The organism is Yinghuangia sp. YIM S09857 (assembly GCF_051388915.1).
Classification (GTDB): Bacteria; Actinomycetota; Actinomycetes; order Streptomycetales; family Streptomycetaceae; genus Yinghuangia.
The window spans coordinates 191,937-238,321 of the sequence record NZ_JBPKBH010000004.1 but is presented as its reverse complement, the minus strand read 5'-3'; the positions used below and the strand labels follow the sequence as shown (position 1 = coordinate 238,321).

General features: G+C 73.3%; 39 protein-coding genes and 3 pseudogenes. 21 read left to right on the top strand and 21 right to left on the bottom strand.

Features of this window, described 5'->3' with window-relative positions:
- The coding region (locus tag ACRX5S_RS09885) for a LacI family DNA-binding transcriptional regulator (protein WP_436772448.1) at positions 1 to 839 on the bottom strand (839 nt) is incomplete at its 3' end.
- A 559-nt stretch (positions 840 to 1,398) separates the two neighbouring features.
- Complete coding sequence (locus ACRX5S_RS09880; protein ID WP_436772447.1) at positions 1,399 to 2,481, bottom strand: NAD(P)H-dependent amine dehydrogenase family protein; 1,083 nt, start codon at positions 2,479 to 2,481, stop codon at positions 1,399 to 1,401.
- Between the two features lie 210 nt (positions 2,482 to 2,691).
- Between ACRX5S_RS09880 and ACRX5S_RS09875 the strand changes: the two genes are divergently transcribed.
- On the top strand, positions 2,692 to 3,057 hold the full coding sequence (locus ACRX5S_RS09875; RefSeq protein WP_436772446.1) for an MmcQ/YjbR family DNA-binding protein: 366 nt from the start codon (positions 2,692 to 2,694) through the stop codon (positions 3,055 to 3,057).
- A 25-nt stretch (positions 3,058 to 3,082) separates the two neighbouring features.
- Here the strand turns inward: ACRX5S_RS09875 and ACRX5S_RS09870 are convergent, their stop codons facing one another.
- The 3 genes from ACRX5S_RS09870 to ACRX5S_RS09860 form a co-directional block, all read right to left on the bottom strand.
- Positions 3,083 to 3,973 carry an amidohydrolase family protein gene (locus tag ACRX5S_RS09870; RefSeq protein WP_436772445.1) on the bottom strand — a complete coding sequence of 297 codons (891 nt, stop codon included), beginning with the start codon at positions 3,971 to 3,973 and terminating at the stop codon, positions 3,083 to 3,085.
- 125 nt (positions 3,974 to 4,098) lie between these two features.
- Positions 4,099 to 4,989, bottom strand: coding sequence for a sugar phosphate isomerase/epimerase family protein (locus tag ACRX5S_RS09865; RefSeq protein ID WP_436772444.1), 891 nt, complete (start codon positions 4,987 to 4,989; stop codon positions 4,099 to 4,101).
- 138 nt (positions 4,990 to 5,127) lie between these two features.
- A complete protein-coding gene (locus ACRX5S_RS09860) occupies positions 5,128 to 5,571 on the bottom strand; it encodes a hypothetical protein (protein ID WP_436772443.1) in 444 nt (147 codons plus the stop codon).
- A gap of 207 nt (positions 5,572 to 5,778) precedes the next feature.
- On the opposite strand from ACRX5S_RS09860, the gene ACRX5S_RS09855 reads away from it, so the two are divergent.
- Together ACRX5S_RS09855 and ACRX5S_RS09850 are read left to right on the top strand one after the other, a co-directional pair.
- Positions 5,779 to 6,786 (top strand): zinc-dependent alcohol dehydrogenase, encoded by a 1,008-nt coding sequence (locus ACRX5S_RS09855; protein ID WP_436772442.1) that lies wholly within the window; start codon positions 5,779 to 5,781, stop codon positions 6,784 to 6,786.
- Between the two features lie 79 nt (positions 6,787 to 6,865).
- Positions 6,866 to 7,435, top strand: coding sequence for a DUF523 domain-containing protein (locus tag ACRX5S_RS09850; RefSeq protein WP_436772441.1), 570 nt, complete (start codon positions 6,866 to 6,868; stop codon positions 7,433 to 7,435).
- A gap of 108 nt (positions 7,436 to 7,543) precedes the next feature.
- On the opposite strand, the gene ACRX5S_RS09845 is transcribed toward ACRX5S_RS09850, so the two are convergent.
- Positions 7,544 to 8,083: a winged helix-turn-helix transcriptional regulator gene (locus tag ACRX5S_RS09845; RefSeq protein WP_436772440.1), complete on the bottom strand. Its 540-nt coding sequence runs from the start codon at positions 8,081 to 8,083 to the stop codon at positions 7,544 to 7,546.
- 65 nt (positions 8,084 to 8,148) lie between these two features.
- Here ACRX5S_RS09845 and ACRX5S_RS09840 point away from each other — a divergent pair, with 65 nt between their 5' ends.
- On the top strand, positions 8,149 to 8,652 hold the full coding sequence (locus ACRX5S_RS09840) for a PaaI family thioesterase (RefSeq protein WP_436772439.1): 504 nt from the start codon (positions 8,149 to 8,151) through the stop codon (positions 8,650 to 8,652).
- 39 nt (positions 8,653 to 8,691) lie between these two features.
- Here ACRX5S_RS09840 and ACRX5S_RS09835 read toward each other — a convergent pair.
- Positions 8,692 to 8,912, bottom strand: a pseudogene (locus ACRX5S_RS09835) (integrase core domain-containing protein); the annotation flags it as partial.
- A 137-nt stretch (positions 8,913 to 9,049) separates the two neighbouring features.
- On the opposite strand from ACRX5S_RS09835, the gene ACRX5S_RS09830 reads away from it, so the two are divergent.
- On the top strand, positions 9,050 to 9,571 hold the full coding sequence (locus tag ACRX5S_RS09830) for a DinB family protein (protein WP_436772438.1): 522 nt from the start codon (positions 9,050 to 9,052) through the stop codon (positions 9,569 to 9,571).
- A 3,628-nt stretch (positions 9,572 to 13,199) separates the two neighbouring features.
- Here the strand turns inward: ACRX5S_RS09830 and ACRX5S_RS09825 are convergent.
- A pseudogene (locus ACRX5S_RS09825) lies at positions 13,200 to 14,699 on the bottom strand (BTAD domain-containing putative transcriptional regulator); the annotation flags it as partial.
- Positions 14,700 to 15,064: 365 nt separating this feature from the next.
- Here ACRX5S_RS09825 and ACRX5S_RS09820 point away from each other — a divergent pair.
- The gene (locus tag ACRX5S_RS09820; RefSeq protein WP_436772437.1) at positions 15,065 to 16,720 is read left to right on the top strand and encodes an MFS transporter; all 1,656 of its coding nucleotides are present in this window, start codon (positions 15,065 to 15,067) and stop codon (positions 16,718 to 16,720) included.
- A 209-nt stretch (positions 16,721 to 16,929) separates the two neighbouring features.
- Here the strand turns inward: ACRX5S_RS09820 and ACRX5S_RS09815 are convergent, their stop codons facing one another.
- Positions 16,930 to 17,736, bottom strand: a complete 807-nt coding sequence (locus tag ACRX5S_RS09815) for an SDR family NAD(P)-dependent oxidoreductase (RefSeq protein WP_436772436.1) — start codon at positions 17,734 to 17,736, stop codon at positions 16,930 to 16,932.
- 214 nt (positions 17,737 to 17,950) lie between these two features.
- Here ACRX5S_RS09815 and ACRX5S_RS09810 point away from each other — a divergent pair, with 214 nt between their 5' ends.
- Both ACRX5S_RS09810 and ACRX5S_RS09805 read left to right on the top strand, forming a co-directional pair.
- Positions 17,951 to 18,499, top strand: a complete 549-nt coding sequence (locus tag ACRX5S_RS09810) for a TetR/AcrR family transcriptional regulator (protein WP_436772435.1) — start codon at positions 17,951 to 17,953, stop codon at positions 18,497 to 18,499.
- A 164-nt stretch (positions 18,500 to 18,663) separates the two neighbouring features.
- On the top strand, positions 18,664 to 20,268 hold the full coding sequence (locus ACRX5S_RS09805) for an MFS transporter (protein WP_436772434.1): 1,605 nt from the start codon (positions 18,664 to 18,666) through the stop codon (positions 20,266 to 20,268).
- Positions 20,269 to 20,283: 15 nt separating this feature from the next.
- On the opposite strand, the gene ACRX5S_RS09800 is transcribed toward ACRX5S_RS09805, so the two are convergent.
- Positions 20,284 to 21,120, bottom strand: a complete 837-nt coding sequence (locus ACRX5S_RS09800) for a glutamate racemase (protein WP_436772433.1) — start codon at positions 21,118 to 21,120, stop codon at positions 20,284 to 20,286.
- Between the two features lie 200 nt (positions 21,121 to 21,320).
- On the opposite strand from ACRX5S_RS09800, the pseudogene ACRX5S_RS09795 reads away from it, so the two are divergent.
- Positions 21,321 to 21,524: pseudogene (locus ACRX5S_RS09795) on the top strand (hypothetical protein); the annotation flags it as partial.
- Positions 21,525 to 21,571: 47 nt separating this feature from the next.
- Here ACRX5S_RS09795 and ACRX5S_RS09790 read toward each other — a convergent pair.
- Positions 21,572 to 22,063: an HIT family protein gene (locus ACRX5S_RS09790; protein WP_436772432.1), complete on the bottom strand. Its 492-nt coding sequence runs from the start codon at positions 22,061 to 22,063 to the stop codon at positions 21,572 to 21,574.
- A 263-nt stretch (positions 22,064 to 22,326) separates the two neighbouring features.
- Between ACRX5S_RS09790 and ACRX5S_RS09785 the strand changes: the two genes are divergently transcribed.
- Entirely contained in the window at positions 22,327 to 24,507 is a 2,181-nt protein-coding gene (locus tag ACRX5S_RS09785; protein ID WP_436772431.1) for a heavy metal translocating P-type ATPase, read from the top strand.
- Between the two features lie 317 nt (positions 24,508 to 24,824).
- Here the strand turns inward: ACRX5S_RS09785 and ACRX5S_RS09780 are convergent, their stop codons facing one another.
- Positions 24,825 to 25,262: an RpiB/LacA/LacB family sugar-phosphate isomerase gene (locus ACRX5S_RS09780; protein ID WP_436772430.1), complete on the bottom strand. Its 438-nt coding sequence runs from the start codon at positions 25,260 to 25,262 to the stop codon at positions 24,825 to 24,827.
- A gap of 114 nt (positions 25,263 to 25,376) precedes the next feature.
- Here ACRX5S_RS09780 and ACRX5S_RS09775 point away from each other — a divergent pair, with 114 nt between their 5' ends.
- Together ACRX5S_RS09775 and ACRX5S_RS09770 are read left to right on the top strand one after the other, a co-directional pair.
- Positions 25,377 to 26,282 (top strand): helix-turn-helix domain-containing protein, encoded by a 906-nt coding sequence (locus ACRX5S_RS09775; protein ID WP_436772429.1) that lies wholly within the window; start codon positions 25,377 to 25,379, stop codon positions 26,280 to 26,282.
- A gap of 220 nt (positions 26,283 to 26,502) precedes the next feature.
- Positions 26,503 to 26,931: a VOC family protein gene (locus ACRX5S_RS09770; protein WP_436772428.1), complete on the top strand. Its 429-nt coding sequence runs from the start codon at positions 26,503 to 26,505 to the stop codon at positions 26,929 to 26,931.
- Positions 26,932 to 27,013: 82 nt separating this feature from the next.
- Here ACRX5S_RS09770 and ACRX5S_RS09765 read toward each other — a convergent pair whose 3' ends face one another.
- Positions 27,014 to 27,856: a metallophosphoesterase gene (locus ACRX5S_RS09765; RefSeq protein ID WP_436772427.1), complete on the bottom strand. Its 843-nt coding sequence runs from the start codon at positions 27,854 to 27,856 to the stop codon at positions 27,014 to 27,016.
- A gap of 354 nt (positions 27,857 to 28,210) precedes the next feature.
- Between ACRX5S_RS09765 and ACRX5S_RS09760 the strand changes: the two genes are divergently transcribed.
- Entirely contained in the window at positions 28,211 to 28,684 is a 474-nt protein-coding gene (locus ACRX5S_RS09760; RefSeq protein ID WP_436772426.1) for a GNAT family N-acetyltransferase, read from the top strand.
- Positions 28,685 to 28,764: 80 nt separating this feature from the next.
- On the opposite strand, the gene ACRX5S_RS09755 is transcribed toward ACRX5S_RS09760, so the two are convergent.
- Entirely contained in the window at positions 28,765 to 29,346 is a 582-nt protein-coding gene (locus tag ACRX5S_RS09755; protein ID WP_436772425.1) for a TetR/AcrR family transcriptional regulator, read from the bottom strand.
- Between the two features lie 98 nt (positions 29,347 to 29,444).
- Between ACRX5S_RS09755 and ACRX5S_RS09750 the strand changes: the two genes are divergently transcribed.
- Entirely contained in the window at positions 29,445 to 30,311 is an 867-nt protein-coding gene (locus tag ACRX5S_RS09750; protein WP_436772424.1) for an NAD(P)-dependent oxidoreductase, read from the top strand.
- An 18-nt stretch (positions 30,312 to 30,329) separates the two neighbouring features.
- Here ACRX5S_RS09750 and ACRX5S_RS09745 read toward each other — a convergent pair whose 3' ends face one another.
- On the bottom strand, positions 30,330 to 30,533 hold the full coding sequence (locus tag ACRX5S_RS09745) for a hypothetical protein (protein WP_436772423.1): 204 nt from the start codon (positions 30,531 to 30,533) through the stop codon (positions 30,330 to 30,332).
- Positions 30,534 to 30,656: 123 nt separating this feature from the next.
- Positions 30,657 to 31,103 carry a MerR family transcriptional regulator gene (locus ACRX5S_RS09740; RefSeq protein WP_436772422.1) on the bottom strand — a complete coding sequence of 149 codons (447 nt, stop codon included), beginning with the start codon at positions 31,101 to 31,103 and terminating at the stop codon, positions 30,657 to 30,659.
- Positions 31,104 to 31,486: 383 nt separating this feature from the next.
- Between ACRX5S_RS09740 and ACRX5S_RS09735 the strand changes: the two genes are divergently transcribed.
- The gene (locus tag ACRX5S_RS09735; protein WP_436772421.1) at positions 31,487 to 32,980 is read left to right on the top strand and encodes a SulP family inorganic anion transporter; all 1,494 of its coding nucleotides are present in this window, start codon (positions 31,487 to 31,489) and stop codon (positions 32,978 to 32,980) included.
- 138 nt (positions 32,981 to 33,118) lie between these two features.
- Here the strand turns inward: ACRX5S_RS09735 and ACRX5S_RS09730 are convergent, their stop codons facing one another.
- Both ACRX5S_RS09730 and ACRX5S_RS09725 read right to left on the bottom strand, forming a co-directional pair.
- Positions 33,119 to 33,916 carry a FadR/GntR family transcriptional regulator gene (locus ACRX5S_RS09730; protein WP_436772420.1) on the bottom strand — a complete coding sequence of 266 codons (798 nt, stop codon included), beginning with the start codon at positions 33,914 to 33,916 and terminating at the stop codon, positions 33,119 to 33,121.
- On the bottom strand, positions 33,913 to 34,860 hold the full coding sequence (locus tag ACRX5S_RS09725) for an aldo/keto reductase (protein ID WP_436772419.1): 948 nt from the start codon (positions 34,858 to 34,860) through the stop codon (positions 33,913 to 33,915). Before ACRX5S_RS09725 ends, ACRX5S_RS09730 begins: the two co-directional genes overlap by 4 nt.
- 226 nt (positions 34,861 to 35,086) lie before the next feature.
- Here ACRX5S_RS09725 and ACRX5S_RS09720 point away from each other — a divergent pair, with 226 nt between their 5' ends.
- Both ACRX5S_RS09720 and ACRX5S_RS09715 read left to right on the top strand, forming a co-directional pair.
- Positions 35,087 to 36,289, top strand: coding sequence for a DegT/DnrJ/EryC1/StrS family aminotransferase (locus ACRX5S_RS09720; RefSeq protein ID WP_436772418.1), 1,203 nt, complete (start codon positions 35,087 to 35,089; stop codon positions 36,287 to 36,289).
- Between the two features lie 103 nt (positions 36,290 to 36,392).
- Positions 36,393 to 37,349 carry a threonine ammonia-lyase gene (locus tag ACRX5S_RS09715; RefSeq protein WP_436772417.1) on the top strand — a complete coding sequence of 319 codons (957 nt, stop codon included), beginning with the start codon at positions 36,393 to 36,395 and terminating at the stop codon, positions 37,347 to 37,349.
- A gap of 15 nt (positions 37,350 to 37,364) precedes the next feature.
- Here the strand turns inward: ACRX5S_RS09715 and ACRX5S_RS09710 are convergent, their stop codons facing one another.
- A complete protein-coding gene (locus ACRX5S_RS09710) occupies positions 37,365 to 38,111 on the bottom strand; it encodes a nucleotidyltransferase family protein (protein WP_436772416.1) in 747 nt (248 codons plus the stop codon).
- Positions 38,112 to 39,164: 1,053 nt separating this feature from the next.
- On the opposite strand from ACRX5S_RS09710, the gene ACRX5S_RS09705 reads away from it, so the two are divergent.
- The gene (locus ACRX5S_RS09705; RefSeq protein ID WP_436772415.1) at positions 39,165 to 39,743 is read left to right on the top strand and encodes a hypothetical protein; all 579 of its coding nucleotides are present in this window, start codon (positions 39,165 to 39,167) and stop codon (positions 39,741 to 39,743) included.
- Between the two features lie 190 nt (positions 39,744 to 39,933).
- Positions 39,934 to 40,596, top strand: coding sequence for a hypothetical protein (locus ACRX5S_RS09700; RefSeq protein ID WP_436772414.1), 663 nt, complete (start codon positions 39,934 to 39,936; stop codon positions 40,594 to 40,596).
- A gap of 27 nt (positions 40,597 to 40,623) precedes the next feature.
- Here ACRX5S_RS09700 and ACRX5S_RS09695 read toward each other — a convergent pair whose 3' ends face one another.
- Positions 40,624 to 42,897, bottom strand: a complete 2,274-nt coding sequence (locus ACRX5S_RS09695; protein ID WP_436772413.1) for a hypothetical protein — start codon at positions 42,895 to 42,897, stop codon at positions 40,624 to 40,626.
- Between the two features lie 299 nt (positions 42,898 to 43,196).
- Between ACRX5S_RS09695 and ACRX5S_RS09690 the strand changes: the two genes are divergently transcribed.
- The gene (locus ACRX5S_RS09690) at positions 43,197 to 44,054 is read left to right on the top strand and encodes an SAM-dependent methyltransferase (RefSeq protein ID WP_436772751.1); all 858 of its coding nucleotides are present in this window, start codon (positions 43,197 to 43,199) and stop codon (positions 44,052 to 44,054) included.
- 130 nt (positions 44,055 to 44,184) lie between these two features.
- On the opposite strand, the gene ACRX5S_RS09685 is transcribed toward ACRX5S_RS09690, so the two are convergent.
- On the bottom strand, positions 44,185 to 44,829 hold the full coding sequence (locus ACRX5S_RS09685) for a GDSL-type esterase/lipase family protein (RefSeq protein ID WP_436772412.1): 645 nt from the start codon (positions 44,827 to 44,829) through the stop codon (positions 44,185 to 44,187).
- 302 nt (positions 44,830 to 45,131) lie between these two features.
- Here ACRX5S_RS09685 and ACRX5S_RS09680 point away from each other — a divergent pair.
- On the top strand, positions 45,132 to 46,385 hold a 1,254-nt coding region (locus ACRX5S_RS09680), incomplete at its 3' end, for a glutamine synthetase (RefSeq protein ID WP_436772411.1).

Below are 46,385 nucleotides of genomic sequence, written 5' to 3'. Positions count from 1 at the left end.
CGGACGCCTTCCAGACGGCGGAGACAAAGCACCGCGAGACCGGTCTCGCGCACGGTGGGTTCGCGCGGGACGACCACCGCGATATCGCGGCGGCCGGTCTCGACGAGGTGGCGTCCGGCGACGTACCCGGCGTGCGCGATCTCGCCGTCCAGGATCATCGACGTGCCGGGCGCGACGTCGGCGCCCATGCTCAGCGCGACCACGGTGATGCCGCGCGCGGTGAGGTACTCGGTCGAACGCTCGGTCAGGCGGCTGGGCATCACGACGACGGCCGCCGGGCGCAGCGCGGCCCAAGCCCGGGCGGCGGCCTCGGGGTGCGCGTCGGCGTCGCCGTACGTGATGAGCGTGTGGCCGAGCCTGTGCAGCTCACGCGCGAGACCGTCGACGAAGTCGTTGAGCAGGCGGCCGAACGGGACGTTGTACGTGGGCAGCACCACCAGGTCGGTGCGGCCGCGGCGCAGCGAACGCGCGTCGGAGCGCGGCTCGTACCCCAGGTCGCGGGCGATGTCGCGGACGCGGCGCCGGGTCTCCTCGGGGATGCGGGCGTCGGCGGTGTCGTTCATGGCGTACGAGACGGTTGCGCGCGAGACGCCGGCGGCGCGGGCCACGTCGGCGCCGGTGACCGCGCCGAAAACCGGGCGGGTGCTGTCGGCGCGGTCGGCGCCGTCCGCCGCGGGTGCGGGTGCGGCTTCGGGGGCCTCGGCGGGCTGACCGGGGTCGGCCGGGGTCGCCGCGGAACCGTCCTCCGCGCCTCCGGCGGGCGCGGGAGAGCCGAGTTGCGCGTCCGCGGCAGGGGCGGGGGCGGTGCGCGGGACGCGCTTGCGCGGCGACTTGGTCATACAGCGATTCTGGCAGGTCGCGGCAGGTCCGACCGGATGCGGCGCGGGCGTCGCTGAATCGTGCAATCGAAAATGCGTGCGATGTGTGCGAACACCTGCGCTGAATCGAGACATCACAACGCTCCACTCGACCGCGAGTCGGCCGCAGAGTTCGCGGCTCGCTGGGCGCTGGGCGCTGGGGCTGAGAGGTACGGGCGGGCATGGACACAGACAGGCACACTCGCGGGTCCGGCGCACAGCCCAGCGCACGCCGCAACGCGCGAGGTGACGCACGCGCGACGCGCAGGGCGACGCACGGGGGCGGCGTGCGGGGGCGGCGGTCAGCCCACCCACCGCGAGTCGGCCGCGAAGTTCGTGGCTCGCTGGGGTGGGGCTGGGAGGTATTGGCGGGAACGGACGCGGACCTGCACACCCGCGGGTCCGGCGCACAGCCCAGCGCCCGCCGCAACGCGCGAGGTGACGCACGCGCGGGGCGACCCGCGGGGCGACGCACGCGCGGGGCGACGCACGCGGGGCGCGCGGGGTGGGTTGCGACGGCAACTCCCCCGCGCGCCGCCGTTCAGGCCTTCTTGCCGCCCAGCTTGCCGACCGCCGGGCGCAGGGGGACGTCGAGTGCGTCGTACAGCCCCGGCTCCGCCTCGACCAGCCAGTCGATCGCGCCGACCAGGCGTCCGACCGCGGTGGCGTTGCCGCCCGCCGAGCGGTTGCCGCCCTCGTCCACCGCCTCGACGCTGACCTCGATGTGCGGCCGCCCCTCGATGATCACGCGGTGCGCGCCGTCGCCGCCGTCGGGCGGCGTGGGCCAGTCCGGGGCGCATGCGGGGTGGATGCGGGTGACGTGCTCGATGACGATGCGCGGTTCGCCGCCGATGATGCCCTGCACCTCGAAGCGCACGGCGCCCTGCGTTCCGGCCTCGAACTCGCCCATCAGGCTCGTGTTCACCGTCTCGTCCAGCGCGCGGCGCTCGACGGTCTCGCGGATCTCTTCGAGTTCGACGTCGAGCGCCCGGGCCATCATGCGGATCTGGCCGCCCCAGACCATGGTCGGCACCTCGGGCCACAGCATGGGCGGCCCGTAGTCCATCGGCATGCCCATGCCGACCAACTGCCGTACGGAGTCCTCCTGGTCGTACGTCGTGTAGTCGAAGATCTCCTGGCAGCGGATCGCGTCGATCGTGGTGCCGAGACCGCTGATCAGCAGCGGCAGGATGTCGTTGCCCCACCCCGGGTCCACGCCGGAGGAGAACAGCGAGCCGCCGCCCTCGGCGATCGCCGCGGCCACCGGGTCGCGGAACTCCGGTGGTGCGTTGCGCTGGTCGTACAGCGGGTAGAGGGCCGGGCTGACGACGACCGCGCCGGCGCGGATGGCGCGGCAGATGTCGTCCAGCGCGTCGTCGGCGCGGATGTCGCCGGAGGCGGCGTACACCACGGCGCCCGGGCGGGCGGCGAGGACGGCGGCCACGTCGTCGGTGGCGGCGACCCCCAACTCGTGGTCGAGACCGGCGAGTTCGCCCGCATCGCGGCCGACCTTCGCGGGATTGTGGACGATGACGGCGGCGAGTGTGAGCGCCGGGTGCGCGTCGACGGCCCGGATCGACGCACGGCCGACGTTGCCGGTACCCCAGACAACCGTGGGAATCATGCCGTGGAGGGTAGCGAGCGCCTTGATCGGTTCATAGTCCTTGATCGAAGCAATTAATAGGAATCCCCCGCGGGGCACACCCGGCGGGGCCGTCGGGCCGTGCGCGGAGCACACCGGAGCGGCGCGGCTGCGGGTGTCGGGTCGGCGTCATACGGTTGCCGCAGGGGTGGTCGGCCGCCGGTGCGGCACAGGTGCGACGGAGGTTCGGGCATGGCGACCAACGCGAACGACGTACGCCGCGAGGCACTGGCACTGCCGGAGACGAGCGAGAAGTTCACCTGGAACGCCCCGACGTTCCGGGTGCGCAACAAGATCTTCGCGGCACTGAGCGAGGACGACGCGGCGGTCGCGTTCCGATGTCCGCGCGAGGAGCGCGCCGAGCTGATCGCCGCCGAGCCCGACAAGTTCTTCGTGCGAGCAGGCCACGACGACAACTACGACTGGATCCGCGTGCGCCTCACGGCGGTCGACGACGTCGAGGAGCTGCGCGCGATGCTGCTGGACGCGTGGCGCATGACCGCGCCCAAGCGGGTGGTCAAGGCGTACGACGAGACACACTCGGGCGACGGCTCCTGACGCAGTACGCCCCCGAGCGCCCCCCTCAGGCCCCGAGCCCGAACATTCGGGCCGCATTGTCGTGGCAGACCGCGCGCAGCCAGGCGTCCCCCAGGTCGAGGCGGGCCAGCGCGTCCAGTGCCTCGTAGTACGGATACGGAATGTTCGGGAAGTCGCTGCCCAGCATGATCCGGTCGGCGAAGTCCGTGAGGCGCGGCAACTGGTCCTTCGGGAACGGCGTGTCGGCCTCGGTGAAGTCCGTGAAGGCCATGGTCGTGTCGAGGTGGACGCCGTCGTACCGCTCCACGAGGTCGAGGAATTCGCGGTACTCCGGCAGCCCCATGTGCGCGACGATCATGGGCAACCCCGGGTGCCGCGCGAGCAGTTCGGCGATCGGGCCGGGACCGGTGTGCTTGCCGGGCATCGGCCCCGAGCCGCAGTGGGTGACGACCGGGATCCCCGCCTCGGCGAGGAGCCCCCAGACGGAGTCGAGCAGCGGGTCGTTGGGGTCGTACGCGCCGACCTGGAGGTGCGCCTTGAACACGCGCGCGCCGTCGCCGATCGCGCGTTCGACGTACGCCCGCGCGTCCGGCTCCGGGAAGAACGTCGCAGTGTGCAGGCAGTCGGAGGTCCGGGCGGCGAAGTCCGCGGCCCAGGCGTTCAGCCACGCGGCCATGTCGGGCTTGTGCGGGTAGAGCATCGCGGTGAACCGGCGGATCCCGAACTCGCGCAGCCGGGCGACCCGCTTGTCCTCCTCGATGCGGTACGCGATGGGCCACGGCTTGCTGGTGAGCGGCCCCGCGCGGTCGAAGTAGGCCCACACCTTGGCGAGCACGCGCTGCGGCATGAAGTGCGTGTGTACGTCGATCAGGCCGGGAAGGCCGAGCCCCTGCCAGAATCCGGCCACCTGCGCGTCGCTGTGCTCGGTCTCCACCATCGGGCCATCGTGCCACTGCGTGGCCGCTACACGCACTGCCCGGCGTACCGCCCACACCGACGCGCCCTTGTCACGGGCCGAAGGATCAACCGGTCAAGGGGTCGAGAGGTCAACAGGTCAACGCGTCAACGAGCGAGTACGTCCCGGGCTGCCGCAGCGGCGGCCTTCGCGGCACCGGCCGTGCCGAGCCGGGCCAGTTCGTCGCTGAACACCTCGACGCCCACAGGCGCGTCCACCCCGGCAGCGCGCAGCGCGGCGACCACTGCGGCCACGTCGGCGCCGCCCTGTCCGGGCAGGAGACGGCGGTGCATGGTCTCGTCCATCAGGTCCATGGCTCGCGCCCCACCCGCGGACTCGGCGCCGCCGTCCGCCTGCTCCTCGGGCGCCACGCCCGGCGCGGGTGCGTCGCTGATCTGGATGCCGTTGACCCGCCGCGCGAGGTCCGGCACGAGGTCGGCGGCGGTTCCGCCGGAGCGGTAGAGGTGCCAGGTGTCGAGCAGGATCCCGCCGTTCGGCCGCGCGGCGAGGTCGACGATCGCGGCCGCCGCGCTGATGTCGGGGATGCCGGACCAGGGCAGGAACTCCAGGTGGACCACCAGCCCGAAGTCGGCCGCCCGGTCGCACAGGCCCGCGAACGCCTCGGCGGCGCGTCCGGCCTCGACCGCCGCCCCGGCGATCTCGACCACGTTGAGCGAGCGCGCGCCGAGGGCTTCGGCCATCTCCCAGAACACGTCGGCGGGGACGGCGAATCCGGCGGCGTCGGCGTCCGAGGCGGCGTCCCGGTCGCGGGGCAACCAGTCGGTGACCGCGTCCAGTTCCCCGATGGAGAGGCCGTTGTCGGCGAGGATCGCGCGCATGTCGGCGACGGTCAGTCCTTCGTCGAGCGCGCCCTGCCAGTCCTGCGCCCAGAGCGTGATGCCGGAGAAACCGGCCGCCGAGGCCGCCTCGGCGCGCTCGCGGAAGCCGCTGCCCAGCACCGTCCCGGCGCACAACACCAGGTCGTCGGCTCCCAGCACACGCACCACTCCCCTACGACATCCCGGCGAACAAGCACGCGAGGGGACGACTATTCGTCCCCAGGCGTCGAAAGTTCGTGCATGCTAGGCGCACACGCCTGCGAAGTGAAGGGACGCCCGGCCGCGGGAAGCGCGACACTACGGGCACTTGAGCCCGCTGCGAGCACTGTTCAGCGTGCCCCTCAGCGTCGCGAGCGGCGCCTTCAGCGCGTCGACGGTCTGCTGGACGGTCGAACTGTCGTCGACCGACTCCAGCACCGACTTCACCGCGTCCGCCGCCACCTTGACGGCCGCGCCACTCGCCGAATTGAGGTTGCCGGACGACTCGGCGAGCGCCGACAAGTCGTCCTTGACCTTGTCGACCGCGCCCCTGACCTGCTCCTTGCTGGTCGTCGCCGGGTCGAGCGAGGTCAGGGCGTCGGTGTCCTGCTTCAGGCGGTCGAGGTCGCCGCATGCCGCGGTCGCCGCCGCGCTCGCCGACTTGGACGCCTTCGCCTCGGGCGACTCGTCGTCGTCCGAGCACGCGGACACGGACACCAGAACGGCCGCACACAGGGCCGCCGCAGACAGTCGGCGTTTCACGGGACCTCGCTTCACGGCGCTACGCGGATCTACCTGATGGCGGTCGGAGCGACAAAAGCTGCAAAACAACTTGTTAACCACCAACCTCACACGTCCCATCCGCCCCGGCAACCGGACGCGGCCATCCGACGTCGACCCCGCGACCCGGCCATGGTTCGATATCTCGACCACGATGATGGAGAGTCCGAACAACCGGAGGTCGGCGAGATGCGCGCAGTGCGGGGCAGGGGCACAGGCACGGACGGCGGCGGGGCGGCGGTCGAGGTGGTCGACGTCGGCGAGGTGCCGGGCGTACCCGGCGCGGATCGCGAGATCGAACTCGTCGCGGCCGGGATCTGCGGATCCGACCTCGGCTACCTCGCGATGGGCAGCACCCTGCTTCTCGGACACGAGCTCGCGGGCGTCGGCGCGGACGGCGCGGCCTACGCCGTCGAGGCGGTCTTCGGCTGCGGCACATGCGCCCAGTGCGCCGCCGGCCACCGCAACCGCTGCGCCGAGGTGCACCTGCGCGTACCGGGCATGACGATCGACGGCGGCATGGCCGAACGGTACGCCGTGCCCGCGTCCGCCCTGGTCCCGCTCCCGGACGGCCTGCCGGTCCGGGACGCGTGCCTGGTCGAGCCCTCCGCCGTGGCCTGGCGTGCCGCACGCATCGCGGGCGTGGTCCCGGGCAGCCGCGTCGCGGTGGTCGGCGGCGGCGCGATCGGCCTCCTCGCGGTCGCGGCCGCGCAGGCGCTCGGCGCGGACGAAGTCGCCCTGTCCGCACGGCGCGCCGAGCGCGTGGAGGCGGGACGGCGGCTCGGCGCGACCGTCCTGCCGTCCGGCTCGGCGGGCTCGCCCGGTCCGCAGGGCTCGCCCGCGGCCGGCTACGACGTGGTCATCGACGCGGCCGGAACCGCGGGGGCGCTGGCCGACGCGGTCGGCCTGCTGGCTCCCGGCGGCACGCTGTCGATCGCCGCACTGCACGAGGGCGACCTGCCGCTGGCGTTCCTCCCGGCGTTCCTCAAGGAGGTGCGCGTCGTGATGTCGATGGCGTACGGCGCCGACGAGCACGGCGTGCGCGACGTCGACGCGGCCGCGGGCATGCTCGCCGCGCGCCCGGACATCGCCGCCGCGGTCGTCACGCACCGCTTCCCGCTGGAGGACGCCGCCGAGGCCTTCCGGGTCGCCGCGGACCGGTCGACCGGCGCGATCAAGGTCGTCGTCGAGCCCTGACCCGGTCGCGGGCGACGGGGGCGGGAGCGGGAGCGGGAGCGGGCGTACGCTGCCGGGAGGATCCGAGGAGGAGGCCGCCGTGACACCGCCCGTCGGCGCGAAGCACAAGGTCCTGGTCAGCCGCTGCCTGCTCGGGCACCGGGTGCGCTACGACGGCGGCGCGCAGGAGCGGCTCGCGCCGCTCGCGGCCTGGGAGGCGGAGGGCCGTGTGGTGCCGGTCTGCCCCGAGGTCGAGGGCGGCCTGCCGACACCCCGGCTGCGCGCGGAGATCCCGGGCGGGCAGGGCTCGCGCGTACTCGACGGCGAGGAGCGGGTCCTGACGCACGAGGGCGCCGACGTGACCGGGCCGTATCTCGAAGGCGCCCGGATCTGCCTGGAGTTGACGGCGCGGTACGGCATCCGCGTGGCGGTGCTGAAGGCGCGCAGCCCGTCGTGCGGGAACCGCGAGGCGTACGACGGCACGTTCACCGGCACGCGCGTCACCGGCGAGGGAGTCGCGGCGGCGGCACTGCGGCGCGCGGGAGTCCGGGTCTTCAACGAAGACGAACTCGACGCGGCGGGCGCCGCGTTGGCTGCTCTCGACGCGGACGCGGAGCCGCCGGACGCCGGTTCGGCGGGGCCGGACGTCGGGCGGGAGCGGTCGGTCTAGCGGAGGGTGCCCGGCGTCCGGCCGCGTGCGGGGGCGCGCGGCGACCTCCCGCGGGCCGTTTCGGCTGGGTCCGTACCTCGGGTCCTTGAACCGGGTCCGCGAAACGGCTCAGTGCTCCGGGTCGGCGAGCGGCCGCGCGGCCGGGCCGGGGCGTACCGTCACGTCGCGGTGCGTCAGGTGCGTGTGCCCGTCGGCGCACGCCACGGTCACGTGCACCGGCGCGCCGCAGTCGGTGTGCCGGATTTCGAGCATGAGGCCCGCCGGATCGCCGTGGTGCCGGTCGCCGAACTGCTTGAGCGCGAGCAGCACCGGCCACAGCTCCCAGCCCTTGGCCGTCACGCGGTACTCCAGACGGGACCGCGCGCCCGGCTCGCGGTAGGGCCGCGTCTCCAGCAGGCCGCTCGCCGTCAGCTTGCGCAGCCGGTCGGAGAGCACCGCGTCGGACATGCCGACGTGCCGCCGGAAGTCGTCGAACCGGCGTACGCCGTTGACCGCGTCGCGCAGGATCAGCAGCGACCACTTCTCCCCCACCACGTCCAGCGTGCGCCGGACCGGGCAGTTCTCCGCGTCGATGGCCAGCCAGCCCAATTCGGCGGCCGCGTCCGCGCGCGCCGGCGGGCGCACCTGGTTGTCCGCACGGGTGTCCATGGGGGTAGGGTACTCATCTGGCTTCATTTTTCGTAGCCAGACAGGTGGAATCCGAGGAGCTGAACATGGGCAGGTCGCGCACCTACGAATGGGACGACCCGGCGGTGACCGCCGGGGGCGCCGCGTCGATGGCGGGGCTCGAATTCCTCCACGCGATGCTCGCGGGCCGCTTCCCGCCTCCCCCGATCGCCGCGACGCTCGGCTTCACCCTCGACGAGGTCGAGCACGGCCGCGCGGTGTTCTCCATGACGCCGGGCGAGGAGCACTACAACCCGATCGGCAGCGTGCACGGCGGGGTGTACGCGACGCTGCTCGACTCCGCCGCCGGCTGCGCCGTGCACTCCACCCTGCCCGCCGGCGTGGCCTACACCTCGCTCGACCTGTCGACCCGCTTCCTGCGGCCGATCGGCTCCGACACCGGCCGCATCCGCGCGGTCGGGCGCGTCCGCTCGGCGGGCCGCCGCACCGCGATGGCCGAGGCCGAACTGCTCGACTCCCGCGACCGGCTCCTCGGGCACGCGACGAGCACATGCATGATCTTCCCGATCCCGGGCGCACCGTCGGCGTAGCCGCCCGCTCCGCGTGGCCGCGACGTCCGACTGGATGCATTGACCCGCAGCGTTGTTCACGCGGCTGATGGGGGTTGGCCGACGAGTGCGGTGTGGCAGCGATGGTGGTTGCAGGTGTGGAGGAACGCGCCGAGTTGCTCGGCGCGTTCCTGGTTGCTGGTGCAGGGCCGCAGGCAGGCCCATGCGTCGAGCAGGGTGCGGTTGAAGCGTTCGACTTTGCCGTTGGTCTGCGCGCAGTAGGGCCGGGTGAGCTTGCCGGGCCTGGCGGCCCTCCCAAGCACAGACCCGAAGCTCGTACTCGCTCGTACCCGCAAGCGTCCGCAACGCCGCGAGGCGCGGTGTCCAGGGGCCGTCCGCGGTGCAAAGATCCGGCAGACACGGCCTAAAGTCGGGACCCATGAGCACAACGAACGGCACCACCCGGCGCGTCGACCCGCCGTACCTCGGCGGCGAGCGCGAGATGCTGCGGGCGTACCTCGACTACCACCGCGCGACACTCGCCTGGAAGTGCGACGGGCTCGACACCGGGCAGATGCGCGAGCGCTCGATGCCGCCGTCGACGCTGTCGCTCATGGCGCTCGTCCGGCACATGGCCGAGGTCGAGCGCACGTGGTTCCGCCGGGTGATGAACGGCGAGGACATCCCGCTGCGCTGGTCCGCCGAGGGCGACTACCAGGCCGCGTACGACGGCTCGGCCTCGACGCGCGACGAGGCGTTCGACGCGTGGCACACCGAGGTCGCGCACGCGCGGCGCATCGAGGCCGCCGCGGAGTCGCTGGAGGTGACGGGCCATCAGGCACGCTGGGGCCAGGACGTGTCGCTCCGCTTCGTGATGCTCCACATGATCCACGAGTACGCCCGCCACAACGGCCACGCCGATTTCCTGCGCGAGGGTGTGGACGGGACGGTCGGTGCGTAGCGCTGCGACCGGAAAGGCTTTGCCGGTTCCCGGTGTTCGGTGTCGTGCATCGCGTTACGCCGGTCCGGGACTCGTGCTCGGCCGTGCTCGCCCGCTGGGCCCCTACGGCCCTCCCACGCCCGCAACGCCGCGGGGCGTGGCACGAACGAGGGCGAAGGAGGTCCGCCAGGGCCCGACGCAGGCCCCGCAGGCCCGGCGCGCCGGGAGCCGGTGAACCTTTGCGGTCACAGCTCCCCGGAGTCGGAGTAGAAGGTGCGGTTCTCCGCCGCGAGCACCGCGTGGCCGTTGCTGTGACCGGGCAACGGTCGGCGGGGCGCGCTGGTCAGCCCCATCTCGTCGCTGTCGCGCCCGCCGCGAAGGCGGGAGCTTCCACGTCCGTCCCGATGTCCGATCCGGGTGCGAATCCGGTTGCGAACGCCGCGTCATAGGCTTCGTCGCCGAGGGCCTTGCGGGCGGACGACTCGATGCGGTCCACGTCGGCGCGTTCGGCGGCGGCCAGGGGGTGGCCGGTCGAGGTGCGGGCGCGGTGGGCGGCGCCGAGGAGGGCCGCGGCACGCGCCGGGTCGCCCGCGAGGGCACCGACTCCCGCGAGCCCTTCGTACGCAAGTGCGAGCATGCGCGGGTCGCCGACCCGGCGGGCGGCCGAGAGACCCTCGCGGTGGTACCGCTCCGCCTCCGCCGCGTCGCCCCGGAGTTCGCCGATGAAGCCGAGTTCGGCGGCGGTGATGGCGACGCCCGGCGGACCGTCGTTGGCGTGCGACCAGTCGCGCCAGCGCAGCAGGATGCGCTCGGCGTCCGCGAACCGGCCCTGGCGGCGCGCGGCGAGGGCGAGGCCCATCTCGGCGAACATCGCGGCCGGTTCGTCGTCCAGGTCGTGCGCGATGCGCAGCGCGCCCTCGTGGTGCGCGTCGGCCTCGGCGAAGTCGCCGGCGAGCAGGGCGTACCGCCCGAGCAGAGCGAGCCTGCCGGAGTACTCGGCCCACAGCCCCAGTTCCTCCGCGATGCGCAGCCCGTCGCGGGCGACGGCCGCCGCTTCCGCGTAGTCGCCGCGCACCTCGGCGAGGTTGCCCAGTGTGTCGCCCGCGCGCAGCACGCCCCAGCGGTCGCCGAGGCGGGTGAACAGCCGGTGGCTCTCCTCCGCGTAGCGGCGGCAGGCGGCGAGGTCGCCGTCGACCTGCATCCCGTACGCGGTCAGGCTCAGCGCGACGGCGATCCCCCACTGGTCGCCGAGCCCGCGCAGCGTGGCGAGGGCCCGGGCGCAGATGCCGCGGCTGTCGGACGAGTCGCCGTACCACCAGAAGGCGGTGGCCAGCAGGAGTTCGGCGTACGCCACGTCCCGAGCGGCGTCCGCGTCGAGACCGGCGCCGTCGAGGGTCGCGAGCGCGTTCCGTGCGGGCGCCAGGCCGCTCGGGTCGACATCGGCGGCCATGCGTACGGCGGCGTGCAGCACGACCGCGCGGGTGCGCAGCGCCTCGGGCGCGTCGCCGGAGGCGGACAGCGCGGCGTCGAGGGCGCGGCGCGCCTCGCGAGGGCGGCCGCGGAGGTACCAGGGCCAGGTGGCGGCCGCGGCCAGGCGCAGCGCGCCCGCGGCGTCGCCGTGCGCGGCGGCGTGTTCGACGGCGCGGCGCAGGTTGGCGTTCTCGGCGTCCAGACGTTCGAGCCAGCGGCGCTGCTCGGGGCCGCGCAGGTGCGGCTCGGCGCGGACCGCGAGGTCGGCGAAGTAGCGGTGGTGGCGGTCCGCGGTCGCGGCGAACTCGTCGGCCTCGCGGAGGCGTTCGAGGCAGTATTCGGCGACCGACTCCAGCAGGCGGTAGCGCGGGCGACCGGCGGCCCGCGTACCGGCGGCCACCGTGACGAGCGACCGGTCGACGAGGCGGGCGAGTGCGTCGGCGACGTCGGCGGACGCCACCTCGCCGCCCGCGCACACCTGTTCCGCGGCGTCGAGCGTGCTGCCGTCGGCGTGCACCGCGAGGCGGCGCAGCACGGCGCGTTCGGGGCCGCCGAGCAGGTCCCAGCTCCAGTCGATGGCGGCGCGCAGGGTCTGTTGCCGGGCGGGGCCGCCGCGGCGGCCTGCGGCGAGCACGCGGAAGCGGTCGTCGAGGCGGGCCGCCAACTCGTGGACGCCGAGCGCGCGTACGCGGGTCGCGGCGAGTTCGAGGGCGAGAGGAATGCCGTCGAGGCGCCGGACGATGGTGGCGACGGCGGGCGCGGTGTCCGCATCGAGGACAAAACCGGGGGCCGCGGCGGCGGCGCGGTCCAGGAACAGGCGTACGGCCCCGGCCTCGGCCATGGTTCGCAGGTCGCCGTCGGGCGCTGGGCTCGCGTTCGAGGGAACGTCGGTGCCGCCCGGCCTGGGCGGGTGGTCGGTGCCGGGCACGGGGGCCGCGGCGGCGGCGCGGTCCAGGAACAGGCGTACGGCCCCGGCCTCGGCCATGGTTCGCAGGTCGCCGTCGGGCGCTGGGCTCGCGTTCGAGGGAACGTCGGTGCCGCCCGGCCGGGGCAGGTGGTCGGTGCCGGGCACGGGGGCCGCGGCGGCGGCGCGGTCCAGGAACAGGCGTACGGCCCCGGCCTCGGCCATGGTTCGCAGGTCGCCGTCGGGCGCTGGGCTCGCGTTCGAGGGAACGTCGGTGCCGCCCGGCCGGGGCAGGTGGTCGGTGCCGGGCACGGGGGCCGCGGCGGCGGCGCGGTCCAGGAACAGGCGTACGGCCCCGGCCTCGGCCATGGTTCGCAGGTCGCCGTCGGGCGCTGGGCTCGTGTTCGAGGGAACGTCGGTGCCGTCCGGCCGGGGCGGGTGGTCGGTGCCGGGCACGGGGGCCGCGGCGGACGCGCGATCCGGTCGGTGCCTCCACTCGGTGGCGTGCGCGGGATCCGAGCCGAGCACGCGACCCCGGCCGTGCGCGGGATCCGAGCCGAGCACGCGACCCCGGCCGTGCGCGGGATCCGAGCCGAGCACGCGACCCCGGCCGTGCGCGGGATCCGAGCCGAGCACGCGACCCCGGCCGTGCGCGGGATCCGAGCCGAGCACGCGACCCCGGCCGTGCGCGGGATCCGAGCCGAGCACGCGACCCCGGCCGTGCGCGGGATCCGAGCCGAGCACGCGACCCCGGCCGTGCGCGGGATCCGAGCCGAGCACGCGACCCCGGCCGTGCGCGGGATCCGAGCCGAGCACGCGACCCCGGCCGTGCGCGGGATCCGAGCCGAGCACGCGACCCCGGCCGTGCGCGGGATCCGAGCCGAGCACGCGACCCCGGCCGTGCGCGGGATCCGAGCCGAGCACGCGACCCCGGCCGTGCGCGGGATCCGAGCCGAGCACGCGACCCCGGCCGTGCGCGGGATCCGAGCCGAGCACGCGACCCCGGCCGTGCGCGGGATCCGAGCCGAGCACGCGACCCCGGCCGTGCGCGGGATCCGAGCCGAGCACGCGACCCCGGCCGTGCGCGGGATCCGAGCCGAGCACGCGACCCCGGCCGTGCGCGGGATCCGAGCCGAGCACGCGACCCCGGCCGTGCGCGGGATCCGAGCCGAGCACGCGACCCCGGCCGTGCGCGGGATCCGAGCCGAGCACGCGACCCCGGCCGTGCGCGCGGTCCGAGCCGGGCACAGCATCTGTGCCGTACACACGGTCCAAGCCGGGCGCAGGCTCCGGATCGGGCCCGCGGTGCGCGCCGGGCAGGCGGCCCGCGTCGGCCGGGTGCTCGCCGGCGTGTCCCGGCAGGTCCGTCCCGCCTCCCCCGCCCCGACGCGCCCGCGGGAACGCCGCGGGCAGGCTCAGCGGCGGGACCGGCCACTGCACCTCCCCCGGCACGGCCAGCGCCTCCTGGCTGGTCGCCAGCACCGTCAGACCCGGTCCGCTGCTCAGGAGCGCCGCGACCACGTCGGCGGCGGGCTGGATCACGTGCTCGCAGTTGTCGAGCACCAGCAGGAGGTCGCGCCCGCGCAGTGCGGCGGCGAGGCGTTCGACGACGGACACGTTGCTGCGCCCCACCGCGCCCTTGAGGTCCTCGCGTATGTCGTCGCGCAGGTCGAGGACGGTCGCGATCACCTCCGCGATGTCGGCGACGTCGCAGACGCACTCGGAGGCCGGGATCCGGCCCGCGAGTTCGACCAGCCAGACCCCGTCGGGGTACGCCTCGGCCGTACCCTGCGCCGTCGCCAGCGCAAGGCGCGTCTTGCCGACGCCCGCCGGCCCGGTGAGGGTGATGAGGCGCCCGTCCGCCAGCAGCGCCGCGACGTCCCGGACGGCCTGGTCGCGTCCGACGAGCGTGGTCAGCGCGGTCGGCAGGTTGCTGCGGCGGCGCGGCGGCCGGTCGGCGGCCTGCGGCGGGTCGAGCGCGGGGTCCTGCGCCAGGATCGCCTGGTGCAGGGCGAGTAGTTCCGGGCCCGGGTCGACGCCGAGTTCCTCGGCGAGGCGGGTGCGGAGGCCGAGGAAGCCGTCGAGGGCCTCGCTCTGGCGTCCGGCGCCGTAGAGGGCGCGCAGGTGGGCGGCGTGCAGGCGTTCGCGCAACGGGTGTTGCGCGGCGAGCGCGGCAAGTTCCGCGACCAGGAGGCGGTGTTCGCCGAGGGCGAGCCGGGCTTCGGCGCGTTCCTCCAGGGCGGTCAACCGCTCGTCCTCCAGCCGGTCGGCCCAGGCACGGGCGAACGGCAGGTCGCCGAAGTCGGCGAGCGCCCGGCCGCGCCAGAGGGCGAGGGCGTCGGTGAGCAGGTCCGCGCGGGTACGCGGATCGTCCGTGTCGCGGGCGCGGGCGACGAGCGCCGCGAAGGCGTCGGCGTCGAGGGTCGCGGTGTCCGGATCGTTGCGGCGCGCGGGGTCGGGGCTCGCAGAGTCGGGACGGCTGCCGTCGGCGGCGAGCAGGTAGCCGGGACGCCGCGAGACCACCAGGTCGCGGGCGCCCGGACTCGCCTCGTCGAGGGCACGGCGCAGTTGGGAGACCTTGGCCTGGAGCGCGTTGGCGGGGTTGGCCGGGAGGGCGTCGCCCCACAGGTGGTCGACGAGGGCGTCGGCGGAGACGGCGCGGCCGCGCTCGGCGAGGAGGGCGGCGAGGAGCGTACGCACCTTCAGCTCGGGAACCCGCACCGGGCTCCCGTCGGCGGTCCACACCTCCAGGGGACCCAGGACTCCGAAGCGCATCCCGTCACCGTAGTGCACCCGGGCGCGCCGGTGCCGGGCCCGCGCGTGGGATGACCTGCGGGAATACCCGGGCGCGGTGGCCCTGCGGCAACCCGGGCGAGGGACCCGTCAGCCGTCCCGGAAGCAGCCCTCGCAGCCGTACGCAGGCAACCCGAAGCCGACCGTAAGCCGATCCGAAGTCCGGCTCGGCAGTGTGCGGTTGTCGGCGGCACACGGCGGCCGACCGGAGCCCCCGGCCCCCGCCGCGGCCGTTCCGACTTCCGTCCAAACGCCGTCCAAACGCCGTCCAAACCCGTCCGGAACCTCGGCCGAACGCCCCGACGGGGCCGCGCCGGTCCTCCCGTCCCCGCTCCCAGGAGTCCGTCATGCATGTCACCGCCTCCGCAGGCACCGATGTCCCGGCAAAGGCCGACCGCCGCGCGTGGCTGGGCCTGGCCGTCCTCGCTCTCGCGACGCTGCTGCTGTCCTTCGACGTCACGCTGCTCTATCTCGCGGCACCACAACTGAGCGCGGATCTTGATCCGAGCAGTACCCAGATGCTGTGGATCATGGACATCTACAGCTTCATGCTCGCCGGGCTGATGGTGACCATGGGCACGCTGGGCGACCGCATAGGCCGACGCAAGGTGCTGCTGGCCGGGGCGGTGGCGTTCGGCGCGGCGTCGCTGCTCGCGGCATACGCGCCCAGCGCGGAGTCCCTGATCGCCGCCCGGGCCCTGCTGGGCGTGGCCGGCGCGGCCATCATGCCGTCCACGCTGTCGCTGACCGCCGCGCTGTTCCGCGATCCGCGGCAGCGGGCTTTCGCGATGGGCATCTGGGCCGCGGCGTTCTCGGTCGGCATCGCGCTCGGCCCGGTCATCGGCGGGCTGATGCTGGAGGCATTCTGGTGGGGCTCGGTGTTCCTGCTCGCGGTCCCGATCATGGGCGTGCTGCTGGTCGCCGGTCCGCTGGTGCTGCCGGACTACCGCAACCCCGGGGCGGGCCGCCTCGACCTGGTGAGCGTCGTGCTGTCGATGGCCGCGATCCTGCCGGTCGTCTACGGCATCAAGCAGATGGCCAAGCACGGCGTGGACGGCGTCTCGGTCGGCGCGCTGGTCCTCGGCGCGGTCATGGGCGTGTGGTTCGCGCTGCGGCAGCGCCGCCTGGCGAACCCGCTGTTGGACCTGAGCCTGTTCTCCAACCGCTCCTTCAGCGCGGCCCTGGGCACCAGCGCGCTGGTGGGCGCGGCGCTGGGCGGGACGTACCTGTTCATCACGCAGTACCTGCAACTGGTCGAGGAACTGTCTCCGCTGGAGTCGGGACTGTGGCTGGTGCCGGGCTCGCTCGCGCTGATCGGCACGTCGATGCTCGCGCCGGTGCTCACCCGGCGAGTGCGCCCCGCGTACGTCCTGGCCGTCTCGATGCTGGTCTCCGCGGTCGGCTACGCCCTGCTCACCCAGGTCGGCGACGGCGGCCTGGCGGTCATGATCACCGGCTTCATCCTGCTGTACGCCGGGACCGGCCCGGAAATGGCGCTGGCCACCGACCTGGTGGTGGGCTCGGCCCCGCCGGAGAAGGCCGGTTCGGCGTCCGCGATGCACTCCACGGGCGGCGAGTTGGGCATCGCGTTCGGCGTGGCGGTGATCGGCAGCATCGGCACCGCGGTCTACCGCGACGAACTGTCGGGGAAGATCCCGGAGTCGGTCCCGGCCGATGCGGCGAGCGCCGCGGAGGACTCGATGGCCGCGGCGCACGCGGCGGCCGCGGAACTGCCGGACGACGTCGGGCAGGCACTGATGGAGCCGGCGCGCGACGCGTTCGTGAGCGGCCTGGGGGCGGTCTCGGTGGTGGCCACGGCCTTGATCGTCGCGCTGGTGGGGCTGGTGCTGGTGGCCCTGCGGCACGTTCCGCCGAGCGGTACGGGGGCGTCCGACCCGGGTGACACCGTGCCCGACGACTCACCCACCGCGACCGACCCCGCGAACGCGGGCAGCGAATCCGACACCACCCGCGACGAGACCCCGGTGCCGACCGGGGGCTGACCGTTCGACCACAACCTCCGAGGTCGGCAAGTCCCTGAACCGTTCAGGGACTTGCCGACCTCGGCGCGTTCGCTCCGTACTGTGTCANCCCCCCCCCCCCCCCCCCCCCCCCCCCCCCCCCCCCCCCCCCCCCCCCCCCCCCCCCCCCCCCCCCCCCCCCCCCCCCCCCCCCCCCCCCCCCCCCCTCGGCGCGTTCGCTCCGTACTGTGTCAGTGCACCGTCAGCCCGCCGTCGGCGCTGATCACCTGGCCGGTGATGTAGCTGCCCGCATCCGAGGCGAGCAGCAGCGCGGGGCCGACCATCTCCTCCGGTGTGGCCATGCGCGCCATCGGCGACGACTTGGTCATCGACGCGACCGCCTCGGGCGTGTTGTTGCGCACCATGTCGGTGTCGACGGTGCCCGGGGCCAGCGCGTTGACCCGGATGTTCTCGGTGGCGAGGGCGCCGGCCGCGGAACGGGTGAAGGCCAGCAGGCCGGACTTCGCCGACGCGTACAGCGACGTGGGCTCGGAGCGCAGGAAGACCCCGGCGCTGATCACGTTGATGACGGACGCGCCGACGGTGCTGCGGCGCAGGTGCGGCAGCGCGTACTGGGTCAGGAAGACCGGGCCGCGCAGGTTCACCTGGAAGGACTTCTCCCACGCCTCCGGGGTGTACTGCCCGATCGGCTGGGTGAGCGGGTTGGCGGCGTTGTTGACCACGATGTCGATGCCGCCGAAGTGCCCAACGGTACGGTCCACGAGATTCTGCAACGCGTCGAGCTCGCCCATGTGCGTCGCGACCGCCAGCGCCTGGCCGCCCGCCGCCTCGATGTCCTTGACCGCCGCGTCGCACGCGTCCGCCTTGCGGCTGGCCACCACGACCTTGGCACCGCGGGCCGCGAACCCCTTGGCGATGGCCAGACCGATGCCGCGGCTGCCACCGGTCACGATCGCCACACGTCCGGTCAGGTCGAACGCGTCGCGCGCGGCGCCTCGCCCTGCGTCGTCTGCGGTGCTGGTCGGGTTGTCGGACATCGGGCCTCCGTGCCGTCGTCGCCTGTGCCATGGATGCGCCGCGGCAAACCGCGCACACAGCACCAGAGAAAACCGGTTTTCCCTGCTCCGGTCAAGTTCTTGCTACCACCACCGCCTCCACCACGGAAGCACGACGGTCGCACCCGGCTCTCGGTCTCGAATCGCACATGGATCTGATGAGACAAGTTTGTCTCATATGAGGTATCGTCGATTCATGTCCACTGATCGTGAACACGTGCTGCGCGAAGCGGCCACGCAGTTGATCCGGCGTCCGGCGTCCTCGATGGACGAGATCGCGCGCGCCGCCGGGATCAGTCGTGCGACCCTGCACCGGCTTTATCCGGGTCGCGACGCCCTTGCCCTGGCTCTCGGCGCACGTGCGCTCGAACAGGTGGAGGCGGCGGTCGACGCGGCGCGCATCGACGAGGGGGACGCCGGGGATGCGCTGCGGCGGCTCGTCGACGAGTTGATGCCGATCGCCGAGTTCCTCGGCTTCCTCTACGGCGAGAACGCGCTGCTGGACGTGCCCGAGATCGACGCCGCGTGGGAGCGGATCGACGGGCGCGTGACGGAGGTCGTACAGCAGGGCCAACTGGCCGGGTCGATCCGTGTCGACCTGCCCGCGCAGTGGATCAGTGAGGCGACGTTCTCACTGGCGGTGGGTGCCGGGTGGGCGGTGCGGGACGGACGGCTCGCGCGGCGCGAGGCACCGCGCGCGGTCGTCGAACTGCTGCTGGGCGGCGTGCTGCGCGGCGAGTCGTAGAGCGTGTCGATCGTGAAGGCCGCGTTGTTGTCGAAAGCCGCGTTGTTGTCGAAAGCCGCGTTGTTGTCGAAGGCCGGTTCGTCGGCGTCGTCCGCGTCGTCGGCGTAGGCCGCGTCCGCGCGTCCCCCTGGGGGCTGTGCGGGCAATTCTCAGGAGAACTCCCCGTGAACCACCTGTCCGCCGACGCCTCGACGCGTTCCCCCGCCGGTCCCCCGGGTACGACTGCCGCGACCGCGCGTGCTGAAGGCGGTGACGCGCATCCCGGTCGATGGCTCGCGCTGACCGTGCTGACCCTGGCCGTGCTGCTGGTCGCGATCGACGCGACCGTGCTGGGCCTCGCCGTGCCGTTCCTCAGTGCGGACCTCCAGCCGTCGGGCTCGCAGTTGCTGTGGATCGGGGACGCGTACTCCTTCGTCATCGCGGGCCTGCTGGTGTCGATGGGCACGCTCGGCGACCGGCTGGGCCGCAAGCGCCTGCTGCTGTGGGGGTCGGCGGCGTTCGGCCTGCTGTCGGTGGCCGCGGCGTACGCGCCGAGCGCCGAGGCGCTGATCGCGGCCCGTGCGGCGATGGGTGTCGCGGGGGCGACGCTCATGCCGTCGACGCTCGCGCTGATCCGCAACCTGTTCCCGGACCCGCGCGAGCGCAGCTTCGCGATCGGCATCTGGGGCGCGATGTCGATGGCCGGCGCGGCGGTCGGGCCGGTGGTGGGCGGGCTGCTGCTGGAACACTTCTGGTGGGGCTCGGTCTTCATGATCAACCTGCCGGTCATGGCGCTGCTGATCGTCGTGGGCGCCAGGGTCCTTCCGGAGTCGCGCAATCCGGACCCCGGCCCGTGGGACGTCCCCAGCGCGCTGCTGTCCCTGGTCGGCATGATCGCGGTGGTGTACGCCGTGAAGGAGACCGCCGCCGAGGGCCTCCACGCGGAGGCGGTGGCGGCGGGCGCGCTGGGCGTGGGCGCGCTGGTGTGGTTCACGCGGCGTCAGTTCGCGCTGCGGATCCCGCTGCTCGACATGCGGCTGTTCCGCAGCCGCAACTTCTCGGGTGCGGTGCTGGCCGACCTGCTCACCGTGTTCGGCCTGTCCGGCGTGGTGTTCTTCCTGTCGCAGTACTTCCAGCTCGTCGAGGGCCTCAGCCCGCTCCGCGCGGGGCTGGCCGAACTCCCGGCCACCGTCGGCGCCGTGTTCACCGGCGTCGTGGCCGGGCTGATCGCGCGCCGCGTCTCGCCGCGCTTCGTCGTCACCGGGGGTCTGGCGGCGGTCGGCCTGGCGCTGGGCGCGCTGGTGGCGCTGGACGACGGCTCGCCCTATCTGCTGGTGGGCACCGCGCTGCTGTTCGTGGGGCTGGGCGCCGGGCTGTCGTTCACGGTGACCGCCGATCTGATCATGTCGAGCGCGCCGAAGGAGAACGCGGGTGCGGCGTCGGCGATTTCGGAGACGGCGTACGAGCTGGGCGCGGCGCTCGGCATCGCGTTGCTCGGCTCGGTGATCACCGGCGTGTACCGCGGGCACCTCGTCGTCCCGCCCGGCGTCGACGGCGCCGCGGCGCACGCGGCCAACGACTCCTTCGCGGGGGCGGTCGGCGCGGCGGGCACCCTTCCGAACGGGCTGGGCACCGCGCTGACGGCGTCGGCGCAGGACGCGTTCCTCGACGGCCTGCGGATCGCCGCCGGGGTCGGCGCGGCGGTCCTCGTCGCGGCCGCCGTCGCCGCGTGGTTCATGCTCCGCGGGTCGCGGCTCGCCGAGACGCACGACCGCTCCGCGGACCGCTGAACGGGCACCGTCCGGTCACTCCGGCACCAGCGACCCGTTCGCCGAGCCGCGGACGACCGACACCGCGGGCGAGAGCGATTCGAGCGGCATCGGCGCCTCCGCGGCCAGGGCCCGGCCCACGGCGTAGCGGTGCGCGGCGGGCGGCAGGGCCGAGGGGCGGCCGGACGCGACGGCCTGAACGCGGCCGGGTGTACCGGAGGATGTGTCCGGGGCGCCGAGCCTGCGGAGGGCCTGGCGGGCGACGGCTTCGGCGCTGTCGTACAGCGTGACGCCGTCGGGCAGGCTGCGCGTGATCCGGTCGGAGACCAGGGGGTAGTGCGTGCAGCCGAGCACGACCGACCCGCACGCGCGCGGCGTCAGCTCGACGGCGGCGGCCACGGCCTCGTCGATCGCGTCGCCGTCGCCGCGGTCGACCGCCTCGGCGAGCCCGGGGCAGGCGACGGGGAAGACCGGGATCCCGTCGGCGTGTTCCGCGATCAGCCGCTGCTGGTAGTCGCTCTCGGTGGTCCGTACGGTCGCCCAGACGGCGATCGGCAGCCCCGCCGCCGCGGCCGGCTTGATGGCGGGCACCGTACCGATGACCGGGACCTCCGGCTCGAATCGCGCGCGCAGCGCGTCGATCGCGGTGACCGTGGCCGTATTGCACGGCACAACCAGCGCCCGCGCCCCGCGCTCGACCGCCAACTCACCCCCGGCCAACACCCGGTCGGTCACAAACTGCGCCGACTTCGACCCCCAAGGCATCCCCTCCGGGTCGAGCAGCAACAGCAGGTCGACACTCGGCGCCAACCGACGCAGCCAACCGGCGGTAGGAAGCAGCCCGAGCCCGGAGTCGATCAACGCCACTGTCATCCCGCGAACCTAGCAAGCACACCCACCCGCCCCCCGCACCGCCACGTCGAACGCCCCGCGCGGACACCTGCCGGCGGGGGGACGCGGCAATGGTGCCACCGGGGGCAACGGACGCGGACGGGCAGCGGGATCAAGCGCGCACGGCAAGCCTGGACGGGCCGGCCAGGCGCAGCCTGGACGGGCCGGCCAACGCGTGCCGGATGTGGGGAACCCGTGCTGCGGGGCAGGCGCGCGGTCATCGTGGTCGGTGCACCGCGCGGCCACCCGTCGGCGCGGAACACCGTTCGCCCACCCGGGACCCGGAGTGCGGCGACTACCACGTGCGTGACGTCAAGTTCGTTGCCGCGTTCGACGTGGACGCGAAGAAGGTCGGGTTCGATCTGGCGGACGCCATCGGTTGTTCTCGCTGGCAGTTCCCCACCCACCTCGACTGAGGGGCCGCCGCTCGCGGTCAGGTCAGGCGCGCGCCGTCGGGGTGGCGGGTGAAGTGGGCCCGGAGGCGGGCGGCCTGGTGTTCCACTTCGTGGTCGGGGAGGGTCGACGGACCCGGTGGGAGGGGGAAGGGGCGGCCTGGGGCCGGGTCGGTGCGGTAGCGGGGGATGAGGTGGGTGTGCAGGTGCGGAAGGCTGTTGCCGAGCGTCTCGTAGTTCATCTTGAGCGGGCGGTAGCAGGCGATCAGGCCGCGTGCGACGGCCAGGACGTCCGCCCAGTACGAGGACGCCTCCTCGGCGCTCAGTTCCGTCGGCTCGGTGACGTGGCGGCCGCGCCAGATGACGAGGCTGTAGCCGGGGCGCACCTCCGCACGCTGGAGGTACGCGTCGGTGTGCGTGCCCGCGCGGATGAGGACGCCGTACTCGGTGCGATCCGGCCGCCCCTGCGTGCACATTCCGCAGCCGACGCCCTTGACCAGGTCGTCCCAGTCCGCGGGCCAGTCCTCCGCCATACCGCTCCCCCTTGAGCCGCAATGGAATTCGGCGCTGTGGCCGTGTGCCCTGCCCTCGATTGTCGCAGCGGATCGGGCGGCCGCCCGGTCAACCGACCGGTCGGCAATTTCCGCCGATTCGGATACTTCGGCGGCCGGGCGGGCATCCGGTGCGGATCGGAGGCGTGGGCATTCACCCGCAAATCGACCTGTTAGTCGACTTCCCGCTCGGGTACCCGTACGGGGTATAGGTTCAAAAAGCGCGGCACGCGGAGGAGGCCGAGATGACGCACACCGGGCACGCAGACGGGCAGCCCCCCAGCCGCGGGCACGGCACCGCACACGGCGGCGACCCGGGCGGCGGGCACGACGGGCCCCCCGAGAGCGGCACGGACCCCGGGCACGACGCCCACGAGGACCACGGCGGCCACGCCGGTCACGCCGGTCACGCCGGTCACGCCGCCCACGGCGAGGTCTTCCGCCGCCTCTTCTGGCACTGCCTGCTGCTTTCCGTGCCGGTGCTCGTGTTCAGCATGGGCTTCGCGGACCTGTTCGGCTATGAACCCCCCGAGTTCCCGCTGTCCACCTGGATCCCGCCGGTGCTCGGGACCGTGGTGTTCGCGTACGGCGGCATGCCGTTCCTGACCGGCGCCCGCGGCGAGCTGCGCGACCGCAGGCCCGGCATGATGACGCTGATCTCGATGGCCATCACCGTCGCCTTCGTCGCGTCGTGGGCGGCCACGCTGGAGATCGCCTCGCACGAGCTCGACTTCTGGTGGGAACTGGTCCTGCTGGTCGACATCATGCTGCTCGGCCACTGGCTGGAGATGCGCGCGCTCGGCGCCGCGTCGGGTGCGCTGGAGGCGCTCGCCGAACTGCTGCCCGACACCGCCGAGCGGATCGACGCGGACGGGAACGCGCGTACCGTCCCCCTCGCCGACCTGGCCGCAGGCGACACCGTGATGGTCCGCGCAGGCGGACGGGTGCCCGCGGACGGGCAGGTCGCGGAGGGCTCGGCGGAGTTCGACGAGTCGCTCATCACCGGCGAGTCGCGCCCCGCCCGCCGCAAGGCCGGGGACACCGTGGTCGCCGGAACCGTCCTGGTCGACAACGTCGTACGCGTGACCGTCACCGCGACCGGCGAGGACACCCAGCTCGCGGGCATCCGCCGGATGGTCGCCGAGGCACAGAAGTCGCGTTCGCGCGCGCAGGCGCTGGCCGACCGCGCCGCCGCGCTGCTCTTCTACTACGCCCTGGCCGCCGCACTGATCACCGTCGTGGTGTGGTCGGTGCTCGGGGACACCGGCGGCGCGGTGGAGCGCATGGTGACCGTCCTCGTGATCGCCTGCCCGCACGCGCTGGGCCTGGCGATCCCGCTGGTCATCGCCATCTCGACGGAGATCTCGGCACGCCAGGGCATCCTGGTCAAGGACCGCATCGCCCTCGAACGCATGCGCGACGTCGAGACCGTGCTGTTCGACAAGACCGGCACCCTGACCAAGGGCTCGCCCGCGGTGACCGCGCACGCCGCCGCCGAGGGCTGGGACGCCGCCGACATGCTGGGCCTGGCCGGCGCCGCCGAGCGCGACAGCGGGCACCCGCTCGCCAGGGCAGTCGTCCGGGCTGCGCAGGAGGACGGCCGTGAACTCCCGGGTCCGGTACGGGACTTCCGTACCGCGGAAGGCATCGGAATCCGCGCCGACGTGGGCGGACGCGACGTGCGGGTGGGCGGCCCGGGACTGCTGCGCGACGCCCGCGTGAGCGCCGACGACCGGCTGGCGGACAAGGCCGCGGAGTGGTCGCGGCACGGCGCGACCGTGCTGTACGTCGTCGCCGACGGCCGCGTCGCGGGCGCGCTCGCGCTGGAGGACGAGGTCCGCGCCGAGTCGTACGAGGCCATCGCCGAACTGCACCGCGCACACGTCAGCGCCGCGATGGTGACCGGTGACGCGCGTCCGGTCGCGGAATGGGTCGCGGGCCAGCTCGGCGTCGACTACCTGTACGCCGAGGTCCTGCCGCGCGACAAGGACGAGAAGGTCGCCGCACTCCAGCGGCGCGGCCGCCGCGTGGCGATGGTCGGCGACGGCGTCAACGACGCCCCGGCCCTCGCCCGCGCCGACGTCGGCATCGCGATCGGCGCGGGTACGGACGTCGCGGTGCAGTCGGCGGGGATCGTGCTGGCGTCCGACGACCCGCGCGCGGTGGTCTCGATCCGCCGCCTGTCGAAGGCCGTGTACGCGAAGATGCGGCAGAACCTGCTGTGGGCGGCCGGGTACAACCTGGTCACCGTCCCGATCGCGGCGGGCGCGCTGGCCTGGGCCGGGATCGACATGCCGATGGAGCTGGCGGCCATCCTGATGAGCCTGTCGACCGTGGTCGTGGCCCTGAACGCGCAATTGCTGCGGCGTCTCGACCTGCGGCCGGAGGCGGTTGCGGGGAAGGGGAACGGAAACCGCGGGCGGTGAGCCCGGGCGCGCGGGTGTCCCCGGTCGGGCGTCCGCAGTGGGCGTCCGCGGTCGGATCGGACGCGGTCGGATCGGACGCGGTCGGCCGACAGCGGACGCAGCCGTACGCAGCCGTAGGAGACCATGCCACGGTCGGACGAGGCCGACCGAGGACGGACGCGGCCGTCCGCGGCAAGCCGAGGCCGGGCGCCCGAGGTCAGCCGATGTCGCGCACGTGCGCCACATTCTCCCGGTCCACCGGGTCCTCGCTCGGCGCGCCGGCGAACCAGGCGTCCAGCATCCCCCGCAGCAGTGGTGCCGAGGTCGGGCGCCCGAGGTCAGCCGATGTCGCGCACGTGCGCCACATTCTCCCGGTCCACCGGGTCCTCGCTCGGCGCGCCGGCGAACCAGGCGTCCAGCATCTCCAGCAGCAGTGGCGCCGAGGTCAGGCGCAGGCTCAGAGCGAGGACGTTGGCGTCGGCCCACTTGCGGGCGCCGTCGGCCATCACCGCGTCGGTGCACAACGCCGCCCGCACGCCCGGGACCTTGTTCGCGGCGATGGACGCGCCGGCACCGGTCCAGCACGCCACCACCGCCTGGTCGGCGCGTCCGTCCGCGACCGCCCGCGCGGCCGCCTCGGAGCACCACGCCCAGTCCGCGCGCTCGCCCGGCACGAGGGCGCCGTACAGCTCCACCTCGTGGCCGCGCCGCGTCAGCTCCTCGCCGATGAGCTCGGCGACGCCCGCCACCTCGTCCGCCGATACCGCGATCCGCATTTCCGGCTCCCCTGAGTCGTCGACCTGCCTGTCTCGCACTGCGTCGCACCGCGTCACACCGGGTTCGCGCACGCCTGCCCGCCCGTGTCGGTCAACGGTGCCACACTGGGCAACATGGGCACCGCCCCGACACTTCCCGGCACCCTCCGCGCCGACCCGGCGCCCGTGCGGGTGCTGCGACACGCCTCGGTGCTCGGGTCGTGGGAGATGGCGCGGCGTGGGCCGCATCCGGCGCTCGCCGGTCTGATCGGCGAGTACTGCGGCTACATCGAGGCGTCCGATGTGCCGGTACGCCGCCGCCAGGTCGCGGAGCGCATCGTCGTCCTGATCATCAGCTTCGGCGACCCCATCCGCCTGCACACGCTGCCCGGCGTGGACGCGCCCGACGAGACGGTGTCGTTCGCGGCGGGGCTGCACAACGGGCCGACGGTGACAGAGCACTTCGGCGTCCAGGCGGGCGTGCAGATCGACCTGACGCCGCTCGGCGCCTACACCCTGCTCGGCCTGCCGATGGCGGAACTCGCGGACCGCATCGTGCCGTTCGCGGACCTCGCCGACGGTGCCGCGGGCTTCGGCCGCGAGTTGCCCGAGCGCCTGGCCGGCGCGGCGACGTGGGACGAGCGCTTCGCGCTGCTGGACGCGATGTGGACGCGCCGCCTCGCGGAAGGCCCCGTGCCCCGCCCCGAGGTCGTGCGGTCCTGGGAGCTGCTGGAGGCGTCCCGCGGGCGCCTCGGCGTCGCCGAACTGGCCGAGGAGACGGGCTGGAGCCGCCGCCACCTGACGGCGCACTTCCGGCGCCAGGTCGGCCTGCCGCCGAAGGCCGCGGGCAGGCTGCTGCGCTTCCGGCACGCGGTGCATTTGCTGGGACGCCCGACTCCGCCGGGGCTGGCGCCACTGGCCGAATTGTGCGGCTACTACGACCAGGCGCACCTGAACCGGGACTTCCGCGAGCTCGCGGGCTGCACGCCGACCGCGTACGTCGCCGCGCTGCGGCCGGACGGGGCGGGCGTCGAGGGCTGAGGTCCGGCGGCCGCGTCGTTGCGCGGGCCGGTCGAGGGAAGGTCGCCGGGTGGTCGGGCGGCGCGAGGTCTGCTCCGACCTGCGGACTGTCCCCTGCGTGGCCTTTCCCATTCGTCCAAGACGTGTCGCGCGGCGCCGACGAGAGTGGGCGATGGGACGGATTCCGACGTCCCGCGAGCCACAGCAGAACCGGCGAAACTTCGTGAAAGGAATTACGGCCATGTCCGACAAGCCGATTGCCGAGATCGTCCCCGCGCTGCGCTACCGCGACGCGCCCGCGGCCATCGCGTTCCTGCGGGACGTGTTCGGGCTGGAGCCGACGCTGGTCGTGCCCGGCGAGGGCAACGTGGTCCAGCACGCGCAACTCACCTGGGGCAACGGCTGCGTGATGCTCGGCAGCCTGATCGAAGGCGACGACGACGGGGACCGCGTCGAGATGACGGTGCGCGGCAGTTGCCTCTACCTGATCCTCGACGACGTCGACGCGCACTACGCCCGCACGGTTGCCGCCGGGGCGGAGATCACGCGCGAGTTGCGCGACGAGGACTACGGGGGTCGCGGGTACGTGGCCCGCGACCCGAGGGCAACCAGTGGAGCTTCGGGTCGTACCGCCCCGAGTGACGTCGCCCGAGTGACGCTGCCCGAGTGACGCCTGACTGACGCCGCCCGAGTGACGCAACGTGCGCGATCCCGCCCGTACGACCCCGCCCTACGGCCCCGCGTGACGGTCGTCAGCCTTCGTGCGCCGCGAGGTACCGGTCCACCTTGGCGCGCTCGTAGTGGTACACGGCCTCGACCGGGCCGACCGGCACGAAGGTCGCGGTCGCGCAGTCCTCGTACAGGTCGACGCGCGTGTAGCCGACGCCGGTGACGCCCTGGTACGTGCCCGCGGGCGGGAACACGTCCGCACGGTACGCCACCGCGGGCGCCGCCCACACCGGTACGCCCGCCAGCGCGCCGCAGGTCGCGTGGTGGTTGTGCCCGGTCAGCACGATGCGCACGTCGGTGCCCGCGATGGCCGCGCCCAGGCGCTCGGGGTCCTGGAGCGAGAGGCGTTCGAGGAACGCCAGCGGCGTCGGGATCGGCGGGTGGTGCAGCGCGAGGACGGTCCCGGCGGGGGCGGGCTGCGCGAGTTCGGCGCGCAGCCACGCGAGCTGGTCGTCGGTGAGGGAGCCGCCGTGGCTGCCGGGGGTGGTGCTGTCCAGCACGATCACCCGTACGTCTCCCGCCCAGTGCACGAAGTCGTGGGGCGCGTCGCCGGGTTCGGTGCCGAGCAGGCCCTCGCGGAACGCCTCGCGCTTGTCGTGGTTGCCCATCCCGAACAGCGCGGGCGCGCCGATCCGCGCCGCCGCGGGCTCGACCAGCGCACGCAGGCGGCGGTACGCGCGGATGTCCCCGGTGTCGGCCAGATCCCCGGTGAACAGCAGTACGGCGGGGGCCAGGTCGGCGTGCTCGACGGCGTCCAGCGCGTTGCCCATCTGCGTGAGCGTGTCGAGGGTGCCCATGAGCAACTCGCCCTCGGGAACGATGTGCACATCGCTGAACTGCACGAGGGTGTGGCGGGGAATGCGCACAGGCGGTCCTCACTCGGGTGTGTACGGCCCGGGTCGTGTCTTCAAATTGCGGCCGGACCCGCGGGCTATCCGCCGGAAATTTGAGGACACTCCCCAGGGACGAGGCGGTCGCGCCGGCCGACGTCGATCGGACGCTCGGACGGGTTGAACGGCTTGAACAATGCGAGCTGGTCGACACGTGTCGACCGACCGAGTAGTCCAGCCCCAAACGGTGACCAGGTCAAGAGTCGCACTATGCGTCCGCGCCACCGGTCCGCCGCGGGCCGCGGGGCGCCGCGCCCCCCGGACATCCGCATCGCGCCGCCCACACCACCCAAGCCACCACGACGAAGTGCGTAGGGTTACTTTTTCCCGATGGAGTTCACCGCGCTCGGCTACGGCCACCCCGACGTACGCAAGCTGTGCGACGAGGTGCAGCAGTTCTACGCCGACCTCTACGGAGTCCCCGACCAGGCGCCGGTCGACGAGGCGGACTTCGTGCCCCCGACCGGCCTCTTTCTGGTCGTGTACGAGGACCGCCGCGCGCTGGCCTGCGGCGGGTGGCGGGTCGGCGCGTACGACGCCCCCGGCCACGACACGGGCGACGCCGAGATCAAGCGCATGTACGTGCGCCCCGAAGCACGCGGCCGCGGCCTCGCCCGGGCGCTCGTCGCCGAACTGGAGCGGCGGGCGCGGGACGCCGGGCAGCACCGGATGATCCTGGAGACGGGCACGCTCCAGAAGGAGGCCGTCGCCCTGTACCGGTCCTGCGGCTACACCGACATCCCGCAGTTCGGCTACTACAAGGACAGCCCGCTCAGCATCTGCATGGCCAAGCCGCTCGTCTGACGCACCGCCTCGCCCGCGTGGCCTTCGCACGACGGGGTGTTCCGGCAACGGAAGGCCGGCAAGGCCCTTCCGGACGCGCCTCAGCGGTACGAGTCGACGAGCCGTGCGAGGTGGGTCCCGGCCACGTCCAGCGGCGTCGTGCTGCGCATGATCTGCGCCGTCATCTCGGCGCCCTCGAACGTGCTGACCACGGTGTGCGCGAGATCTCCGGCGACGTCGTCGGGGAAGCCGGAGCGCACGAGCTTGTCGCGGACGATGCCGTGCCAGTTCTCGAACGCACGTTCGGCGGCCTCGCGCACCGGCGGGAACCGCCGAGCACTCTCCAGCGCGGCGGTGGTGACGGGACACCCGTCCATCCAGTCGGAGTCGCGCATCCCGGCCGCCAGTTCGCGCGCACAGGCGGTCATCGCGGCAGCCGGGTCGTCCTCGCGCTCCAGGACGGTGCGCAAAAGGCCGGCGAACTCGTGGTCGCCGTGGCCGATCGCCTCGACGGCCAGCTCGACCTTGCCGCCCGGGAAGAAGTGGTACACGGACCCGAGCGTGGCCTGCGCCTCGCGGGAGATGTCCTTCAGTCCGGTGCCCTCGTAGCCGTGCCGCTGCATCAGCCGCGACGTGGCACGGACGATGCGCTCGCGGGTGCCGACCTCCTGCTTGGCTCTCATGCACGCAGCGTACTGGATAGAGCGTTCGTTCCAGTCGTCTGCTACGGTCGGTCTCAGGTTCTGAATAGAACGTTCATTTTAGAAACTGGGAGTGCAGCATGTCTCGACTTTCCGTCACCGTCATCGGCCTGGGACCCATGGGGCAGGCCATGGCCGCCGCCTACCTCGACCGCGGGTACGACGTGACGCTCTGGAACCGCACGGCCGCCCGCGCCGACGCGCTGGTGGCGCGGGGCGCGCACCTCACGGCGAGCGCCGAGGAGGCTTTGCGGGCCAATGAGTTGGTGGTGCTGAGCCTGACCGACTACGAGGCGGCGTACGCGATCCTCGGCCAGGCACCGCGGGAGGCGCTGTCGGGGCGTACAGTCGCCAACCTCACCTCGGACACCCCGGCCGCGGCCCGGGAGGCGGCGGCGTGGCTCGCCGAGCGGGGGGCGGTGCAGATCACCGGGGGCGTCCAGACTCCGCCGCCCGGGATCGGCAGTGCGGAGGCGGCGACGTATTACAGCGGCCCGGCCGAGGCGGTCGAACGGCACCGCGCGGCGCTGGAGGTGCTGACGTCGGTCGACTACCTCGGCGAGGACCCGGGGCTTGCGGCGCTGTACTACCAGATCGGCATCGACATGTTCTGGACCGGCCTCGTCGGCTACCTGCACGGGCAGGCGGTGGCGCTGGCCAACGGCATCTCGGCCGAGCAGTTCCTCGAACACGCGGTGAAGACCATGGACTTCAAGTACTTCCTGGAGTTCTACGCGCCGCGCATCGACGCCGGGAACCACAAGGGCGACGTCGACAATCTGGGCATGGCCGTGGCGAGCCTGTCGCATGTGGTCCGGACGGCGGAGGACTCGGGCGTCGACGCCTCCTTGCCGGCCGCCGTACTCGACCTGTTCCGACGCGGCGTCGCGGCGGGCCGCGAGCGGGACAGCCTGACGAGCCTGACGGAGGTGGTACGGAAGCCGTGAGGCTCCGACGGGCATTGCTCAGTGGCCGGGCGGCCCGGGCTCGGCCTCGCGGCCCTGCCCCCGGCTGCTCTCCATGCCGACGGTGGGCGGTGCCGCGGGCGGCGGAGCGGGATACGGCGGCGCGTACACCAACGGCACCGGCTCGGAAGCCGGCTCCGACTCAGCCGGCGGAAGCCCGGCACCCGCCGCCCGCTTCCCGTCGGACGAGGAAGACTCCGCCATCCTGAACCCCTTCACTCGCTCCCGCGCGTACTCCTCAGGCGATGCCGGAGTCGACTGGATGGTACGGGCATCCACTTACGCCCGACTCGTGAAAGCAGCCCCAACGCGCAGCCCGCAGCGCGGCTAGGCGGTGGCCGTGGGCGCGGGTGACTGCGCGGGGGCCGGCTCGCGGTCCAGGCGGGTGCGCAGGGTCTGCGCGAACTCCTCGGCACGGGCGAGTTGGACGCGCAGTTTCCCGACCTGCTCGGTGGCGGCCTGCTCGTATCCGCGGATCCGGTCCACCAGCTCGGCCCGGTCGCGGGCCGGGAAAGAGCGTCCTTCTCGCGCGGCGGCGTCGAGCCGGTCGGTGGCGTCCAAAAGGTCGCGCATCTGGTCCAGGGTGAATCCGAGCGGCTTCATCCGCCGCACCACCATCAGCCGTCCGACGTCCGACTCGGTGTAGAGGCGGAACCCGCCCTGGGAACGCGCGGAGGGCACGACCAGCCCGGTCTCCTCGTAGTGCCGGATCGTCCGAAGCGACAGCTCGGTCCGCTCGGCGACCTCGCCGATCTGCATGAGCCTGCCGTCCACGCCGCACTCCCTGCGCCCTCGCCGTGCCGGTCCGCGTCCGGCGCACAACCCCGATGTCGATCCCTACCCTAACGTCAGGGTAGGGTTGATGATGTTGAGGGGCGGCGTCCTGCGGCGCCGGCCCGGTTCGTGCGCGGGCGCAGCCGTCCGCCGAGACCCGACGCCGTGTAGGAGAGAGCGTGCGCACGTCCCCGTTGCCCGCCGCCTGCCCGCCGTGACCCCGCATCTCTGACGGAGCGCCCGGCCGCCCGCGGCACCGCCCCCGTCACCACAGACTTCCGGTCCGCTGCCCGGGCCGTCCGCGGAACGCCGATCCCGGCCTTGCCGCGCCCACCCCTGCACGCCCGCACGTCCGGGCGCGCCCGAGCCCGACAGGTACCCCCTTGCCTTCCTCCGCACCACCGACACGTCTGCGCGCGGTCCGCCCGACGTGGCTGTCCCCGAAAGTCCTGCGCACCGAAGTCCTCGCCGGCCTGGTCGTCGCGCTCGCGCTGATCCCCGAGGCGATCTCGTTCTCGATCATCGCGGACGTCGACCCCGCTGTCGGCCTGTTCGCGTCGTTCACGATGGCCGTCACGATCGCGATCGTCGGCGGACGGCCCGCGATGATCTCCGCCGCCACCGGCGCGATCGCGCTGGTGATCGCCCCGCTCAACCGCGAGCACGGCCTGGGCTACCTCATCGCCGCGGTCATCCTCGGCGGGGCCGTCCAGATCGTCCTCGGCGCGCTCGGGGTGGCGAAGCTGATGCGGTTCGTGCCGCGCTCGGTGATGGTCGGGTTCGTCAACGCCCTGGCGATCCTGATCTTCATGGCCCAGGTCCCCGAGATGCACGACGTGCCGTGGGCCGTCTATCCGCTGATCGCCGGCGGGTTGGCCCTGATGGTGCTGTTCCCGAAGGTCAGCAAGGTCGTTCCCGCGCCACTGGTGTCGATCACCATCCTCACCGTGATCACCGTCGCAGCCGGGATCGCGGTCCCCACCGTCGGGGACAAGGGCGAGCTGCCCTCCGCGCTGCCGGTACCCGGGCTCCCGGACGTCCCGTTCACCTTCGAGACGCTGAAGATCATCGCCCCCTATGCGCTGGCGATGGCGCTGGTCGGGCTCATGGAGTCGCTGATGACCGCCAAGCTCGTCGACGACATCACCGACACCCGCTCCAACAAGACCCGCGAGTCCATCGGCCAGGGCGTCGCCAACATCGTCACCGGGTTCTTCGGCGGCATGGGCGGCTGCGCCATGATCGGCCAGACCATGATCAACGTGAAGGTGTCCGGGGCGCGGACGCGCCTGTCGACGTTCCTCGCGGGCGCGTTCCTCATGGTGCTGTGCGTGGTATTCGGCCCCGTCGTCTCCGACATCCCCATGGCCGCGCTGGTCGCCGTCATGGTGATGGTCTCGGTCGCCACCTTCGACTGGCACTCCATCGCGCCGAAGACCCTGAAGCGCATGCCCGCCGGCGAGATCACCGTCATGGTGGTCACCGTCGCCTGCGTGGTGGCCACCCACAACCTCGCCATCGGCGTGGTCGTCGGGTCGCTCACCGCGATGGTCATCTTCGCCAGGCGCGTCGCCCACCTCGCCGAGGTCACCGGCGTGGTCGACCCCGACGGCAAGCAGGCGGTGTACGCGGTCACCGGAGAGCTGTTCTTCGCCTCCAGCAACGATCTCGTCTACCGGTTCGACTACAAGAACGATCCCGACGACGTCGTCATCGACCTGTCCGACGCCCATATCTGGGACGCCTCGTCGGTCGCCGCCCTGGACGCCGTCGAGACCAAGTACGCCGTGTACGGCAAGAAAGTCACCATCATCGGCCTCAACGAACCCAGCGCGAAGTTCCACGGCAACCTCAGCGGCGAACTCACCTCCCACTGACCGGAAACGCGCCGAGGCGCTCGGCATCGGCCGTCCGCCGCGAAGTGCCGCACGACTCCTCACCCTTGGGATCGTGCGGCACCGGTCCGCTCGTTCGCGGGCGGACCGCGTCGCGGCCGTCCCTCCCGGCGAGGCACCTCAGACCCGAACGGCCCGCTCGCCGTGCCCTCGCAGCGGATACTCCTGCGCTCCCGCGATGTGCCCCGCCGCCACCCGGTAGGCCTCGGCCTCGTCGCCCGACTCGACGAGGTCGATCAGTCGGCCGTGCACCCGCAGCCCCGCCTCCCGCGCCGCACGGTCCGTGTCGGCCAACGCGGCCCCGGCCCACGCCTGTTCCTGCCGCGCCCACAGCACCTCGACCGCGCCGAGGAGGATCTGCATCGTCGCGTTCCCGCACAGCGCCACCAACGCCTCGTGGAACGCCCGGTTCTCGCGCAGGTACTCGCGCCCGTCCCCGAGCGCCGCCGCCATCCGCCCGTGCACCGCCCGCAGGTGCGGCACGACCTCGGTGGCCCGGTCGCCGCGCGCCGCACACAATGCCGCGCACACCGGCTCCAAGTGCCGCATGGCGCCGGCGAGATCGGCGAGCGCGACCTGCCGCGCGTGCATCACCATCCCGAACATGTGGGCCGCATCGGCGGGTTGCGGCACATGCACCACCGCCCCGCCCGCATTGCCGCGCCGCACCGTGATCAGGCCCTCGGTCTCCAGGATGCGGAACGCCTGCCGCACGGTCGTGCGCCCGACGCCGAACTCGGCCATCAGGTCGTCCTGTTTGGGCAGCGCGCCGCCGTCCGGCACGACCCCGTCGAGGATCCGCGCCCGCAGCCGCGCGGCGACCGCGTCCGCGATGCTCGGGCGGCGCACCGCCTCGGCGACCGCGGTCGGCCGCCCGGTGCGGGGCGGCCGACCGGCGTGCACCGGCGGACCGGTCACTCGTCCTCGACCGGTCCCTGCACCGCGAGGCGGGAGATCCCCGCGACCTCCTCGGCGGTCAGCTCGACGAAGGCCGCCGCGTTCGCGACCACCTGCTCGGGCGTCGTGGCGCCGACCAGGACCGACGGCACCTCGGGCTGCGCGGCGAGCCACGAGAGCGCGAGTTGCAGCAGCGTGTGGCCGCGCTCCTCCGCGTACTCGGTCACCCGCTCCACGATCGCGAAGTTCTCGTCCGTCGCGACACTCGCGAACCACGGCCCGGCGGCCAGGCGCGAGCCCTCGGGGAAGTCCTCGCCGCGCCGGTACTTGCCGCTGAGCAGCCCCGAGGCGAGCGGGAAGTACGGGATCACGCCCAGCCCCAGGTGCCGGGCGGCGGGCACGGTGTCGCGCTCGACGTCGCGGTTGACCAGGCTCCATTCGAGCTGCGTCGCGACGAACCGGGCGCCGTTCGCGTTGCGCGCGATGTGGTCGGCGTCGACGAGCTGCCAGCCGGCCAGGTTGGAGTTGGCGATGTAGCGGACCTTGCCCTGCCGCACCAGGTCGTCGAGGGCGGACAGCGTCTCGTCCAGCGGCGTGTCCGGGTCCGGGAAGTGCAGGTAGTACAGGTCGATGTGGTCGGTGCCGAGGCGGCGCAGGCTGGCCTCGCAGGCGCGCATCACGTGGCGCCGGGAGGCCCCGCCGCCGTACGGGCCCTTGCCGGGCGCGCCGAACTTGGTGGCGACCACGACGTCGTCGCGGCGGCTGCCGAGCGCGCGGCCGAGCATCTCCTCGGAGCGTCCGCCGCCGTACATGTCCGCCGTGTCGAAGAAGGTCACGCCCGCGTCGAGCGCCGCATCGACCACCTTCTGCGCGGCGGGCTCGTCGATGCGCATGCCGAAGTTGTTGCAGCCGAGCCCGACCTCGGAGACCTTCAGGCCTGACGTGCCCACTGTGGTGTACCGCACCGGGTTCCCCGCTCTCTGTGCTCTGTGCTCTGTTCCTGCCGGATAGGCGGCGCCGCCCTGTTCCGGACCGCGCCGCGGCCCCCGTCTTGCCGCCCCATCATAGCCATGATAGCTATAAAAGCGATCGCTGACAGGCTGTCAGATACCTTCGGGCCCACGACCCGCCCTGCCACCGGTCCCCACGTACCCTCCCCCATCCGCCACCGACACCCCCTGGGACGGCAGCATGCGCAAGATCCCGTACGCCGGAAGCGTCCACGACCAGGCCGAGATCGACGCCATGCTCGCGATCCTCAACGGTCCGCCCAGCGCCATGACGATCGGCCGCAACGTCGCCGCCATGGAACGCGAGGTCGCCGCCCTGTTCGGCAAGAGCCACGGCCTCATGTGCAACTCCGGTTCGTCCGCGCTCTACCTCGCCATCGAACTGCTGCGCCTGGCGCCCGGCGACGAGATCATCACGTCGACGCTCACGTTCTCCACGGACATCGCCCCGATGGTCAAGGCCGGCCTCGTCCCGGTGCTCGCGGACGTCGACCCCGACTCGTTCCAGATCGACGTCGACCGCATCGAAGGCCTCATCGGCCCGCGCACGAAGGCCATCCTCACCCCGAACCTGGCCGGGAACGCCCCCGATTGGGACCGGATCCGCGAAATCGCCGACCGACACGGCCTGGTCGTCGTCGAGGACTCCTGCGACGCCCTCGGCGCCACCCTGCGCGGCACCCCCACCGGCACCCGCGCCGACATCTCCGTCACCAGCTTCGCGATGAGCCACATCATCACGTGCGCCGGAAACGGCGGCATGGTCCTCGTGGACGACGAGGCGCTGCGCGACCGGGGGCTGATGCTGCGCCGCTGGGGCCGCCGCTCCGAACTCCAGTTGTTCGGCTCGAAGAAGGGCAACCGCGACTTCTTCGAGGAGATCGACGGCGTGCTCTACGACAACCTGTTCATCTTCGACGAGATCGGCTGGAACTTCGAGCCCAGCGAACTCGGCGCCGCCTTCGGTCTGGCCCAACTCGCCAAGTTGCCGCAGTTCCTGGCGACCCGTCAGCGGCACTTCGCGGCGCACCACGCCTTCTTCTCCAAGCATCCCGAGGCGTTCGTCGCGCCGCGCCAGACGGACGGCCTGGAGACGGGCTGGCTCAACTTCCCCGCCATCGTGAACCCCGAGGCCGGTTTCTCGCGCGGCGACCTCCAGCAGTTCCTGGAGGCGCGCGGCGTCTCCACGCGCACGGTGTGGTCCGGCAACATCCTGCGGCAGCCCGGCTTCAAGGACATCGCGCACCGCGCCGACCCCGACGGCTACCCGAACGCCGACCGGGTCATGGAGTACGCCTTCATCGTGCCGCTCAACCACCGCATGGACGACGAGGACACGGCGTACATCCACGAGCAGGTCGAAGCCTTCCTCGCGTCGCGCTGAGGAACCACCGCACCGGACGGATCGCGGTCGCGTGAGGACGGATCGCGCGGACGGCCGCCACGGAAGACCCGGGGCCGTCCGCGCAGCGTCTACGGTGGCACGTATGACTAACCTGGTCACCCTCGACGAACTCCGCGAAGCCCACAAACGCGTCGCGGGAGCGGTGGTGCGCACGCCACTGCTCCCGTGCCCGCACGGCGACGCCGACCGTCCACTGTGGCTCAAGCCCGAGAGCCTCCAGCCGATCGGCGCCTTCAAGCTGCGCGGCGCCCACAACCTGATCGCCTCGCTCACCGACGCCGAGCGCGCCCGCGGCGTCGTCGCGCACTCCAGCGGCAACCACGCCCAGGCCGTCGCCTACACCGCGCGCCGCTTCGGCATCCGCGCCGTCATCGTGATGCCGGACACCGCGCCCGCGGTCAAGGTCGACGCGACGCGCGCGCTGGGCGCCGAGATCGTCCTGGTCACGCGCGAGCGGCGCGACACGGCCGCGTTCGAACTGGCCGCCGAGCACGGGTACACGCTGGTGCCGCCGTACGACGACCGCCGCATCATCGCGGGCCAGGGCACCGCGGGGCTGGAGATCGCAGAGGACCTGCCGGACGCCTCCACGGTGCTGGTGCCGGTCAGCGGCGGCGGACTGATCTCGGGCGTCGCCACGGCGGTGAAGTCGCTGCGGCCGAACACGAAGGTGATCGGCGTCGAACCGGAACTCGCGGGCGACGCCGCGGAGTCCCTGCGCACCGGGGTGCGCACGACGTGGACCCCCGAGGCGACGTACCGCACGATCGCGGACGGGCTGCGCACCACCTCCGTGGGCGAGCTCCCCTTCGCGCACCTTCAGCGCTACGTCGACGACATCGTCACCGTGACCGAGGACCAGATCCGCGCCGCGGTCCGGTTCCTCGGCCGCTCCGCGCGCCTGGTCGCCGAGCCGTCCGGGGCCGTCGCGACGGCCGCGTACCTGTTCCGGCGGGACGCGCTGCCGCCCGGCCGCGACCACGTCGCGGTCGTCAGCGGCGGCAACGTCGACCCGGCGCTGTACGCGGAGCTGATCTGACGCGTCGGCCCGCTCTCACTCCGCCTGCGCGCGCAGCTCCTTCGCGGCCTCGGACAGGTCCTTGGCCGTGTCGATGGCCCGCCAATACGCGCCCTGCGGGATCGGGAACCCGGCCAGCCGCTGCTCGCGCGCGAGGCGTGGGAACGTCGTGCGCTCGTGGTCGCCGACGTCGGGGAGCAGCGCGGTGAACTCCGCGGAGAAGACGTACACGCCCGCGTTGATCAGGTACGGCGACGGCGGCGCCTCGATGAAGTCCAGGACGTGGCCGAACTTGTCGGTCTCGACGACCCCCCATGGAATGCGGGGGCGGGCCAGCGAGAGGGTCGCCGTCGCGTGCCGCTCCTCGTGGAACGCCGCCATCTCGCGGAGCGAGAAGCGGGTCCAGATGTCGCCGTTGGTGGCGTACCACGGCTCCTCGGGCCGGGGCAGCGCGGCGGCCGCGAACTTCAGCCCGCCACCGCGTCCGAGCGGCTCCGTCTCCACCACCGTCGACACCGCGAGCGGCAGGTCCGCCGTCTTCAGCCAGTCCTGCAACACCTCGGCGAGGTGCCCGCACGAGATCACGACATCGGTGACCCCCTCGGCCGCGAGCCACGCCAACTGGTGCCCGATGATCGGCGTGCCGGTCCCCGGAATCTCCACCATGGGCTTGGGCCGGTCATCGGTGTAAGGCCGCAGCCGCGACCCCTGCCCGCCGGCCAGGATCACGGCCTGCGTGACATCACGGACAGCATGCGACGCGCTGTGTGGTGCGGAAGTCATGCCCAGACCTTAGCGAGTCCCCCCGCCCCCACCGAACCCCGCGCGGGCCCGCTGCGCGACGCGGCTGACCGCGCGACGCAATCCGCGCGTGGGACGCCGGCCGAGAGTCAACACCGAGCGGGCCCACGGCACGCCGCGGCTGTCACGGCAACGGACGCAACGCAGGCCGCGGACCGCACGCCGTAGTGCGCGGTGCGAGAAGTCGGACGGCCACCCGGCGGATCCCGCGACGACCGCTGGGCCCGCACGCGGCCAATCGGCTTCCGCGGCCTGGCGCCGGCCCAGTCCCCACACCACTTGGAGAGCCCGCGGCACGCGAAGCCGGCGCGCGGAAGGTGTGGCGGCACGGGGACGAAGGCTGCCGCGGCAGGCGTGCGAACGCCCGGCGGCCGCTTGGCGGATCCCGCGACGACCGCTGGGCCGCATGCAAGAAGACGGTGTCCCCGCAGGGCTTTCAATCAGGCACGCCATGCTCGCGCTGAAGGGCGCGCAGTGACCCGGGCAGCGCGCATACCGCGTGCGGACACCGGGCGCGACTCGCCGATCCGAGCTCGCGGGTGACTCAGCTCCAGCGGCGGCGGGACTGGGCAGCGGGGTCGCGCCTTTGTCTTTGGCGAGCGCACGGCGCACACGAAGCCGGCGCGCGGAAGGCATGCGGGCAGATGGACGAACGCTGCCGGTCGCAGGGCGTGGTCACACGGCGGCTGCGCAGCTTAAGGCCCGTGGTGCCCGAGCAGGCCGCACGGGCGGGGCGTTGGGCGGTCGCGCAGTGAGACCCGTGCGGTGGGGCGGTGCTGGATCTCGGTGCTGGGCGTCGGGGGCTGGTTGTCGGTGCTGGGTTGTGGACTGGGGGTGTTGGTGGGTTGGGGGGTTTGTCCGGGTGTATTGGGTGGGGTGGCGGGTTCGCCTTCTGGTGGGTCGGGGGTTGCCTCTTTCGGTGGGGTTGTCCGGGTCACTAGCATCCGACGTGGGACGTCCGCGTGGCCTGGTTCAAGCCGGTGGGGACCGGATGTGGTCGCGGGGTCCATGGGGGCGATCGGTGGGGGGCTCGGAATGAACCGTCGTGTGGTCGGGTGCGTGGCGGCCGCGCTCGGCATGTGGTTGCTCGTCGGCTGCTTCGAGTCGGACGAGAACGGCCGTGCGCACGGCGTGCCTTCGACGCCCGGCGCGGCGCCGTCCGCGCCCGGGTCCACGGTGACCGCGCCGACGACGGACCTCCCGCGCGTCACCGGTTGCGACCTGCTGACCGCGGACCAGGTGCAGGCCGTGCTCGGTGCCGCCCAGATCATGCTGCGGCCCGAAGACAGCGGCCGTACCTGCCAGTTCATCGGCCCCACCGGCGAGGCGGTGCTCACCGTGCGCATCGGGGACGTCCCGCGCGCACTGCTCGGGGGGCCGGAGCAGGTCGCGCGCCTGACCGCGTCGCCGACCGCCCGCACCGAACAGGTACACGGCCTCGCCGATGCCGCGGTGTTCTACAGCGACCCCGGCAAGGCCAACGGCATCGCGTTCGCCCGCGGCCGCGGCGAGCGCGTGACCAGTGTGAACCTCACCGCGGGCGGCCCGAACGCGCAGTCCGGGCTGCCCACCCTGGAGATCCTCGCCCGGCAGGCGTACACCCGGCTCCCCTGATCCGCACGCCCGCCCGCGTCCCTCGGCCGCCACCTGGACCGTGGACCGGATGATCACCGGGCTTCGGCGACCAACCGGTCCGTGCCACTCTCCCGTGCACTCCGCGTCCACACCGGTCGGTCCGATCTGCCACGATGGGGCGGCGCAGGAGGGGCCCCGCCGGGGTCCAGCCGAAGGGAGCCGCCGCAAGATGCCGTCCCCAAAGACCCGAGTCGTGTCGCGTACGGCCGACGTGCGCGCACGCATCCCCGACGACCCGCGTTCGGCCCGGCTGCCCGCGCCGCAACGTCCGCGCCTGGACCGCCGCACGGACCCCCGCGACGCACCCGCCACACCCCCCGAACCGGCCGACACCGCGGACACCGCCGGTAGCGCCGGAACCGATGCGGAACTCCGCGCGCTCACACTCGCCACGAACCGCACCAGCACGCGCACCAGCGCGACCGGCGGCCCGGCGCTCCCGCTGCGCGACGGCGTACGCGTATACCTCGAAGGCCTCCCGGCCGCGGCGGCGTCGGCGTACGCGCAGCCGGTCGACGACCTCGCCGAGGCCGAGGTGGCCGTGCTCCGGGTCGCCGCGGCAGCCGGCACCGGGACGACCGACGAGGACACCGACCGCGTCCTCGACATAGCCGCCGCGGTCCCCACGATCGTCGTGCTTCGCGTCGAAGGACCGTGCCCCACACCGGAGTTCGCCGACAACTGCGCCGCCCTGCTGATCGACCTCGGTGCGCCGGACCAGACCGTGCTGGACGTCGTCTTCGGCCGCCACGCTCCCCTGGGCCGCCTGCCCTTCCCGCTCGGCCCCGCCGAAGACCCCGAGTTCCCGCAGGACTTCGGCCTCACCTACTGAAAACGCCGAACACGCCGTGCCGCCGCGTCACTCCTTCGACGCCGCCGTCGGCACCGTGAGCAGCAACGGGCTCGGCGGCGGCAGTTGCGGCGTCCGCCCCGGTGCCGGCAGGCCCGGCAGGTGCAGGGCGTCCTTCCGGGCGCGATCGGCGTTGAGGACGTCGACCGCACCGCGCGCATCCCCGATGGTCGCGAAGTCGACGGCGACGAAGGTCACCTGGCCGCCGCGCTCCGCCTCGCACTGCCGGGCCCGGTCCAGCACGAACTGCCGGGAGTTGACGCGCCCCGCGTCGATGCGGCTGCCGCCCTGCGCGGTGACGAAGTGGTTCATCAGGAACAGGCGCTTGCCGGTGCCGCCGCGGTTCGGGACGCAGCTCATCGACTCCGGGTCGGGGAAGGTGTACGGCGTCTCCATCGCGTACTCGTACAGGTTCCGGTACCGGGGATCGGGCCCGTCGGCGCGTTCCGCGAAGACGACCAGGCGATCGTTGCGGTTGATCATGTCGCGGAGCGTCGGCCACGGCGCGGCGGGGTCGACCGGCGGCGTCGCGAGGAAGCGGTCGACGCCGGACTGCTCGATGGCCTCCATCATCTGTGTGCCGTCGACGGCGTCCTGCACGATGAGCGTGACCACCTCATTGGGGTTGTTGTCCAGCCAGTCGCCGACCTGCCGAAGGGTGGCGACGAGGGGGATGGCACCCCCGCGGCACAGCGAGTGGCAGAGCCAGACGCCGGGCCGCGCCGGGGCGTACCGGTCCACCACACCCGCCATGATCTGCTGCTCCTCCGGCGTCAGGTCGCCGCTGGCGAGCCGGGCGGCGATCTCGTCGGGGGTCTCCCACCGATAGGAGTCGATCAGCAGCGCCCGGGCCCCCAGGTCGAGTTGGGTGACCAGGTCGGGGTCCTGGAGCGGGCTGATGAAGCGGTCGGCGGTGGACGACATCGAATTGTGCGTGGCGAGGTACGCCACCTCGTCGTAGCCGCGGTCGCACAACTGGCGCATGCCGTTGCAGCGCCGCTCCTTGTCGGGGTCGCCGACCGTGGGGACCGGGACCAGGATCGTCAGCGCCAACGCACCCGCGGCGCCGGCGGCCGCGAAGCCGGTGATGGTACGCGCCCGCGAGCGCTTTACCGGCGCGCGCCCGCGCTCGTGGCGGCGGATCGCCACGGTCGCCAGCCCGGCGAGCACCGCGCCCGCGACGACCGGCACCGCGGACGCGGCCACCCACACGCCGACGATGTCGCGCGTGGCGGCGTCCTGGAGGTCGCCGACCAGAACCCGCACGGACGGCGCCCAGCCCCCGCGGTCCTCCGGGATCAGGTGCGGGGCCGCGGCCCACGCGACCAGGCAGACGGCGGCGGCGATCAGGCCGCCCGCGGCGAGCGCGGCACCCGGGCCGCGCAGGCGGCCGAGTCCGCGGTACGGCGCGGTACGCCACAGCACGAACAGCCCGCCGAGGGCGAACGCGCACGCCAGCGTCAGCATCTTGCCGAGCCCGAAGACCGTGAAGGCGCGCAGTTGCGGCAGCGGTCCGAGGTTGACGTCGGTGTCCTCGGCCCGCACGTCGATGACGAGGTCCCACTGCTCGCCGTTGCTGAGCTCGGACAGCCCGTGCTGCGCGTCGAGGACCTTGTCGCCGAACAGCGCGGGCACCACCGCGACGAGCACGCCGCCGAGGTCGTTGGCGCGCAGCGAGGCGATGACCGGTTCGCGCAGCGGCGCCCGCCGGTCCTCCGGGAGTTTCTCCAGGATCACGTCGGCGACCTGCGGCGCCGCCTCGGGCGCGAGGTCGAGGGCGGGGAGGCTGTCCGGACTGCGGCCCTGCGCGAGCGCGTCGAGCGCGCGCTGCACGGACGCGACGAAGGAGGGTGCGTTGGCCTCGGTGACGGACGGCACGTCCCCGGTCAGGTCGCCGACGAAGACCTCGGCCACCCCGCCGAGGTTGTTGATCACCGGCTTGAGGTCGACCGTGAAGTGCAGGTCGCCCCTCTCACCGCGCAGGTAGGCGACGGTCTGGCCGATCTGGTCGGCCGTCATGCCGCGCAGCGTGGACGGCGGCAGCACCAGCCGCAGGTTGGCGGTGACCTGGTTGGGCGGCACGGGAAGACGGGCGAGCAGGTCCTGCGTTATGTCGGCCATCTCGGGGTCGACCAGGACCTCGTCATAGAGGCGGTTGTAGCTGTCCTCGCGTTCGAGGACGGAGTCGTACCACGCCTCGTCGAGGACGGTGGTGCGGGCGACGCCGAGCCCCGTGATGATCGCCACACTGATCGCGACCACGATGTACGCGGCGGCGCGCACGGTCCGGACGCGACGGCGCGCACGGCGGTCCGCCGCCTGCGCTGCCTCATGCGTACCAACCGTAACTTTCACCCCTTCAATATAGGAAAAGCCTACCAATCCCCGAAAAAGACACACACGGCCCCTCCCATAACTTCCGGCGGTCCCCCTGACCGGTCCCCTCCGGGCGTCCCCCGGCGCCACGTTCACAGCGCTGCCCGGAAGACGCGCGCGCATCCCTGGTCACCACGCGTTACGATCCCGCGTGACGGAACATCAACTCCCAACAGCGGCACAGGAGTAGGGGACGCGTGAGCGGCATCGAGGACATTTCGGATGGTCCGGGCGAGGACGCCGGCGACGGCCGGCTGCGCGCGGAGGAGGGCGACGACTGGGCGCCCACCGGCATCGACGTGAGCAAGCCGAGCATCGCTCGCGTGTACGACGCGGTCCTCGGCGGCAAGGACAACTTCGCCGTCGACCGGGTCATCGCGCAGCAGTCCCAGGACATCGTCCCGGAGATCGGCGACGTCGCCCGCTTCAACCGCGACCTGCTCGGCCGCGCGGTCCGCTTCATGGCCGAGTCGGGCATACGCCAGTTCCTGGACCTGGGGTCCGGGCTCCCGACCGTGCAGAACACCCACCAGGTCGCCCAGGCCGTCGCGCCGGACGCACGCGTGGTCTACGTCGACATCGACCCGATCGTGCTCGCGCACGGCCGGGCCCTGCTGGCGGAGAACCACAACACCACCGTCGTCACCGCCGACCTGCGCGACCCCAAGGCCGTGCTGGACCTGCCGCAGGTACGGGAGTTCATCGACCTCGACCAGCCCGTCGGGCTCATGCTGGTCGGCGTCATCCACCACCTCGGCGACGACGAGGACCCGGACGGCATCGTGCGCGCCTACCTGGAAGCGCTGCCCGCCGGAAGCTACTTCCTGCTCACGCACTTCTGCGCGTCGAGCCCGGACGCGCTCGCGCTCGAAGGCGCGCTGCTGACGAGCCTGGGCACCGGCCGTTTCCGGACCCTGGAAGAGATCACCGCGTACTTCGACGGGCTCGAACTCCTCGACCCGGGCGTGGTCTACCTGCCGCAGTGGCGTCCGGACGAGCCGGTCGGCGAGGAACTGACCGTCGGACAGCGCCTCATGGCGGGCGGGCTCGCCCTCAAGCACTGACCCGGCGCGAACCGCGGTGCGCGGTGCGGGCGGTCGGCCGGTCAGCGGCCGCCCGCGCCACGGAGTACCGGGCTTGACCGGGGCGTGTCCTCACGTTCCCGCGGGCCCTGCGGGAACGTAGCGTCACGACCTACGCGTCGGCCGGGTGGGCCAGGCCGTCCAGCCAGGGCCACCAGCCGCCTTCGGCCACGAGGTCGGCGAGCATGGCGTGGCCGACCGGGCCGCAGTGCGCGGTGTCGCCGTACGCCTCAATGCTCTGCCACCACGCGTCCCGCCCGCGCAGCGCGTCGTGCACCGGCACGAACGGCACCCCGAGTTCGGTGCAGACCCGGCCGAACGCGGCCTCCAGCGCGCCCAGATCGCCGCGCCCGGTGTCGCCGTCCGGGATCGGCGGAACGCCGAGCACGAGCGCGGGCCACCCCGCGTCGCGCGCGGTCTCCAGGACGGCCCGCAGATTGCGCACGCTGTCGTCCGGAGCGACGCGTGGGACACCCTCCTCGTACGTGCTGTCGTTGAGGCCGAACGCGAAGACCACACCGTGCGCGTCCCCGCCGAGCAGGCGGCGCGCGGCCTCGTCGAACCAGCGGCCCGCGACGTCGGCGGACGTCTCGCGGCGCACACCGAGGTTGTACGCCGTCAGCCGGTCGCCGCGCGCGTGCGCACGCCCCGAAAGCCGACCGACCCAGCCGCCCTCGCGGTCGCCGACACCTTGCGTATAGGAGTCGCCGACACAACAGATGCGCAGGTCGGGACCCGGTGGGTGGGGAGGTTCCATGATCGCGACCCTAGAGGACGGCGGCCCGGGGCAGCCTCCGGTTTTCGGTGCCCCGCCATGGCGGGCCGACTCCGTGGCCTCCCCCGGCGGCCCGACCCTGCGGCCTCCCCCGACGGCCCGACTCCGCGGCCCGGTTCCACTTCCTGCTTCCGCGCCCCGCCCGGGCACCCCGCCCCGGCGGCCCGCCTGCCGCCCGGCGCGCATCACGGTGCCGTCCTCACCCCACAGCCCGACCGCCCACCTGCGCTTGTCACCCGAACGGGGAGTTTCCGGCAATCCGTCGACCCCGGCAGGATTGCCGCATGGCGGCCACCGAGACTCCCCCTTCCCCTGCCCTCCACGGGACTTCCGACGCAACCGTGGCGGTGGACGCCGAGTTGCGGTCCGAACGCGCGGCGCGCGCCCGGATCGCCGCGGCCGAGCTGACCGCGCGCGACGTGACCGGCGTGGTGGTCGGCTGGATCGACAACGCGGGCGTCTGCCGCGTGAAGACCGTCCCCGTCCGGCAGTTGGAGCACGCGGCGGCATGGGGTGTCGGCGCGGCGCCGTGCTTCGACGTGTTCCTGGTGGACGACTCGATCACCGAGAGCACCTGGATCGGCGGCCCGGTCGGCGATCTGCGCCTCGTCCCCGACCTTGACCGGCTCGTCCCGCTGGCCGCACAGCCCGGCTGGGCCTGGGCGCCGGGCGACCGCGTCACCCAGGACGGACACGTCCACCCGGGCTGCGCACGGCAGTTCACGCGGCGCATGTGCGACGCGGCGGCGGACCGGGGCTTCGCGCTGCGCGCGGGCTTCGAGGTGGAGTGGATCGCGGCGCGGGCCGGATCGGCCGACCGGGCGGCCGGGGTGACCGAGGCGGGCGCGATGCCCGAGGTGTCGACCGACGGTCCCGCATACGGCATGACGCGCGTCGTCGAGTGCTCCGACTACCTGCGCGACATCCTCCGGGCCCTGGACGCCCAGGGTTTGACGGTGCTTCAGCTCCACCCCGAGTACACGCCAGGGCAGTTCGAGGTGTCGGTCGCCGCCGAGGACCCGGTGGGTGCGGCCGACAGCGCGGTCCTGGTACGCCACACCGTGCGCGCGGTGTCCGCCCGCCACGGCCTGCGCGTCTCGTTCGCGCCGGTGGTCACACCGGGCGCGGTGGGCAACGGCGGCCACCTGCACCTGAGTTTGTGGCGGGACGGGCTCAACCTCATGCACGGCGGCGACGGACGGCACGGCCTGACCGCCCCGGGCGAGGCGTTCCTCGCGGGCATCGTGGACGCCCTCCCGGCGCTCGTCGCCGTCGGCGCGCCCTCGATGGCCAGCTACCTGCGGCTCGTGCCGTCGCACTGGGCCGGGGCGTACCGCTGCTGGGGGCTGGAGAACCGGGAAGCGGCGGTGCGGCTGATCACCGGGAGCGCGGGCGAGCGGGAGTCCGGCGCCAACGCCGAGGTGAAGTGCTTCGACGCGGCGGCCAACCCGTACCTCGCCATGGGTGCGGTGATCGCGGCGGGGCTGGACGGCGTCGCGCGCGGCGCGGAGCTGCCGCCCGAGACGACCGTCGATCCC

Bases quoted from the DNA above. Each gene is read 5' to 3' on its own strand.
- ACRX5S_RS09790 (WP_436772432.1), bottom strand. From the start codon at position 22,063: ATGGCGGAGGACTGGCCCGCGGACTGGGACGACCTGGTCAAGGGCGTC.
- ACRX5S_RS09745 (WP_436772423.1), bottom strand. From the start codon at position 30,533: ATGGCGGAGTCTTCCTCGTCCGACGGGAAGCGGGCGGCGGGTGCCGGG.
- ACRX5S_RS09840 (WP_436772439.1), top strand. From the start codon at position 8,149: ATGGGCAGGTCGCGCACCTACGAATGGGACGACCCGGCGGTGACCGCC.
- ACRX5S_RS09820 (WP_436772437.1), top strand. From the start codon at position 15,065: ATGCATGTCACCGCCTCCGCAGGCACCGATGTCCCGGCAAAGGCCGAC.
- ACRX5S_RS09880 (WP_436772447.1), bottom strand. From the start codon at position 2,481: ATGATTCCCACGGTTGTCTGGGGTACCGGCAACGTCGGCCGTGCGTCG.
- ACRX5S_RS09875 (WP_436772446.1), top strand. From the start codon at position 2,692: ATGGCGACCAACGCGAACGACGTACGCCGCGAGGCACTGGCACTGCCG.
- ACRX5S_RS09830 (WP_436772438.1), top strand. From the start codon at position 9,050: ATGAGCACAACGAACGGCACCACCCGGCGCGTCGACCCGCCGTACCTC.
- ACRX5S_RS09700 (WP_436772414.1), top strand. From the start codon at position 39,934: ATGCCGTCCCCAAAGACCCGAGTCGTGTCGCGTACGGCCGACGTGCGC.
- ACRX5S_RS09720 (WP_436772418.1), top strand. From the start codon at position 35,087: ATGCGCAAGATCCCGTACGCCGGAAGCGTCCACGACCAGGCCGAGATC.
- ACRX5S_RS09810 (WP_436772435.1), top strand. From the start codon at position 17,951: ATGTCCACTGATCGTGAACACGTGCTGCGCGAAGCGGCCACGCAGTTG.
- ACRX5S_RS09750 (WP_436772424.1), top strand. From the start codon at position 29,445: ATGTCTCGACTTTCCGTCACCGTCATCGGCCTGGGACCCATGGGGCAG.
- ACRX5S_RS09770 (WP_436772428.1), top strand. From the start codon at position 26,503: ATGTCCGACAAGCCGATTGCCGAGATCGTCCCCGCGCTGCGCTACCGC.
- ACRX5S_RS09755 (WP_436772425.1), bottom strand. From the start codon at position 29,346: ATGAGAGCCAAGCAGGAGGTCGGCACCCGCGAGCGCATCGTCCGTGCC.
- ACRX5S_RS09715 (WP_436772417.1), top strand. From the start codon at position 36,393: ATGACTAACCTGGTCACCCTCGACGAACTCCGCGAAGCCCACAAACGC.
- ACRX5S_RS09815 (WP_436772436.1), bottom strand. From the start codon at position 17,736: ATGTCCGACAACCCGACCAGCACCGCAGACGACGCAGGGCGAGGCGCC.
- ACRX5S_RS09775 (WP_436772429.1), top strand. From the start codon at position 25,377: ATGGGCACCGCCCCGACACTTCCCGGCACCCTCCGCGCCGACCCGGCG.
- ACRX5S_RS09705 (WP_436772415.1), top strand. From the start codon at position 39,165: ATGAACCGTCGTGTGGTCGGGTGCGTGGCGGCCGCGCTCGGCATGTGG.
- ACRX5S_RS09855 (WP_436772442.1), top strand. From the start codon at position 5,779: ATGCGCGCAGTGCGGGGCAGGGGCACAGGCACGGACGGCGGCGGGGCG.
- ACRX5S_RS09780 (WP_436772430.1), bottom strand. From the start codon at position 25,262: ATGCGGATCGCGGTATCGGCGGACGAGGTGGCGGGCGTCGCCGAGCTC.
- ACRX5S_RS09760 (WP_436772426.1), top strand. From the start codon at position 28,211: ATGGAGTTCACCGCGCTCGGCTACGGCCACCCCGACGTACGCAAGCTG.
- ACRX5S_RS09845 (WP_436772440.1), bottom strand. From the start codon at position 8,083: ATGGACACCCGTGCGGACAACCAGGTGCGCCCGCCGGCGCGCGCGGAC.
- ACRX5S_RS09870 (WP_436772445.1), bottom strand. From the start codon at position 3,973: ATGGTGGAGACCGAGCACAGCGACGCGCAGGTGGCCGGATTCTGGCAG.
- ACRX5S_RS09685 (WP_436772412.1), bottom strand. From the start codon at position 44,829: ATGGAACCTCCCCACCCACCGGGTCCCGACCTGCGCATCTGTTGTGTC.
- ACRX5S_RS09785 (WP_436772431.1), top strand. From the start codon at position 22,327: ATGACGCACACCGGGCACGCAGACGGGCAGCCCCCCAGCCGCGGGCAC.
- ACRX5S_RS09710 (WP_436772416.1), bottom strand. From the start codon at position 38,111: ATGACTTCCGCACCACACAGCGCGTCGCATGCTGTCCGTGATGTCACG.
- ACRX5S_RS09800 (WP_436772433.1), bottom strand. From the start codon at position 21,120: ATGACAGTGGCGTTGATCGACTCCGGGCTCGGGCTGCTTCCTACCGCC.